The following is a 55,834-nucleotide window of genomic DNA, read 5'->3' on the forward strand; positions in this document are numbered from 1 at the left end:
GCCCCTGCGCCGGCCTGACCCTCTACGCCGTCCTCCGCGAACTCCAGACCCTCCTCAGCATCTGGACCGGCGCATGCCACACCTGCAAACGCCCCTACCCCGCACCGACCTAACAAAGCCCTACTAGTGCCCCCCGCCGGAAGTCCGCCGAATAATTCGGCGGGCCAACGGACTTCCGGCGGGGGACACTAGCCGTCCCGGACCTCCGCGCACGTGACCGGCCGGCCGTGCGCGAGGGAGCGCTCGGCCGCGGTCAGCACCTCCACGATCTCCTCCCCGAAGCGCAGGTCGGTGGCGTGGGCCCGCTCGCCCGTGGCGGCCATCGCGGCGAGGTCGGTGAGCGCGGTCGCGGCGGCGGTCTCCACCGTGGACAGCGGCGTCGGCATCGGCAGCGCGCCCGCCGTCCCGACGGCCGTGAACAGGCTCTGCTGGATCGGGGCGGTGAGGCTCAGGGTCATGGTGCTGGTGGGTCCGGGTGCGTGCTGAAGGACGCCGTGCTGAAGGACGCCGTGCTGAAGGACGAGGTGCACGGTGTCGCCGGCGCCGGGCCGGGCCACGACCTCGCCGACCGGGCCGAGCACGCCGAGGGCGACGGAGAGCGCGTGCGGTCCGACGTCCCAGAGCGCGCCCTTCGCCCGGCGCCAGTCGGTCGCGTCGCGGGCGGCGGCCGGGTCGTAGAGGCTCGCGAGCCAGCTGGCGTGGCCGCTGTGCCAGCCGCCCCGCTCCCGGGCGGCGGCGATCCACGCGCGCTGCTCGGGCCGGTGGCGGGAGGTGAGGAAGACCAGCCCGGCGACGTCGTGCTCCTCGGCGGCGGTGCGGATCCGCCGGGCGGCGGGCAGGTCGAGCGCGAGCGGCTTCTCCAGCAGCATGTGGGTGCCGGCGCGGGCGGCCCGGACGGCGATCTCCGGCTGGACGGTCGGCGGCACCGTCAGCACGACGGCGTCCACGGCGGCGAGGAGCTCGTCGAGCGTGAGGAACGCGGTCACGCCGTGCGGCTCGGCGAGCCGCCGGGCCTTCGCGTGGTCGCGTCCCCAGACACCGGCGAACTCGATGTCGGGGTGGGCGGCGAGGGCGGGGGCGTGCGTGTCGCTCGCCCACCTCCCGGTGCCGATGACGCCGGTGCGCACTGCCATGCGGCCAGCAAATCACGCGCGCGGGGCTCGGCTGTCGGGGGATCGGGCCGGCGTGCTACGGTCGCGAAACCGGTTACTCGACGCCCTGGACCCCGGGTGGCGCCGATCGAAACCTGGGAGTGCTCCCCGCACCCGGTGATGCTGCAATTCCCGGAAACCGGTTTCGCAACGAGGCGCCCGGAAGGAGCGGACCACGATGAGGATCCGCGGGAGAACGGCGGCGTTCATCGGCGTCACCGCGGCCATGGTGCTCGGCGTGGCGGCCACGATCGCCTACTCGGTGGGCACCGGCCGGGACCCGTCCCGGACCGTGACGTGGTGGGTGCCCAACTGGGACGAGCCGGTCGCCACCGAGCTGGTCCAGGAGTTCGAGGCGCAGAACCCCGACCTGTCGGTCGAGATGGTCGAGACGACGTCCGACACGATGGCGAACAAGATCTCGGTGGCCCTGGACTCGGGCGACCCGCCCGACGTCATCACCGAGCTGGCGTCCCGGACCCGCACCTACATCGCGAAGGGCTCGCTCGCGGACCTCTCGGACCTCTACGGGCCGGACATACCTCGCTCGGACTTCATCCCCGGTGCCCTGGACGCGGTCACGAACGACACCGGTACCTACGCGGTGCCCTACCGGTGGGACTGCGTCGCGCTGATCTACAACAAGGACCTCTTCGCGGCGGCCGGGATCGCGGGACCGCCCACGACGTGGGCCGAGCTCGTGGCGGACGCCCGGAAGCTCACCTCGGGTGACGTCACCGCGACGGCGTGGCCGATGAGCGGCGCGGCCGAGGACCTCGTGCGGCGCTACCTCGGGTTCGCGCTGTCGGCGGGCGCCAGGGTGGAGAACGGGGTCCCCCGGCTGGACCTCGCGTCGTCGCAGGCCGCACTGGAGATCGTCGGCGGCTCCGTCGCGGAGGGCTGGGCCTCGCGCAGCTCCCTGGAGGTCGACAACACCGAGGTACGGGAGCTGTTCATCAACGGGCGCATCGCGATGTACCTGGGCGGAGTGTTCGACGTGCAGCAACAGCTCGACGCCGGGATGAACGTGGGCACCGCGCTCACGCCCGGTCCGGACGGCCCCGGCCTGCAGGCCGCGGACGGCTGGGGTTACCTCGTGCCCGCCGAGGCGAAGAATCCGGCGGGTGCCCGGCGGCTGGTCGAGTTCCTCGCCCGGCCCGCGAACATGGCCCGGCTGACCATCACCTACCCGGCCCGCATCAGCGCGGGCGGCGCACCGCAGTTCCACGACCAGTACCGCCAGCCGCACTACGAGCAGCTCGCCGAGCACTCGGTGCCTCCCCCGAACGACCCGGCCTGGGTGGCCATGAACCCGTTCGTCTACAGCACGATCCAGGCGGTCGCGCTCGGCCGGACCACACCCGCGGCCGGCGCGCGCGCCATCCAGGCCGAGTCGGACCGGCTGCTCGGGCCGACCGGCTGAAGGAGGATGACGATGACTGCAGCCGGTGCGGCCGCCACGGTCGCGCACCCGACACCGGCCGCGCGCGCCGCGCGCGGGCGGCGCCGCACGGGGCTCGCCCTCACGCTGCCCGCCGTGATCGTGATGGCCGGCCTGACGGTCGTCCCGGTCGTGGCGGTTCTCCAGCGCGCGATCAGCGGGGACGGCCGCGCCGCCTTCGGCCGGCTCGTCGCCTCGCCCGACTTCGTGCGCGTCCTGCTCAACACCGCGGTGTGGACGGTCGTCGCGGTGGTCGGCGCGCTCGTGGTCGGGCACGCGGCGGCATTGCTGATGCACTCGCGGTACCTGCGCCTGGCGGGCTTCTGGCGCGGCCTGTTCATGATCCCGTGGATCATCCCGAACGTCGTCGGCGCCACCGTCTGGAAGTGGAACTTCTCGGTCGACTACGGGCTGGTCAACCACTGGCTGCTGCAGGCGGGGCTCATCGCCGAGCCGGTCGGCTGGCTGTCCGACCCGTCGGTCGTGCTGATCGCGCTGGCCGTCGTGCAGGTGTGGTTCACCGCGCCGTTCATCATGCTGATGGTCTCGGCCGCGTTGACCTCGATCCCGGAGGAGCGCGTCGAGGCGGCCCGGATGGACGGGGCGGGCGGCCTCGCAGTGCTGCGCTACATCATCCTGCCGGCGATCCGCACCACCACCGGGCTCGCCGCCCTGCTCATGGTGGTGTGGGCGCTGAACTCGTTCACGATCATCTGGGTGGCCACCGGCGGCGGCCCGGCCGGGGCATCGACGATCCTGCCGATCCTGATCTACCAGGCGTTCCAGACCGGTGACGCCGCGATGGTCTCCGCGGTCGCGCTCATCCAGCTCGTCGTCTCGATGGTGTTCGCGGTGATCTACGTCCGGGCGGTCCGGGGCGACATGGAGGAGGCGGCGTCATGAACAGGCGCGTGCTCGCGACGGCCACGTGGCTCGGCATCGCCGTCATGGCGATCTGGACCCTCGCGCCGATCGCGGTGATGACCTTCACGTCCCTGAAGCCGCGCGACGAGATCTTCGCGATCCCGCCGTCGCTGCTGCCCGGGACCTGGACGCTCGACAACTACGTGGAGGTGTTCACCAACTCCTCGATGCCGCGGGCGTTCCTCAACTCGATCCTCGCCGCGCTGCTCGTCACCGTCATGACGATCCTGCTCTGCGGGAGCGTCGGCTACGCCCTCGCGCGCTTCCGGTTCCGGTCGGCGCGCCCCATCGCCCTGTTCATCCTGCTCGGCCAGATGGTGCCGATCACCGTGCTGTTGCTGCCGCTCTACGAGATGATCGGTGCGATGCGGCTGCTCGACACGATCGCGGGCATCGCCATCGCCCACCTGGTCATCACGGTGCCGCTGGTCACGTGGATGATCCGCAACCAGGTGGCGGCCATCCCGATCGAGCTGGAGGAGGCCGTCCTCATCGACGGTGGCACGCGGTTCGACGCGGTCACCTACGTCACCCTGCCGGTCGCGGCGCCCGGCCTCGCGGCCGCCGGGATGTACGCGTTCCTGCAGTCGTGGCACGAGTTCGTGCTGGCGTCGGTGCTCACCTCGTCGACGACCGCGCGGACCGCGCCGGTGGCGCTCACCGAGTTCGCCTCCGAGTTCAAGGTCGACTGGGGATCCACCATGGCGGCGTCGGTGGTCCTGAGCGTCCCGGTGGTGATCGCGTTCATCGCGCTGCAGAAGTACTTCGTGCGGGGCCTGGCCAGCGGCGGGGTGAAGGGTTGACCGACGCGTCCCGGACGCTGTGGCTGGGGGTCAACTACTGGTCCCGGGCCGGCGGTCCCCGGATGTGGGCCGACTACGACGCCGGCACGGTGGCCGAGGAGCTGGACACGCTCGCCGCCCATGGCCTCGACACCACCCGCAGCTTCTTCTTCTGGCCGGACTTCATGCCGGAGCCGGACCGGATCGACGAGGAGAAGGTCGCGGCGTACCTGCGGTTCCTCGACCAGCACGCCGAACGCGGCCTCGGCACGATCCCGACGTTCCTCGTCGGGCACATGTCGGGGGAGAACTGGGACCCGCCGTGGCGCGGCGGGCGCGACCTCTACACCGACGTGTGGCTGGTGGCCCGGCAGTCCTGGTTCATCCGCGAGATGGTGCGCCGCGTCGGTGGTCACGAGGCCGTCGTCGGATGGCTCGTCTCCAACGAGATGCCGATCTACGGGCGCCCGGAGACCCGCGGCGGTCCCGAGGACCGCGAGGCCGTGGCCGCGTGGGCGGAGCTGATGGTCTCCGCGGTCCGCGCGGGCGGCGGGACGCAGCCGGTCTCGCTCGGCGACGGGGCGTGGGGGATCGAGGTCACCGGTTCGGACAACGGCTTCCACGTCCGCGACGTCGCACCCCTGGTGGACTTCCTCGGCCCTCACGTGTACCGGATGGAGGACGACCAGGGCCGCCAGTTCCTCACCGCGGCGTTCATCTGCCGGCTGCTCGGCTTCGCCGGGCTGCCGGTCGTGCTGGAGGAGTTCGGCGTGACGTCGGCGTTCGTGTCCGACGCGAACGCGGCGCACTACTACCGCCAGGTCCTGCACTCGTCGCTGCTCGCGGGTGCGCGGGGGTGGCTGGCCTGGAACAACACCGACTACGGGCACATCGCCGACCGGGACCCCTACCGCCACCACGCCTTCGAGCTCTACTTCGGCCTCACCGACTCCGACGGCAGGCCCAAGCCGGCGCTGCGCGAGCTCGCCGAGTTCTCCCGGGTCCTGCGCGCGGTCGACGTGGCGCGGCTGCGCAGGCCGCCCGCCGACGCGGCGCTGCTCGTCTCCTCCTACCTCGAGCAGCGCCACCCGCTCACCCCGGCGGCGGACGGGCCGTTCGTCTTCCGGTCGCTGCGGCAGGCGTGGATCGCCGCGTGGGAGGCCGACCTGCCGCTGGACCTCGTCCGCGAGCGGGACGGGATCGACGGCGGCCACCGGCTCTACCTCGTGCCGTCCACCAAGGCGCTGCTCGCGCCCACGTGGACGCGGCTGGAGGAGCTCGCCGCCGCAGGCGCCACCGTCTACGTCTCCTACTGCGCGGGGGAGCACAGCTGGCAGCGCGGGCCGTGGTGGGCGGAGATGAACCGGATCTTCGGGGTGGAGCACCAGCTGCGGTACGGGCTGGTCGAGCCGGTGTCCGGGCAGGTCGAGCTCACCGTCGAGAAGCCGTTCGGTGACCTCGCTGCGGGCGAGCGGCTCACGTTCCGGGCCGCTGGCACCGAGAACTCCCGGTCCTACCTGCCGGTCCGCCCGGTCGACGCCGAGGTGCTGCTGGCCGACGCGCAAGGGCGGCCCGCACTGCTGAGCCGCCGCGTGGGGGAGGGCCGGATGGTCCTGGGCACCTACCCGGTGGAGCACTTCGCGGCGGCGACCCCCGGCGTCAACCCGGAGGACACCGCCCGGCTCTACCGCGCGCTCGCGGCCGAGGCCGGGGTGCGGACGGCGGTCACGGTGCGCGACCCGCTGGTGCACGCCGAGGAGCTGGTCCACCCGGACGGCCGCCGGTTCGTCTGGATCGTCAGCCAGCACGGGGACGGCGGCGCAGTCGAGGTGGAGATCGCCGCCGAGCTCGTGGACGCGGTGACGGGGGAGCCCGTGGACCCGGGCGGAGTGGTGCTGGAGCCGTTCGGCGTGCGGGTGTTGGGGGTGACGGGCGAACGATGAGGAGGAGCCGATGAAGATCGTCGATCTGCGGTGCGCGGTGATCGGCGCGAGCCCGATCGTGCGGATCGTGACGGACGAGGGCGTGGACGGGTTCGGCGAGATCGAGTCGTCCAAGCCGTACATGCGCCCGGTCGTGGAGATGTACCGCGACTTCCTGGTCGGCGAGGACCCCACCGACGTCGAGCGCTGCCTGCTGAAGATCCGCCGCTTCGCCGGGTTCAAGCCGTGGGGCAGCGCCGTGTCGGCGATCGAGATCGCGCTCTGGGACGTGGCCGGCAAGGCCGCGGGCCTGCCGGTGTACAAGCTGCTCGGCGGCAAGGTGCGCGACCGGGTGCGCGTCTACAACGGCGGTGTCCGCCCGCAGCGGGACGGCTACGGCCCGGAGGACTACGCGCGCGTCATGGCGGAGATGAAGGCCGCCCCCGAGGGTTTCACGCTGATCAAGGAGGGGGTGGCCTACCACGGCCCGATGGCGGCGAGCACCCCCGGCTTCTTCTACGGGGACCTGCGCACCGGCCCCCGCCACCCCGACCGCGGGCCGCTCACCGAGCGGGGCCTCAAGCACACGATCGCGTGCGTCGAGGCGATGAAGGAGGTGCTCGGCGACGAGGTCGGGCTGGCGCTCGACGCGGGCCCCGGCTTCACCGTGCCTGACGCGATCCGGCTGCTGCGCGCACTGGAACCGCTCAACCTCATGTGGGTGGAGGACCTGCTCACCGGCGACTACGTCCCGTGGGTGCACGCCGAGCAGTACCGCGAGGTCACCGTCGCCACGAGCACGCCGACGCACACCGGCGAGCAGATCTACCTGCGGCAGAACTTCAAGGACCTGATCTCCACGCAGGCCGTGCGGGTGGTCGGGCCCGACCCGTGCGACGTGGGCGGGATCGCGGAGCTGAAGTGGGTGGCCGAGTACGCCGACCTGCACGGCGTCCAGATCGCCCCGCACGGCGTGCTGGACGGCGTGTTCGGGCTCGCCGCGCTCGTGCAGGTGTGCGCCACGCTGCCGGACAACTTCATCGCGTTCGAGTACCCGGTGGCGAAGCCGGACTGGTGGTACTCGATCGTCACCGGCCTGCCCGAGCGGATCGTCGTCGACGGCTTCATCGACGTCTGGGACCGGCCCGGGCTCGGCGTCGAGTTCGACCGCGAGGCCGCCGCCGCCCACCTCCGCCCCGAGGACGAGGACTTCTTCGCATGACCGGTTCACCGGACCTGCCCCGCCGCCCGTTCGGACGCACCGGGCTGCAGATCACGCCCCTGACGATCGGCGGCGGCCCGCTGGGGTCGATGCCCGGGAACTTCGGCTACGAGGTCCCGGCCGAACGCGGCGTCGCCACCGCCGTCGCCGCGCTGACCGGACCGGTGAACGCCCTGGACACCTCGAACTCCTACAGCCGCGGCGAGTCCGAGCGCCGGGTCGGGGAGGCGCTGCGCCGGATCGGCGGGCTGCCCGACGGCTACGTGCTGTCCACGAAGCTGGACCGCGACCTCGACACCGGGGAGTTCACGGGTGACCGGATGCGGCGCTCGATCGAGGAGAGCCTCGAGCGGCTCGGGCTCGACCGGGTGCCGCTGCTGCACCTGCACGACCCGGAACACATCGGGTTCACCGAGTCCATGGCGCCGGGTGGGCCGGTGGAGGTGCTGGTCCGGCTGCGCGACGAGGGGATCGCCGGGGCGATCGGGGTCGCGGGGGGCCCGGTCGACATGCTGCGCGAGTTCGTCGCCACCGATGCGTTCGACGTGGTGCTGACGCACAACCGGTGGACGCTGGTCGACCGCTCCGCCGGCCCGCTGATCGACGACGCCGTGGCGCGCGGGGTGGGGGTGGCCAACGCCGCGGTGTTCGGCGGCGGCATCCTCGCCTCTGGTGCCGCGAGCACCACCCGGTACGCCTACAAGGAGGCCGCGCCGGAGCTGCTCGCCGCCGTCCGGGAGATCGAGCGGCTCTGCGCCGCCTGCGGCGTGCCGCTCGGCGCGGCCGCCGTGCAGTTCTCCACGCGTGACCCCCGGATCGCCACCACGGTCGTCGGCGTCTCCCGCCCGGAACGGATCGCGGAGAGCGTCGAGCTGGCCACGCTGCCCATCCCGGACCAGCTGTGGAGCGATGTCGACTCCGTCGTCGCGAGGTTCGCCGCCGGCGCGACCCGGTAGCCGGTTCCCGTTCCGCCAAGCCCTCCGGTCGGTGCGGCGGCGAGGATCCTGCCATGAGCGACCATCAGGACGTCCGCATCGGTGCGTTCGTGTTCACCAGCCGGTACGAGGGCAGTCCGCCGGAGAGGTGCTGGCGCGTGAAGGATGTGATCCCCGAAGTCCGCGAGCGACTGGCACTCGCCGGCTAGAGGAACCGCACCGCCGTCAGGACCAGCCCGGCCACCGCCATCACCCACGTGTACGGCAGCGTCTGCAGCATCACCCGCTCCACCCGCACCCCGGCGTAGCCGGCGCTCCACACCGTCTGGGTGCTGGTCGGGTCGGACACCCCGAGCGTCTGGTTGTACGACGCCATCACGCCGAGCACGGCCTGCGGCGCGTAGGCCCCGCTGGCGATGAGGACGCCGGCCAGTCCCGCGCCCATGCCGTAGACGTTGAACGGGCCGCGGTAGAGGCACAGGGGCGTGAGCGCGCCGAGGATCACCACGAACAGCACCGGGTTCGTGGGGATCACGGCCGTGACGATCGGCCGCAGCGCCTCCACCGAGCCGGGCAGCTTCACCGCCGCCAGCAGGATGCCGATCGCCGCGAAGAGCAGCAGCGGCGGGACGGCGGTGTCGAAGCTGCGGTGCAGCGTCTTCAGCCCGACGACCGCGAGCCGGTTCGGCCGGGTGGTGGTGACCAGCGCGTAGCAGACGCCGACGAGCAGCGCGGGGATGATCGGGACGTCCAGCAGCAGCGCCAGCACGATCGGCACCAGCGGCGTGATCAGCGAGTACCACGGTGCCTCGCCGGTGCGGCGCCGGGACGCCCGCTCCGGCGCGATCGCGGCCCACGCGTGCTGCACGCCCCGGCGCCGCGACTCGATCACGACGTAGGCGATGCCGATCACCAGCACGATCGGGAAGAGCGTGAGCTGGAAGTCGCGCACGGTGTCGACCGGGATCTCCAGCGTCTGCGACAGGTACTGCCAGGAGATCAGCTCGAACGGGATGCCGGCGCACATGCCGAAGACCACCGTGCCGGCTGCGGTGATCGGGGGCACGCCCATCGCGATCATCGTGGGGATGCCGATGATGCCGACCAGCATCGCGGCGGGGGCGGAGCCGGTGACGGTCCCGACCATGATGCCGACGACGAACACGCCGAGCGCGACGACGTAGGGCCGGTCGCCGCCGAGCTCGACCGTCTTGCGGATCAGCGTCGAGGCGATGCCGGTCTCGCCCATGATCGAGCCGAGCCATGAGCCGATCACGATGGCGGCCATCGTCGCGGCCAGTGCGACGGCGCCGCCCTGCAGCACGGTCGTCGTGATGCTGTTCTTCTCGCCCATCAGCGGCGCCCCGGCCATGAGGCCGATCACGACGCTGAGCAGGACGAGCACGAACGCCGTCGGCACCTTGCGGGTCAGCATCACGCCGACGCCGACCGCCATGACCAGGAGTATCGCGATACCCATCTCAGACGTCCCTCTCGGCTGGGTGTCGGAGCGCGGCGGCGAGCTCGCCCAGTGCCGCGGTGAGCAGGACCGGGGTGCGGGCCAGGCCGGCCGCGGCGGCGGCGAACCCGTGGGCGGCCAGCTCGGGCGCACCCACGACGTGCGCGTGCACCGTCCAGGAGCCGAGGCGCAGGGCGACCTTGCCGACGCGCCTGCGCAGCCGCGTGGCGGCCGGGCCGTGCAGCAGCTGGTGGGCGGTCTCGTGCGCGACGGCCGCGGCCCGCACGGAGCCGGCCGGGTACCACTCCCGCCAGCCCACCTCGTCGATCAGCGACTCGGCCCGCTCGACCGCGTCGGTGTAGACGACCACGCCGGCGGGCCGGCTGCGGTACTCGGCCAGCAGGATGCGCCGCCCGGGCTCGACGCCGCCGGTCCGCTCCGTGACGTCCAGGTCCGGGTTCCCGTTCGCCGTGGCGGCGAGCTCGCGGCCGAAGGTGAGCGCGGAGTCCGCCCAGCGGGCGAGGGTGTCGTGGTCGACCGCGGAGTGCACGGCGAGCCGCCCGAGCAGCTCACCACCGATGTCCGCGTCGGAGCGTCCGGCGAGCTCGGCGCACCGGCGCTCCGGCACCCCGGTGATCATCTCCGGGTTCACGACCGCTCCTCGACGACGAGCACGACGTCCTCCTCGTCGGCCCGCCCCGAGAGCTCGGTGTCGGCGAGCGCGAGCACCTGGTCGGGGTGGGTCATGCCGGCGAGGTTGACCACCCGGGCGCCGACCAGCAGGTGGATCGCCGGCGCCCGGGCGCCGCTGTCGCCGTACGAGGTGAACTCCTCGAGGACCTTCGCCAGGCCTGCCCGCGCCTCCCCGACGGTCGTGGCCCGCACGTGGGCGTCCGGGGCGCCGACGCGGACGACGCCATCGGCGTCGACGACACGCACGGGATGCCGTGGCCGGGTCACCCTGCCGACCAGGCCGCCGCGCGCCCGGACCGCGGTGTAGACGCGGAACTGCGGGGTGGTCGCGGCGCGCTGCACCACGGCCGCGTCGACGTGCATGCTGCGGGCGGCGGCCTCGACCGCTGCGTCGTCGGTCGCGTCGGCCGGCGCCCGGGTGTGCATGTCCGTGGCACCGGTCGCGACGGCGGCGACGACGTTGCGCTGCGGGTCGATCGACACCTCGACCTCGACGGTCGCCGGTGAGGCACCCTGGGCGAGGACCGCCCGCTCCGCCTCCGCCCGGACCGAGAGGATGTCCTGTTGCGTCGGGGCGGGGATGACCCGTTCGACCGTGTCGCGCACCAGCGCGAGCGCCACCCCGATCGGGCTGATCACGGAGCTGTGGGCGGCGATCCGGGCCGGGAGGCCCATCGTCGACCCCAGGTGGAGGGTCACGGTGGCCGCGCCGCCACCGCCGCCGACCAGCTCGATGCTCTCGCGGTCGAGCCGGTAGTCCTTGACCATCTCGTCGACGACCTCCCGGACCCGGCCGGTGGCGCGGTCGAGGATCTGCCGCGCGGCGTCGTCGACCGAGCAGCCCAGGCGCGCGGCGAGCGGCTCGATCACCAGCCGCGCCGCCGTCGGCTCGGCGTGGGCGTAGTCGCCGCGGGGAACGACACCGAGCGCGTTCGCGGCGCAGGTGACGGTGATCGCGAACCGGCCGCGGTCGGTGACGACGACGGCGTAGTCGGCCGGGTCGCCCTCCATCGGCCGCGCCGTCTCCAGCCGGCCGCCGCGCAGCAGGTCCGGATCGGCGAAGCAGCCGTAGTCCAGGCCGGCGATGTGCGCGCTGCGCGGCCCGACGTCGGTGACCCGGCCACCGGAGACGCGGACCAGCGAGCCGCCGCCGACGCCGACCGTGCGCACGTCGAGGGACTTGAGGTAGGTCGCGTAGCCGCCGACCTTCGCGTACGCGACGGCGACGCGGCCGTCGCGGATGACGGAGATGTCGGTGGACGTCCCGCCGGTCTCCAGGAACACGCCCTCGCTGACCCGCTCGGCGAGCAGCGCGCCCGCGGCGCCCGCGGCGGGTCCGGAGAGGATCGTCAGCAGCGGGCGCCGGCGCATCTCGTCCAGCGACATCACGCCGCCGTCGCAGCGCATCACCATCAGCGGCGCGTGGATGCCGGCGTGGTCGATGCTGCTGCGCACCAGCTCCGCGGTGCCGAGCATCCGCGGCAGGATGCTGGCGTTCAGCGCGGCGGTGCGGGCCCGCTTCTTCAGCCCGTAGAGCTTGCTGATGTCGTGCGTGGCGGTGGCCGGAAGCCGCTGCGACTCCGCGGCCCGGACGACGGCCAGCTCCCCGTCGGGGTCGTCGACGCTGAAGGCCTCCACCCCGACCACCACCTCGGCGCCCGCCCGGTGCACCGCGGCCACGGCGTCCGGTACCTGCGCGGACGCCTTGGCGTGCGCGTAGGTCAGCGGGAGGTGCTTGCCCGGCGCCAGCTCCAGCCGGGAGAGGTGGCGCACGGCCTTCGTGCGCCAGCCGTCCAGCCCGCGGCCGAGGCCGACCACACCGACCGTGGCGACGTCGCCCTCCAGCAGGGCATTGGTGGCCTGCGTCGTGCCGTGGGCCAGGAAGACCACGTCGTCGGCGCTGCGCCCGCAGTTCTCCAGCAGCTCCTTGAGCGCGTTGATGATCCCGCGCGCCACCCCGTCGGGGTGCCGGTGCGTGGTCAGCACCTTCGCGGTCCCGATCAGCTCGAGGCTCGCGGCATCGATCGCCACGGCATCGGTGAAGGTCCCTCCGACGTCGATGCCGACCCTGATCGGTGTCTTCATCCGGGCACCACTCCTCTTCGTCGAGGTGGAGGTAGGTCAGGCCAGGGAGAGGGACTCCTCGCCCAGGTAGGCGCCCTGCCGGCGCAGCCGCCGCTGCAGCTCGGGCACCGGGACGCACCGCGGGGACGTGCCCCCCGCGACCGCGAGCGCCGCCGCCGTGCCCGCGGCCTCGCCCATCGCGAACGCGGGCGGCATGACGCGGATCGCGCCGAGCGCCTCGTGGGTGGCCGACACGCAGCGCCCGGCGACGAGCACGTCCTCGAGCCCGCGGGGGAGCAGGCTGCGGTAGGGCATCTCGTAGGCGTTGGCGGTGGCGTACGACGGCGCGATCCCGCCGCCCGCGCCGCTCGGGTCGTGGATGTCGACCGGGTACGCGCACAGGCCGATCACGTCGTCGAAGTGGCGGCCGGTCTGCAGGTCCTCGATGGACAGCTCGTAGTCGCCCATGATCCGCCTGCTCTCCCGCACGCCGACGGTGGCGGCCGTGTCGAGCAGCGAGGACTCCTCGAACCCGGGCAGCTCCGCGCGGAAGAAGTCGACGAGCGCCATGGCCTGGTCACGGCCCTCGATCTCGGCCGCGGTGAGGTCGCGCACCTGCGTGGCATCGCGGCCCAGCACCCGGGTGGTGTTGATCCGCCACACCCCCGGCCGCATCGTCTTGTACATCCCGACGCCCATCCGCGGCGAGGGGAACCGGCCGGCCTCACGCGCCGCCGCGACGATCCCCGCGTACGGTCGCCGGTCGTCCGGGTGCGTGCGGATGTACTCGACGACGCGGTCGTCGTCGACGCCCCGCACGCGGAAGAACAGCGTCATCGGCTGCGTCCGGCCGTCCGACTCCCGGCCGATGCGCACCTCGGCGCCTGCCCGCGCGGCCACGTCGCCGTCGCCGGTGGCGTCGACGGTGACCCGGGCGGTCAGCGCCTGCAGTCCGTTCTTGTTCGCGACCACGATCCCGCGCACGTGCCCGTCCTCGGCCAGGGTGTCGGCGACGAACGAGTGCAGCAGCAGCTCCACGCCGGACTCCCGGCACATCTGCAGCGCCACCGTCTTCGCCGCCTCCGGCTCGAACGGGGTGACCTTGTCGTGCCCGTAGACGATGAAGCCGGAGTACTCGTCGCCCGCGCTGGTCTGCGAGGGGTGCAGCGCGTCGCCCCGCTCGGCCATCCGCCGCACGAACTCGTCGAACACGCCCCGGATCAGCTGCCGCTCGCCGTCGAGGGAGAACGAGGTCATGCACGGGCCGACGAGCCCGGCGGTGAGGTTCCCGCCGAGGTAGCCGTACTGCTCGACCAGCAGGGTGCGGGCCCCGGCCCGCGCCGCCGCCACCGCGGACGCGATCCCGGCCGGCCCGCCGCCCGCGACCAGCACGTCGACGTCGGCGGCGACGTCGAGCTCGCGTGCGTAGGTGATCGTCATCAGTACCCCTTGATCTCCGGCCAGTGCCGCTCGACGCCGCTGCGCTCGAGGAGCCGGGTGAACTCGTCCCTGCGGTCGCGGTCGGCGTGCACCTGGTGCGGTTCGCCGCCGGTCTCGACGCAATGGGCCGCGAGGAGGCCGGCGACCTCGCCGACGTTCCACTCGACGGGGTGCAGCCGGAAGCAGCCGTTGCTGATGTGGGTCGTCCCGATGTTCTTGGCGGCGGGGAGCAGGTTGCGCACCCGCTGCGGCACGAGCGCGCCGAGCGGGATCTCGAACGGCACGCTCTCCAGGTCGATGTAGCTGTCGCCCCCGGTCGAGGGGTGCAGGTCGAGGTGGTAGCTGCCGACCCCGACCGAGTCCTCGCGCACGAGCACGCCGTGCGCGCCCCGCACGGCCAGCGACACGTCGTTCTCGGTCACCGTGGTCAGCGCCCGGATCCGGCGGGACTCCCGCAGGTAGGGCGCCTTGGCCAGGCCGTCGGCGGTGCCGGTGACGTCGGCGCGCAGGCGCAGCCCGGGCCACCCGGTGCCGCCGTCGGGGCGGGGCGCCTCGGTCTGCAGCCAGTACAGCACCGACCGGCTCAGCTGCTTGGCGTCGGCCAGGTGGCGCGCCGCGACGTCGGGCTCGACGTCGATGACGCTGCCCAGCCAGTAGTCGTTCAACGGCCAGTTGACCAGTGCGATGTCGGAGGCGAACGCCCCTGGCGAGTGCAGGTCGCGCGCGAGGATGCGGCGGAAGAGCCACAGGTCGAGGTCGCCCGCTGCCTTGCTCTGGTCGGCGACGACGCCGAGCGGGTCGTCGCCCGGGTTCGGCGCGAAGTGCCGAGGCGTCGGCTCCAGGGTCCGCGGGTGCGGCGCCAGCAGCCCGATCAGCGGCCCCGGCCAGAACTCCGGACGGTAGGAGCGCCAGAAGTCGTACCGCTCCGGGCGGTCGATCGTGCGGTCCTCGCCGGGCCGGTGGTCGAGCGCGAAGCAGAAGGTGAACCCCTGCATGTTCTGCGGGTCGGCCGTGGCCGGCGCGTGCGGCTCGTCGTGGTCGGTCTGCGCCTCGGCCCCGGTGACGTACTCGGTCTTGGTCATGGCCAGCAGGTCGCCCGCCTCGGTGGCGTCGACGACGTACGGCGCCGAGACGACGATCCGCCTGCCGTCGCGGCGGTCGGAGAGCTCGACCGGGCCGACGTGATCGCCGTCGCACTCGGCGCCGACCGGCACGGTCTCCAGCAGCACCGTGAGCCGGCCCGCCGCGCGGTGGGGAACCAGCATCGCCTCGATGACGGCGAGCGAGACCCGCGGCTCGTGGCACAGCTTGCTGACGCGGCCGGCGCCGGGGTTGAGGTTCGGCAGCCGGGCGGCCTCGGCGCGCAACGGGTACCAGCGCCGGTAGTGCTCGCGGATCCCGTCGCGCAGCGCGCGGTAGGACGCCGTCGCGCCGAACCGTTCGATCCACGGGTGCTCGTCCGGCGGCACGGCCTGGCTGGTGAGCTGCCCGCCGAGCCAGTCGGTCTCCTCGGTCAGCACGACGTCGCGACCCGCGCGGCAGGCCGCGAGGGCCGCGGCGACCCCGCCCAGGCCACCTCCGACGACGAGCACGTCAGCGCGCAGTTCGAGCACTTCTCTCCTCAGGTTCGGGGACCGGTCGTCTCGCCCGCGACGAAGGCGCAGGCCATCAGGGACTGCCTGCGCCGCGCGGGCACGGGTGCGCCGGCGAGCAGGTCGATCATCAGGTCGACCGCGGCGCGGCCCATCTCGCGGCGCGGCACGGCGAACCCGGTGGTGACCGGCTCCCCGGCGGGCTGCACGACGTACTCACCGAGCATCGCGAGCGAGACGTCCTGCGGGCACCGCAGGCCGGCTGCGGCGATCGCCCGGCCGACGGCGCGGGCCACCACGCTGGTGTCGGTGGCCTCGGTGACGAAGGCGGTGACCCCGGCGTCGACCTCGGTGCGCACCCAGTCGGCGGTGACGTCCTCGGCGGCGCAGGGCAGCACCGGGGGCGCGACGCCGGTGAGCCCGGCCTCGGCCAGCCCCTGCAGCACGCCGGCCTGGCGGTCCTCGGACGCCAGCGCGACGTCCTCCTCGCGGACGTAGCGGATCTTCTCGTGGCCGAGCCCGGCGAGGCGGAGCACGACGTCGCGGCTCGCCGTGACGTAGTCGGCGCCGACGTAGGGCAGCCGGTCACCGAGCTCGTTGCGGCGTCCGATGTAGACGACGGGGTAGTCGTCGTCGAGCAGCCGCGCGATCTCGTCGCGCGGCACCCTGCGGCCGAAGAGGATGCATCCGTCGGCCAGACGCAGCCGGTGGATCGCGCCGGCCCGCCCCGCCGCGGGTCTGCTCTCCGGCGCGGAGCCGGTGAACAGCACGATGTCGTAGCCGCGCGCTCCCGCCTGCTCCTCGATGCCCGCGAGGAAGGGGTAGTAGGAGTTCTCGATGTCCACCGGGAACGTGGCGCTGAAGGTGTGCACGCCGAGCAGGTAGTTCTGCCTGCGGGCGAGCCGCAGTGCCGCCGGGTCGGCGACGTACCCCAGCTCGTCCGCGGCCTCGTGCACGCGGCGCACCGTGTCGGCGGCGATGCCGACGACGTCCGGCTTCCCGCCGAGCACCAGCGACACGGTGGCCTGCGAGACCCCGGCCAGCTTCGCGATGTCGGCCTGCCGGGGACGCGGCCTGCGTGCTCCCGTGGCCCTCCTCATCGGAGCATGGCCCCGCCGTCGACGTCGAGCGTGGCGCCGTAGACGAAGGACGCCGCGGCCGAGCTGAGGAACAGGATCGCCCCGGCCATGTCGCCCGGGTCGCCCATCCGCCGCATCGGGAGGCCGGCCGCGATCCGCTCCTTGAGCTCGGCGGAGATGCCGGTGTGCAGCGGGGTGTCCGACGGGCCGGGCGCGAGCCCATTGATCCGGACGCCGCGGCCGGCGAACTCGCGGGCCACCGACTTCACGATCGACAGCACGCCCGCCTTGCCCGCGGCGTACGGGGCGTCGGCGATCAGCCCGCCGCCGCCCCGGAAGCCGGCGTCGGAAGCGACCAGGACGATGGTGCCGGTCCCGGCGTCGAGCATCCGGCGCAGCGCCTGCTGGGTGACGAGGAAGGTCCCGACCAGGTTGACGTCGAGCAGCCGCCGCCAGTGCGCCGCGTCCGCCTCGAGGAAGCGGGTCGCCGCGATCACGGCGGCGCAGTGGGCGAGGTGGTCGAGCCGCCCGTAGGCGGCGTCGATCCGCTCGAAGGCCGCCGCGACGGAGTCCGGCTCGGACACGTCGAGGACCACCGGGAGCGCCTTGGGCATCTCGGCAGCCGCGCGGTCGAGGGCGGCGGCGTCGACGTCGGCGAGCACGACGTCGGCGCCGTGCGCGGCGAAGGCGCGGGCGGTCTCGCGACCCATCCTGCTCGCCCCGCCGGTGACGAGCGCGACGCGGCCGGCGAACTCGTCGGGGCGGAAGGACTGCCATGGCTTCATCGCGGGCACCTAATACGAGTCTAATACGCTTTAGATCGGCCGGTGCCCACTGTGATGTCTCGGGCCCGGCGGTGTCAAGCCCGGGTCGGGGCGTGCGCCGGGGGCAGCGCAGGGCGGCGTCGAGCGGGATCGTGACGGGCCGCAGCAGCCCCCGCGCCGCCTCGGTCTCGGCCCGGAACGCCTGCGGCAGGGAGGCGACGAACCTGCGGGAGGCCGCGGCGAGGTCGTCATCGCGGTCCCTGGCCGGAACGCGGAGGGCGTCCGGATTCCGCTCCGTCGCCGTCGAGTGGCGGCCGATGATCGAACCGGTTGACACCGTGCAGGCCGACTCCTAATGTTGCCGCGACCGAAATCAAAACTGCATTCCACTACGCGGAATCAGCGGGGCTCGCGGGCGAGGAAGGCCGAAGAGGACTGTCGATGTCGAATTCGTTCGCCCCGTGAGAAGCGGCACGCTGCTCGGGCGGGACTGGCGGCTCGCCTGGACTTTCCTCGCTCCCCTCGGTCTCATCATCGTGGCGCTGATCGCGTACCCGTTCGCGTACGGGATCGTGCTCAGTTTCCAGCACAAGCTCATCGGTGCCCCGGCGACCTGGGCGGGGCTCTCGAACTACACGGATCTGCTGTTCGGCGAACAGTACGGCGGCGTCTTCCGGGCGTCCGTCGTCGCCTCGGTTCTCTACACCGGTGTCGCCGTGGGCGCGAAGCTCGTTCTCGGAATGTGCATGGCGCTCCTGCTCAACGAACGCTTCCGGGGCCGCACCGTGATGCGGGGGCTGTTGTTCGTCCCGTGGGCGCTGCCCACCGTGATCGTGGCGCTGACCTGGCGCTGGATGTACGAGGGGAGCGACCACGGGCTGTTCAACCTGGTACTGGGCGACCTGTTCGGGATCGGCCCCGTCCAGTTCCTCGCCGACCCCCGGTGGGCCCTCTGGTCGGTCCTGCTCGTGGTGATCTGGCAGGGCACGCCGTTCTACACGATGATGTTCCTCGCGGGCATGCAGGCCATCCCGGCGGACCAGTACGAGGCCGCGTCGATCGACGGCGCGAACGTCTTCCGGCGCTTCTTCCACATCACGCTTCCCTGGCTGCGCCCGGCGATCGTCATCACCACCCTGCTCTCGACGATCTGGACGGCGAACAGCATCAACTTCATCTTCATCCTGACCAATGGCGGCCCGGTCAACACGACGCTGACGTTCCCGATGCTCGCCTACCAGATCGGTATCCAGGGCAGGGAGCTCGGCGCGTCGTCGGCCGTCAGCGTCATCTTCTTCCCGCTGTTCCTCGTCATCATCTACGTGCTGACGAAACGGATGCTGCCCGCCGACGCCAAGGCGGGGGTGTAGCCGATGACGGGCCCGTCACGCCGCAGCCGCCCGGGGCGCAGATCCGGCACGGGCCGCCGGATCGTCCTCGTGGGCGGGCTCGCGGTGTTCGCGATCTGGACCGTCGTCCCGATCGCGTGGATCCTCGAGACCTCGGTGAAGCCCAACAAGGACCTGTACGGCGAGCCCGGCATCCTCCCGAAGACGGTCACCGCCGAGCACTACGTCGAGCTGTTCACCGACACCGACTTCCTCACCTACTTCACGAACAGCCTGCTCGTCTCGTTCGGAACCACGGCGCTGTCCATGGTCATCGGCGTGCTCGCCGCCTACGCCGTCACGCGGCTGCGCTTCCGCGGGCGACGCCTGATGGGCAACGTCACGATCGTCACCTACCTCATCCCCCCGGCGCTGCTGTTCATCCCGCTGTTCCAGGTGGCCGCGCAGTTCGGGTTCACGAACAGCACGCTCGGCCTGATCCCGATCTACCTCATCTTCTCGGTGCCCTTCTGCACCTGGCTGTCCATCGCGCACCTGCAGGCCATCCCGATCGAGCTGGAGGAGGCGTCGCTCGTCGACGGGTGCACCCGCCTGCAGTCGCTGGTGCGGATCGTGGTGCCGCTCCTCCTGCCGGCGTTGGCCGTCATCGCCCTGTACGCGTTCACCCAGGCCTGGAACGAGTTCCTCTACGCCCTGATCCTGATCAGCACCGACTCCCGCAAGACCCTCCCCGTCGGGCTCGCGGACTTCGTGGTGGGGGACGTCTACAACTGGGGTCCCCTGATGGCGGGCTCGGCCATCGCGTCCCTGGTGCCCGTCCTCATCTACGTCGCGGCGCAGCGGTGGGTCGTCTCCGGCCTCACCGCGGGCGCGACGAAGGGATGAGCGTCCGTCCGAGGAGAAAGGTGTCTTCCGTGCGTGCAGACAACCAGATCGCGTTCGACCGTCGACGGCTGCTCAAGGCGTCCGGGCTGCTCCCGTTGGCCGCGCTCGCCGCTCCGTCGCTCGCCGCGTGTGGTGACTCCGGGTCCGCAGGCGGTCACCTGACGGCCTGGGGCGTCGTGTCCTTCACCAAGGAGGGCGACCGCCTCGTGGCGGACCAGATGCAGGAGTGGGGCGACGCCAACGGGTTCACGGTCGAGTACTCGGCGGTTCCGGGCTCGAACTACCCGGCGAAGCTCGCCACCGCCGTGGAAGCCGGGTCGCTGCCGGACGTGGTGATGCTCGAGGACACGCAGCCGATCTACTACGGCGGTCAGGGGCACCTCGCGGACATCACCGACCTCTTCACGGAGCTGAAGGGCCAGGGCGGCGGGATGTTCGACACGCTCAGCCCCTACGTCGCGGTTCCCGCGGGCACGTACGCCGTCCCGATGGAGTCGAACCTCACCGTGATGTACGCCCGCACGGACCTCATCGAGAAGGTGACCGGGCAGCGCACCCCGCCGGCCACGCTCGACGAGCTCGAGGCGATCGCGCGCGCCGCCCAGACCCCGCCGGACACCTACGGCATCGGGTTGCCGCTGGGCAAGAGCGTGGACGGCAACACCGTCCTCAGCATCATCTACGCCGACGGGGGCACGCTGGTCGACGAGCAGGGCAACCCCGCCGTCGACAACGACGGCACGGTGTCGGCGCTGACGCGCATCCAGCGGTGGTGGCGCGACCAGCTCATCCCGCCCGACGCACCCTCGTCCGACGACGCGTGGAACAACCAGGTGTTCCAGTCGAAGCGGGCGGTGTTCGTGTTCAACGCGCCCTCGATCTACGGCTGGTTGCAGGAGAACGACCCGGACCTGATGGCGAACACCGCGCAGGCACCGCTGCCGGCCGGGAAGGCCGGGTCGGTGCAGTCCGCGAACTGCTGGTCGTGGGGCGTGTCGGCGAAGAGCCCGAACCTCGGGCAGGCGAAGGACCTGATCCGCTACATCATGGCCCCCGACCGCGTCGAGCAGGTCTACGAGAAGGTCGCCGGGCGCTGGTACCCGGTCTACCGCGACCTCACGACCGCTCCGTACTGGCGGGAACGGGCGGCGTTCAGCACGTTCCCGCAGATCATCGACAACGCCCGCACCAACTGGTACCCGGCCACGGCGTCCGCCGAGCTGCTCACCCGGCTCACCTCGGTGACCGACTCGTTCGTCCCGCTGCAGATGGCGGTGGACGTCACGGTGCAGGGGATGAGCCCCGAGCAGGCCGCGAAGCGCGGTCAGGAGCAGATGGAGCAGCTGTTCGCCTGACCTGCGGCCGCCCTCCGGACGCCACCCGCAGCAGCGCGGCCGCGGCGCCGCCCAGGCGGCGCCGGGCCGGCCAGACCGCGCGCAGGACGCGGTGCAGGTCGAGGCCCTCCACCGTGACCTCGACGAGCCGCCCGTCCGCGAGGTCGGCGGCCACGGCGAGTGCGCTCAGCACGGCGGGCCCGGCACCTTGCGCGACGGCGCTGCGGACGGCCGTGCTCGAACCGAGCTCCAGCAGGGGCCGGACCGGCGTGGTCCCGGTGCGCTCCAGCGCCCGGTCCAGCGTGTCGCGCGTGCCGGACCCCCGTTCCCGCACGATGAGCGGCGTCCGGGCGAGCTCGTCGGGCCGGACCGGGGTGCGGCGCCTGGCCCAGGGGTGATCGAGCGGGACGACGACGGCCAGCCGGTCGGCGGCCACGCGTCGCGACGTGAGGCCGCCGGGCACCGTCGGCGACTCGAGGAACCCGAGCCCGATCTCCTCGCGCGCCGCGAGCGCCGCCACGTGTTCGGAGTTGGTCACCTGCAGACGCACGTACAGCTCGGGAGCGCGCTGGCGCAGGGTCCCGATCCACGCCGGCGCGAGGTGCTCGGCGATCGTCATGCTGGCGGCGACGTCCAGGTCGTTGTCCTGCTCGCCCCGCAGCGCGGCCGCGCCGACGACCAGCGCGTCGATCTCGGCCAGCACGCGTTCGGCCCACGCCGCGACCGCCCGGCCCGTGGGTGTCAGCTCGGACCCCCGCGGCCCGCGGACGACGAGGACGAGGCGCAGCCGCCGTTCGAGCGCGCTGAGCCGCTTGCTCGCCGCCGGCTGGCTGATCCGCAGGCGCTCGGCCGCCCGGCCCAGGCTGCCGGCCTCCCCGACGAGCACCAGGAGCCGCAGGCCCTCGATGTCCGGACCGGTCATAACCGCAGAATATGGGCAGTTGCCGAGATGACGGCTACCGGCGGTCGGGTCGGGGGCGCAACCTCGATCGACATGAGCACGACCCGCACGACCGGGCACCGCTTCGGCGCCCACCGGTCCGGCCTCGCCGTCGCCGCGCTGGGGGTGGCGGCCTCGGCCGGGGTGAACACGCTGTTCCCCACCGTGAGCGCGTTGATCGTCGCCGTCGTACTGGGCGTCGCCGCCGGCAACCTCGGCCTGCTCCCCGCGAGCGCCCGCGCGGGCCTGGCCCGGTGGACGCCCCGGATGTTGCGCATCGGGGTCCCCCTGCTCGGGCTGCAGCTCGCCCTGCCCCGGGTGCTCGCCCTCGGCCCCGGACTGCTCCTCGCCGTGGCCGTGACGGTCGCGGTGACGTTCGCGGGCACGCTGTGGCTCGGGCGACTGCTCGGGGTGTCCCGGGCACTGCGCATCCTGGTCGCGACCGGGTTCTCCATCTGCGGGGCGTCGGCCGTCGCGGCGGTCGCCTCCGTCGTCGACCACGACGACGAGGACGTCGCGACCGCGATCAGCCTGGTGACGGTGTTCGGTGGCCTGGCGATCGTCGGGCTGCCCGCGCTGGCGGGCCCGCTCGGCGTCGAGGGGACCGACCTCGGCAGGTGGGCGGGTCTCGGCGTACACGAGGTCGGGCAGGTCGTGGCGGCCGCCGCACCGGCAGGCGCCGCGGCCGTCGCCGCCGCCGTGCTGGTCAAGCTCAGCCGTGTCGTGTTGCTCGCGCCCGTCGTCACCGCGGTCGGGGTCGTCGAGCGGAGGAGGCGCCCCGGTCCCCGGGGCACGCGGCCCCCGCTCGTCCCGCTCTTCGTCCTGGGCTTCCTCGGCGCCATCGCCGTGCGCGCCACCGGCCTCCTCCCCGCGCCCGCCCTCGACGGCGCGGCGACGCTCACCACGTGGGTGCTGGCGGCGGCACTGTTCGGCCTCGGTACGTCGATCGGCCTGCGCACCCTCGTCGGCGCGGGACCTCGCGCACTCGCGCTCGGGGCGCTCTCCACCGTTCTCGTCGGCTCGGTCTCCCTGGCATCGCTGCGGCTCCTCGCGTAGGAGCCGGCGACCGAGCGCCTTCACCCCCCGACGAGCCGGGCGACGCGCAGTGCGGACCGGCTCCCCTCCCGGAGCGCACCGTTGGTGATGAACGCGGTGTCCTCGTGGACGACCACCGCCGTCGTGCCCTGGAGGCCGTCGCCGCCGTCGAGCAGAACGCGGTGCGTGCCGTCGGCCGCGACACCGACCAGCTCGCTCGCATCGTTGATCGCCGCGAGGATCTCGTCGCCCCGGCCGGTGAAGTCGAAGTCGTCGATGCCGGCCAGGCCGGTGGCGTGCACGGCGACCGGGCCCGCCGCGCCCGACCGCTCCACCGGGATGCGCACGATCGTGCCGCGATCGTAGTTGCTCAACCACACCGCCCCCGCGTGCAGCTTCAGCCCGTTCGCCCCGAAGAAGCCGGACGGAGCGAGGGCGGGGTCGGCGCTCCACACCGACGGGTCGCCACCGGAGACCGGAGCCTCCCAGACCCGTCCACCCGTCGAGTCGGTGACGAGGAAGCGGCCTCCTGCCTGGTCGATGAGCAGTGCGTTCGGCATGGTGTCCGCCGGCATCGGGACGACCAGCTCCGGCTCGGTCGATCCGGCCGCCAGTCGCCAGATGCCGGTCAGCCCGCCCCGCCCCGCCGCGTAGAGGAAGAACACCGCGCCGCCTCGGTCGCGCGCCACCCCGGTGACCTGCGGACTCCCGACCACCGGCGTGGTCCCGCCCCCGCCCGCGGGCACCGGCATGGTGGCGACCACCTCGGTCCCGCCGTCTCCCCGCACCCGGACGACCTGCCGCGCACCGATCATGCCGACGACCGCGCCACCACCCGGTTCGAGCGCGATGCTCTCCGCGTTCTGCCCGGCGGCCCGGTCGAACTCCGCGAGCACCCGGACGTCGGCCAACTCGCTGAGCCCGGCGGGCGCCGGCGTCTTGATCGGCGCAGCGGTCCCGGCGGAGCACCCGGCCGCCATAGCGATGCCGAGGACTGCGGACGTCACGCGGACGTGCGCGGCGGACGGCGACATTCGCAACGTGATGCACCTCTTCCTGTCCTATGTGGACGATTGGTCGACGGCACGGGACCCGCTGGGCCACCTGACGTGCGGTCAGGGGATCCGGCGCGGCTCCGCATCGACGAACGGTGCGGTGTCGAACCGCTCCCGGCCGAGCGCCGCGATGAGCTCGAGCTTCCCCACGGCCTCGGTGCCCGGGGCGGGGGAGTACACGATCAACCGCTGCCCCTGGGCGGTCGCCAGTACGTCGAAGTCGACTTCGACGAGCCCGACCTCCGGATGGCGGATCCGCCTGCGGTCGCTGCGGCGGACTGCCACGTCGTGCCGGGCCCACAACCGCCTGAACTCGGTGCTCGCGGCGCGCAGGGCCCGGACCAGCCCGGTGGCGAAACGGTCCCCGCGCCGCGCCGCGACCGTCGCGCGGAGGTCCTCGACCTGGGCACGGCTCTCGCCGTCGTGGTCCTCGACCGGCTGGCGGGCGCGGAACGCCGGTTCGGTGAACCAGCGGTAGGTGCAGCTGCGGGCGTAGCCGCGCAGCCCGGTCTGCTCGCCCAGCAGCGCGTCGGCGAGCGCGTTCTGCGCGAGCACCACGTTGAGGTCGGAAGCGATCAGTGCGGGGAGGGTGGCCAGGTCGTCGAGCAGGCGGAGGAGGGCCCGCCCGACGTGTTCGTCGGGCCCCGCCTGCGGCGCGGTGTGGTGTCCCGAGAGGCGGAAGAGGTGGTCACGTTCGTCCCGGCTCAGCCGTAAGGCGCGGGCCAGTGCCGCGAGGAGGTCGACCGAGGGCGTCGCGCCCCGGCCCTGCTCGAGCCGGGCGAGGTAGTCGGGTGACATCCCGGCGAGCTGCGCGACCTCGAAGCGCCGTAGGCCCGGCGTCCTCCGCCGGGAGCCCACCGGCATCCCGACGTCGGACGGCTGCAGCAGCGCCCGCCTGCTGCGCAGGAAGTCCCCGAGCTCGCCGCGATCCACGCGCTCCAGCATGATCCGTCCCGAGCCGGACAACCAGGACCTGTCAGGTCCACGATCCGGGTTCGCTCGGCCCAACTCGCTTCGTCGACCACAGCGCGGATGTACTACTCGAAGCGTTCGCTCTCCCCGCTGTCGATCCGGGTCGGGCCGTGCCGCAGGTCGACGCGGACGAAGTACGAGCCCGGCTCCCGTGGCATCGGGATCCAGACGTCGAGCGTCGTCGTCGCGTGGTCGGTCCGGGGCTCGATCCGGTAGGCGAGGTTGTCGTTGAGCCAGTCACCGCTGAGCCGGATGCCGCCGGCTTCCTGCCACATCGACCAGGACAGGGTCAGCGATTCGCCGCGCAGTCCCGAGAGATCGAGGTCCGTGCTGACGACCACACCCAGCGGTTCCGGGCCCGGGACCGCCGGATCGGCGGTCGAGGGGGCGTGGCGGGCGTCGGTGAGGACCTGGGCGATCCGTTCGGCGGCCACGGCCGGTTCGACCGGTTCGCCGCTCGGAGCGACCGCGTTCCCGATCGCGATGAACTCGGACGGGACGGAGCTGTCGCCGGTCAGGTCCACGTAGGCGTCCTCGACCTCAGCGACGTGCGCCTGGTTGACGGAGTCGTCTCCGATGACGGTGACCTCGGGCGACGGACCGGCCGTCTCGGTCGGGGATGGGTCGCCGATCTGCCTGCTGGACCGGTCACCGGAGGTCCGCATCGGGTTGTCGGAAGGCTCGGCGGTGGGGCTGCTCGCCCCCTCCGGATCGGACATGGCAGGGGTCGGCGTCCCGGTCGGGTCCGGATCGGACGTGGCCGGGGCAGATCTCTCGGTCGGCTGCGCGGCGGCGGTCGAGCCCGGCGTCGTCGCCTCGCTCGGAGCGGCACCGACCGTCGGTGCGGGAGCCGGCTCGTCGCCGGGCGGGCTGTAACCCTTCAAGCTGATGGTTCCGGTGCTCTCCACCCGGTGCTGGTACTCGCTCAGCGGGATCCCGGGGATGATCCGGACGCCGACCTCGGCGCTGTCGTCGGCGTCCGGGGAGGGCCACAGCGAGATGATGGTGCTGACCGCACCGGCGACGGCGCCCAACGTCACGATCACGGTCACGATCGACTTGGTGGCGCGGTTCCACCACCGGTTGTGGGCGGGAGTCGGCGGTCGCTCCGGCGAGGCCGGATAGCGACGGCGGTAGGTCTGGCGGCGCCCGCCGGGCATGAGGGCCCTCCTTCCCACCGGACGGCTGAGGCGGGGCCCACCTGGGTGAGCACCACCTTTCCGCTCGCGCGCTCACCGACCGGTGTTACCTCGACACGAAGCGTTGGCGACGGAGGCGCCGCCGGGCCCGGTTCGGCAACTCCCGCTGCTCGCGATCACCGGCCGTCCGGGGTCTCACGCCGCCGCGTTCGCGGAGCGCGGCGCTGAGGCTCAGCCCGAGCGCGTAGCCCGCGTGGAGGGCCCCGGGCGTGGCGCTCGGTCCGGTGTGGTGCTGGGCCGCCGTGCCGAGCGCGGCGAGTCCGAGCGAGGCGCCGATCTGGCGGGTGCTGTCGAACAGGCCCGGCGAGATCCTCGTGCGCGCCCACTCCGGCCGGTGAGCGGTCCGACGCCGCGCGGCCCGGATCCTGCGACACCATCTTCAGCGGCCCCGATCCGTCGCTCAGCAGCCTCGACCCGTCCCGGCAGCCGCACCTGGCGGCGATCGGGGACCAGTGGCCGGTGTTCGCCGCGCGGGACACCTACCCACAAGGGCTGGAGGCGCTCGTCGACGGCTTGCTGGCGCAGGTGCGGTCGGAGGTGACGTGGGCAACCTGCCGGGCGACGCGAGGGGGTCTGCGCTGGTCAGGGCCGGCGGGCCCGGGCGAGCCAGGCGGGGAGATCGACCAGGTCTCCCATCCGGCGGTCGAGCTCGGCGGCGTGGGTGGGGTTGCGGACGACCCCTCGGTACTCGCGCAGCTGCAGGTCCTCGAGCTCCCACCCGTCGCCGAACGCGGTTCGGATCGCGCCCTCGCCGACCTGGGGCCCGAAGCGCGGGCCGGTGTCGGAGAGCGCGAGGACGTGGACCCGCCCGCCGGGGCGGCAGGCGCGGTGCAGGCTGCGGACGTACCGGGTGCGGTCGGCGGGGTCGAAGATGTGGAACAGCGCGCTGTCGACGATCGTGTCGTAGGCCTGCCGGCCGAGGTCCATGGCGTCGGCGACCTCGAAACGGGCGGTGACGTCGTGCCGGGCGGCGTTCTCCCGGGCCCGTTCGATCGCCGGTTCGGATGCGTCGATGCCCAGGACGTCGTAGCCGAGGCGGGTGAGGAGGATCGTGTGCTCACCGGTGCCGCAGCCGGCATCGAGCACCTTCCCGCGGATCCACCCACTGCGTTCCAGGTCGACGATGGCCGGCTGGGGTTCCCCGATCACCCATGGCGCGGTGCCGGCGAGGTACGCCTCGTCGAAGGCGCTGCGAGGCGGGGTCGTGCTCCGGTCCGGCGCCGCGCCGGCGTCTGTGAAGCCCATGGAGCGACCGTAGGAGCTCGAGTCGACTACAGGTCAAGCGCCTGCGTCGACAGCGGTGACGAGCTGGACCGGAGCAGGCTCTCGCCGGCGAGCGCCCGCAGCTCCGCGCACGCGGCGAGCACCGGAGGGGTGTGGGCGACGGCGTCGCGGACCACGGCCAGGATCGACCGGACCGGCACCGGCTGGACGACGGGCACCGCACGCGTCCCGGCCGGGAGGTTGATGGCCCCGAGCTCGGGCAGCACGGTGATCCCGATGCCGGCGGCCACGAAGGCGAGCGCGGTGGGGTAGTCGTGCGCCTCCACGTGGAACGGCGGGCGGAACCCGGCCGCGGTGCACGCCTCGACCAGGTTGCGGCGGCACCAGCCCCGGGCGAAGTCGTTGTCCACCCAGCGCTCGGTCGCGAGCTCCGCCAGCTCGACCTCGGCCCGGCCGGCCAGCGCGTGGCCCTCCGGCAGGACGACGAGGTACGGGTCGTCGAGCAGGTGGTGCGCGGTGAAACCGGGCCCCGGGACGAAGTCGGGGCGTTCGACGGCGACCTGGACGTCGGACCGCTCGGCGGGGTCGTCGGGCAGCCATTCGCGCAGGGCGAGGTCCAGCCGGACGCCCGGGAACTCGCCGATGAGCCTGCGCACCACCCGGGGCAGCCAGGCGGCCCCGACCGAGGCGAAGTACGACAGCGACAGCGCCCCCGTGCGGCCGGCGCGCAGGTCCGCGACGACGGCCTCGGCCTCGCCGATCCGGTCGAGGATCGCGTCGGCCTGCTCGGCGAGCAGGAGCCCGGCGGCGGTCGCGCGGAGCCCGCGCCCCGCCCGTTCGAACAGGACCAGGCCGGTCTCCCGCTGCAGCGCCGTGACGTGCTGGCTCACGGCGGACGGGGTGTAGCCCAGGTTCGCGGCGGCCGCCTGCACCGACCCGCTGGCGACGACGGAGCGGAAGATGCGCAGGCGATGGGTGTCGAGCACGCCCCGAAAGTACAGCTGAACTGGATCGAACGGTAGAAGATGTCGCTGGTGCTGAACGGTCGCGGTGCGCAGGCTGGAGTCATGACGTTCTCCCGGCAGTCCCTCTCCCTGGCGGCAGCGGCGACGACCGTCGTCCTCTGGGCCTCGGCGTTCGTCGGTATCCGGGGGGTCGGCCCCGAGATGTCGCCCGGTGCACTGGCGCTCGGCCGGATGCTCGTCGGCTCGCTCACACTGACCGCGATCGTGCTCGTCGTGCGCGCCCGCCGCCGGGGGACGGCGCCGGCGCTACCCCGGGGCAGGCTGCTCGGCGCGATCGTGCTGTGGGGTGCGGCCTGGTTCGGGCTGTACAACGTGGCGCTGAACGCCGCGGAGCGCCACCTCGACGCCGGCACGGCCGCGCTGCTGGTGAACGTGGCGCCGGTGGTGGTGGCGGTGCTGGCCGGGCTGCTGCTCGGGGAGGGCTTCCCGGCGCGGCTGCTGGCCGGGATGGCGATCGCGTTCGCCGGCGTCGTGCTCATCGCGACCACGACCTCGGCCGGGGGAGCGGACGCCACCGGGGTGCTGCTCGGGCTGCTCGCGGCGCTGGTGTACGCCGGTGCCGCGGTGGCGCAGAAGCGGTTGCTGGCGAGGGCGGACGCGCTGACCGTCACCTGGGTGGGCGCGGTCGCCGGGGCGATCGCGTTGCTGCCGTTCCTGCCGTCACTGCTCTCCGAGCTGGCCACGGCGTCCGCCGGGGCGGCTGCCGGGGTCGTCTACCTGGGCGTCTTCCCCACCGCGGTCGCGTTCCTGACCTGGGGGTACGCGCTCTCCCGGACGACGGCGGGCCGGCTCGCGGCCGCCACCTACGCCATCCCGCCGATCGTCGTGCTGCTGTCCTGGACGCTGCTCGGCGAGTTGCCGGCGTTGCTCGCGCTGGCGGGCGGCGTGCTCTGCCTGACGGGAGTGGCCGTCGCGACCCGCCGACGTCCTGCTGTGGCCGCTCCGCAGCCCAGGGCGGCCGTGGCGGGGGGATGAGCGGTACGCGGGCGAGGGCGCTCAGCCCGGCTTCCCCGGTGACGTGCTGGCAGGCAGGACGCGGTCGAGCTGGCTGCGCGATGTGATGCCGAGCTTGGGGAACACCTTGCGCAGGTGGTACTGCACGGTGTGCGCGCTGATGAACAGGCGGGCGCCGATCTCCGGGTTCGACAGTCCGTCCCGGGCCAGCCGGGCGATCTGGGTCTCCTGGGCGGTGAGCTCCTCGTGCCTGACCGCTGAGCCGCGTCTCCGGGCGGTTCCGCCGATAGCCCGGAGTTCGTGCCTGGCTCGTTCGGCGAACCCGGCGACGCCCATCGACTCCAACATGTCGTAAGCCGTGCGCAGTTGCTCGCGGGCGTCGCCGCGACGGCGTTCCCGACGCAGCCATTCGCCGTAGAGGAGGTGCGCGCGGGCGAGATCGACGCGGAGCCGGGTCTTGCTGAAACGAGCGAGCGCCTCGCGGTACAGGCGCTCGGCCTCGTCGCCCTCCCTCAGCAGCGCATGCGACCGCGCCTCGGCCCCCAACGCCCATTCGGTGCCGCTGGCGCCGGTCAGCTCGGTGAGCCGGCGGTAGGCCCCCGCCGCCGTCTCGGTCATCCCGCTGCGCGCAGCGGCCTCGACCAGCTCGACCAGGGCCCAGCAGTGCGAGGCGGGATCCTCGTCGTGGGCGGTGGCCCGCTGCCCGGCGGCCACGGCCTCGTCGTAGTGACCCAGGCCGTTGCCGAGCAGGGCGTTCGCCGACTCGGCCAAGGTGATGCCGACTCCCTCCCCCCGCAACGTCACGTCCGCGAGGGTGGCGTCGATCAGGGTGTGCGCCCGTCGCCCGTCGCCGCGCAGCGCGGCCAGGAATATCTCGCCGTACGGCGCGAGGCCGCTGCCGGTCGCCTCCACCACCACCTGCAGCTCGTCGGTCAGCGACTCCGCCGCGCTGAGGTCCCCGGTGAAGAGCACGATGTGGGCGCGTGCGGTGAGGGCGAGAGGGAGCTCGCTGAGCGCGCCGGTCGTGCGCGCGAGCTGGAGGTACCGGGCGGAGAGCTGCTCCCAGCGGTCGTCGTCCCACAGTCGCAGCGCCGTGATGCACGCCAGCCACATCCAGCGCAGCTCTTCGTCGGCGGACATGTCTGCGCCGAATGCGGCCAGGCCCCGGCGCAGGACCGGGACTCCTGCGGCATACCCGGCGCGGAGGCCGGCTGCCGTGCCGTCGAGCAGGAGGTCGGCGCCGCGCGGGGCGTGCCGCGGCGGGGGCGCGGAGGCGGCGGCGCGGGCCACCTCGACGACATCCCCTCCGGGGCCGGCCAGGCCGGCGGCGAAGATCGCGGCGGACACCGCGTCCAGGTACGTCGCCCGGGAGAGGTCCGCGTCGATCGGCTCGAGGCGCCTGGCCGCGTTCACCAGCAGCGCGGGGGCGTCACCGCCCCGGCTGGTGTTGAACGCGAGCTGGGCCCGCGTCACGTCGACCGTGGCCTGCTGGAGGTCGCTGAGCGGCCCGGACTCGGCCATGTCCAGCAGCTCGTGCGCCACGTCGAACAATCCCGCCTGGATCGTGGCCTGCGCGGCGGACAGCGCCCGGCCGGCCCGTTGCTCCGGGTCGAACGTCAACGTCGCCGCCTGCTTCAGGAACGCGGCCGCGGCGGCCGGGCCGCCGCGTGCCCTGGCCCGCCCGGCGGAGCGTTCGAGCTCGGCGGCGACCTCGTCGTCGGGCCCCGGGGCGGCCTGCGCACGGTGCCAGGCCCGGCGGTCGGGGTCGAGCCGCTGGTCGGTGACGTCGGCCAGGGCCTGGTGGGCCTGCTGCCTGTTCCGGGTCGGGGCCGACCGGTAGACCGCCGAGCGGGCCAGCGGGTGGCGGAACCGCACGCGGATGCCGAACTCGGCCAGGCCGGCGTCGGCGGCAGCGGCCGTGGCGTCCGCGCCGATCCCGAGCAGCCCGCCGGCGCGGCACAGCAACGCCGGGTCGCCGGTCGGGTCGGCCGCCACCAACAGCAGCTGCCGGGACTCGTGGTGGAGCGGGTCGATGCGCCGCCGGAAGCTCTCCTCGATGCTGCCGGCGAGCGGCAGGGCACCGGGAAGCCCGAACCCGCCCGCCAGCTCCGCCACCGTCAGCCCCCGCGGTATCTCCAGCAGCGCCAGCGGGTTGCCACGGGTCTCGACGACGATCTGGTCCCGGACCCGCAGGTCGATCGGCCCGGTCAGCACCGAGTCCAGCAGCACCCGGGCGTCGGCCTCGGGCAGGCCGCGCACCGCCATCTCCGGCAGGCCGGCCAGGTTGCCGCTCGGGGCACGCGCCCCGAACACCAGCCCGACCGACTCCGCCCCGAGCCGCCGGGCGACGAACGTGAGGACCTGCGCCGAGGCGTGGTCGAGCCACTGCGCATCATCGACCAGGCACAGCAGCGGCCGCTCCTCGGCGACGTGGGACAACAGGCCGAGCACGGCCAGGCCGATCACGAACGGGTCCGGGGCCGGCCCGACGAGCATGCCGAACGCGGTCCGCAGCGCATCGCGTTGCGGCACCGGCAGCGAGTCCAGCCGATCCAGCATCGGCGCGCACAGCTGGTGCAGCCCGGCGAACGCCAGCTCCATCTCCGACTGGACCCCGGCGGCACGCGCCAGCCGACAGCCCGGAGCGTGCCCGGCCAGGTACTCCAGCAGCGCCGTCTTGCCGACGCCCGCATCGCCGTGCACGACCAGTGCCCGGCTCTCCCCCGGGTGCCGGACCGCCTCCACCAGCCGGTCGAGCACACCGCACTCGGTGCGGCGCCCGGTGAGCCCGGCCGCAGGCCGCCACACCGGCACGCCCTCGGGCACCCGCACAGGACGCACGCTATCCCCCCGAACTGCGTCGAACTACCCGCCACGGCTACCCGGCGGGGGATTCCGCGGCCGCAGCGCCGGAGCAGGCTTCACCTCCGGCCGGCACGCCCGAAGGGAGCCGAGATGACAACCGTCCACCATCGCCACGCCGTAGTGAGCGGCCACCGGCTCTTCTACCGGGAGGCGGGCCCGTCCGGAGCACCGGCCGTGGTGCTGTTGCACGGCTTCCCGGCCAGCTCCTTCATGTTCCGCCACCTGATCCCGCTGCTCGCTGACCGGTACCGCGTCATCGCGCCCGATCACCTGGGCTTCGGCCTCTCGGACGCACCGCCCGTCGATCGGTTCGAGTACACCTTCGACGCCTTGGCCGGCCTCACCGCGGAGCTGCTGACCGAGCTCGGTGCCGACCGGTACGCGCTCTACGTCCACGACTACGGGGCGCCGGTGGGCTGGCGGCTCGCCCTCGCCGACCAGCATGCGGTCACCGCGATCGTCACCCAGAACGGCAACGGTTACGAGGCCGGGTTCGCCCAGGACTTCTGGGCGCCGGTGCGGGAGTACTGGCACGAGCGGAACCCGACGACGGAGGCCGGCGTCCGGCAGGCGCTGACGCGCGAGGCGATCCGGTGGCAGTACCTGCACGGAGTGCCCGACGAGAGCCTGGTCAGCCCGGACACCTGGGAGCACGACCACGCCCAGGTGTCCCGGCCGGGCAACGATCTGGTGCAGCTGGCGCTGTTCGCCGACTACGCCGGCAACCTGCCGCTGTACCCGAAGTTGCACGCCTGGCTGCGGGACAGCGGCGTGCCGGTGCTGGCGGTGTGGGGCCGCAACGACGAGATCTTCCGCCCCGAGGGGGCCATGGCCTTCGCGCAGGACGCTCCCCGCGCCGAGATCCACCTCCTGGACGGGGGCCATTTCCTGCTGGAGAGCCATCTGGACCTCACCGCGAGCCTCATCCACGACTTCCTGGCCCGGACGCTGTGACAGCCGAGCCGTGACTTCGGAGAGAAGGAGACATGGGCCTTTCCTGGCAGCAAGGACCGCTGGCGCCCGGCTCGGTCGGACGCTTCCTCGTCCCGGGCCCACTGCCCGAGCGGATGCTGTTCGCCGAGCCGCTGCGCCGCCGGATGCGGGTCCGGTTCGGCACCGAGTGGATCGCCGACAGCGAGGACGTCGTGCTGCTGCACGAGCCGGGCCGCTACCCGGTGGCCTACTTCCCGCTCCACGACGTCGCCTACGGTGTCCTGCGGCCCACCGAGCACACGACCCGGCACCGTGACCTCGGGCCGACGACCTGGTACACCGTTCGCGCTGGTACGGGCGACCGGCAGCGCGCCGCGTACCAGCACGTCGAGCTGCCCGCCCATGCCGGCGAACTGCGGGACCGCGTCGCGTTCGCCTGGCGCGCGATGGACGCCTTCTACGAGGAGGAGGAGCGGATCGTCGGCCACGCGGCCGACAGCTACCACCGCATCGACATCCGGCAGACCGGCCGCCACCTCACCGTGCACCACGAGGGCCGGGTCATCGCGGACACGAGCCGGCCGCTGGCGCTGTACGAGTCCGGGTTCGCGCCGCGCTGGTACGTCCCGCGGGACGACACCGACGAGGCCGCCCTGACCCCGGTCGAGGGCCGGACGTTCTGCCCGTACAAGGGCCTGTGCAGCTACTACGACGTCGGCGGTGCGCGCCGCGCGGCGTGGTCGTACGAGGACGCCTGGACCGAGGTCCGTCGCGTCAGCGGGCTGGTGTCGTTCGAGCCGGACAAGGTCGAGGTGCACCTCGACGGTTCGCGGCTCCGGCCGGAGCCCGGCCAGTCCGTGGTCGCGCACGGCGTCGACCGCGATCTCACCCTCGACGAGGTCGCTCCCGGAAGGCCGCGATGACCGCCGCGCCGTCGGTCCTCTCCGTCAACGTCGGTATGCCGAAGGACGTGTCCTGGCAGGGCCGGACGGTCCACACCGGCGTCTGGAAGTACCCGGTGCGCGGTCCGGCGATGGTGCGGCGGCTGAACATCGACGGTGACGGGCAGGGCGACACCGCCGGGCACGGCGGCGAGCAGCGGGCGGTGCTGGTCTACCAGATCCAGTCCTACGCGCACTGGCAGCGGCACTTCGGCCGCGACGACTTCGAGTACGGGCAGTTCGGGGAGAACCTCACCGTCGACGGCCTGCCCGACGACGAGGTCTGCATCGGGGACCGGTACCGCATCGGCGAGGCGGAGTTCGAGGTCACGCAGCCACGGGTCACCTGCTACCGGGTCGGCCTGCGCCTCGGCGAGCCAGATCTCCCCGCGCTGCTGGTCGGCCACCACCGGCCCGGCTTCTACATGCGCGTCATCACCGAGGGGCACGTCCAGGCCGGCGACCGGATCCTGAAGACGCGCACCGGCCCCGGCGCGCTGAGCGTCGCGGACACCGACGCGTTGCTCTACCTCCCCGGGCGGGATCCGGCGACACTGCGCCGCGCACTGCAGATCCCTGCCCTGAGCCCCGGCTGGCGGGACTCCTTCCGGGAACTGCTCACCGCTGCCGGCACCGCCGAGCCGGTCTGGGCCGGGTTCCGGCCGTTGCGCGTGGCCGACGTGGTCCCCGAGACCTCGACGGTCTCCTCCATCCACCTGGCTGCCGTGGACGGGAGCCCGCTCCCACCCGCGCGGGCGGGCCAGTACCTGACGCTGCGGATCCCGGACGTCGGCCGACCCACCCCGGTGCGCAGCTACTCGCTGTCCTCGCCGCCCGGTGCCGGCACCTACCGGATCAGCGTCAAGCACGAACCGCGCGGCGTCGTCAGCGGCTACCTGACGACGAGGCTGCGTCCCGGGACGCTCCTCGACGTGGCCGGGCCGCGGGGCGACTTCGTCCTCGGCCCCGGCTCCGGCCCGGTCGTCCTCGTCTCGGCCGGTATCGGGGTCACGCCGGTGCTGGCGATGCTGCACGAGCTCGCCGCCCGGCACAGCACGCGGGAGATCTGGTGGATCCACGGCGCCCGCGGGCCCCTGGAGCACCCGCTGGCGGGTGAGGCGCACACCCTGCTCGCGTCCCTGCCGCACGCGTACGAGCACGTGTTCTACAGCGCCACCTCCGGCCGCATCACGAAGGACACGCTGGTCGGGCTGGACCTCCCGGCCGGCGCGACCGCATACGTCTGCGGCCCGGCCGCCTTCATGGACGACGTGCAGCGCGCACTCACGGCGATCGGGCTGGACCCGAGCAACATCCACACCGAGCTGTTCGCGGCGCTGCCGTCGATCAACCCCGGCCTGGCGGGGCAGACCCACCGGCCGCCCCACCCACCGCCCGGCCCTCCCGGGACCGGGCCACTGGTGACCTTCGCACGCAGTGGCGTCTCGGCACCCTCTCCCGCCGCCGGGTGGAGCCTGCTCGAGCTCGCCGAGGCCTGCGACGTTCCCACCCGCTGGAGCTGCCGGACGGGTGTCTGCCAGACCTGCATCACCCCGCTGCTGTCCGGCGACCTCTCGTACTCGCCGGACCCGCTGGATCCCCCGCCCGCAGGCCAGGTGCTCATCTGCTGCGCCCGGCCCGCCACCGACGTCGTCCTGGACATGTAGGACCGAGGAGCAGAGAGATGGACTACAGGCTCGAGGTCGTCACCCTCGCGGTCACCGACGTCGACAAGGCCGCGGCGTTCTACACGCAGAAGGTCGGCTTCGTCCTCGACGTCGACTACCACCCCACCGACGAGTTCCGCGTCGTGCAGCTGACACCGCCCGGCTCGGGCTGCTCCGTGCAGATCGGTATCGGCCTCACCGATGCGCAGCCCGGCTCGGCACGCACCACCTACCTGGCCGTCGCCGACGTCGAGGCCGCCCGGGCGGAGCTCGTCGGACGCGGCGTCGAGGTCAGCGGCATCCGGCACAAGGCACCGACCGACGACTGGAAGGGGGACTGGCTGCCGGGAATCGACCCGCAGCGCCGCGCCTACGCCAGCGTCGCCGACTTCGCCGACCCCGACGGCAACACCTGGGTCGTCCAGGAGATCGGCCACGCCGGGGCACCGGGACGATGACCCGCTGGTTGCGGGCGATCGGGGGCAGGACGGATGCCGAGCCCGCCGAAGTGCACCGCGAGACGATACGCGTGGCCGGGTTGAGCGATGCCGTCTTCGCCATCACCGTCACCCTGCTCGTGCTGGAGATCAGGCCGCCGGGTGGCGACGTGGACCTGCTGCACGGGCTCGTCGCGCTCTGGCCGTCCTATCTCGCCTACGCCGTCTCGTTCCTGTTCATCGGGCAGGTGTGGGCCAACCACCACGTCATGTTCGACCACATCCGGGCCGCCGACCGGGTCGTCCTGCTGCTCAACACGCTGTTGCTGATGGTCGTGGCGTTCCTGCCGTTCGCCACGTCGGTCCTCGCCGAGGCGCTGCGCAGCGGCCACGAGCAGCGGACGGCCGTCGTCTTCTACGGCATCGCGTTCGTCGTGACGGCACTGATGTTCAACGCGACCTGGCGGTACGCGCACCGGCACCGGCTGGTCGGCGACACCCTCGGACCGGCGGGTGCGAAGTCCATCGGCAGGCGCTTCCAGCTCGCGCTGGCCTGGCTGGTGGTCGGCACCGTGCTCGGCGCGCTGCTCCCGGCCCTGGGCGTGGCCCTGATCGTGACCTTCAACGTCTTCTACTGGTTCCCGATCCGGGGCGAGGGCCCGCGCCCGCGGCCCTGAGCCGGTGGGCGGAGGTTCAGACCGCCGTCGCTGCCGCCTTGCCGACCGCGGCCAGCTCGTCCCGGTGCACCACACCGTCCTTCACGACCAGCACGACCCGGGCGGTCGCGGTGATGTCGGCGACCGGGTCCCCGTCCACCAGGACGAGGTCGGCGAGCTTGCCGACCTCGAGGGTCCCCAGCTCGTGCGCGAGCCCGAGGTTCTCCGCCGCGGCGCTGGTCGCGGCCACCAGGGTCTGCATGGGGGACAGGCCGTGCTCGACCATCAGGGCGAGCTCCCGGGCGAAGTCGCCGTGGGCGTTGAACGGGGTGCCGGCGTCGGTGCCTGCGGCGATCCGCATGCCCGACGACACGGCCGCGACGAAGCTCTCCCGCTGCCGCTGGGCCTCCCGTTCGGCCTTCTCCACGGCCCATGCGGGGATGCCACGGGCCGCGTTGCGGATGATCCCGTCGACGGCGAGCATCGTCGGGACGAGGAACGTGCCCTGGTCGACGGCGATCTCGAGCAGCTCGTCGTCGAGGTAGAAGCCGTGCTCGATCGAGTCGATGCCGGCGAGGAGCGCGTTGTGGATCCCGGCCCGGCCGATGGCGTGCGTGGTGACCCGGCGGCCCGCGTTGTGCGCCTCCTGCGCCACCACGGCGAGCTCCTCGGGCAGCAGGGCGGTCTGCATCGGCGAGACACCGGGGGTGAGCACCCCACCGGTGGCCATCACCTTGAGCACCTCGGCCCCGCACTTGATCTCCGTGCGGGCCGCCTTGCGCACCTCGTCGGGGCCGTCGGCCTCCCGGCCGATGTGGTGGCCGTGGCCGCCGGTCATCGTGATGAGCCGGCCGGCCGCCTGCACCCGTGGCCCGGGGACCAGCCCGCGGTCGATCTCCCGCGCCAGGTCGATCGCGATGTTGTCCGGGGCTCCGCAGTCGCGGACCGTGGTGACCCCCGCCTGCAGGTTGGCCCATGCCGACCGCGCGGCCCGCAGCGTGGCCGTCGGGACCGTGTCCGCCGCGATCTGGCCGATCAGGTCCGGCGCGCCGTCGGCGGTCAGGTGCACGTGGCAGTTGACGAGACCGGGCAGGACCGTGCGGCCACCGCCCTCCAGCACGGCGTGCGGCGCCGTGGCCGGCGCCTGCTCGGCGGGGCCCATCCACGCGATGCGGCGACCCTCGACCGCCAGGGCCTGGCCGGGGAGCGGCGGCGCGCCGGTGCCGTCGACGACAGTGACGTCACGGAGCAGGAAACCCGGTGTGTTCATGCGGCGATCCTCATGCAGCGATCCTCACGCAGCGATCCTCACCCGGCGGGCCGCTCGGTCGTGGACATCCGCGGGTCGAGCGCGTCCCGCAGCCCGTCGCCGAGCAGGTTGAAGGCCAGGATGGCCAGGAAGATCGCGATGCCCGGGAACGCCGTGAGGTGCGGGGCGCTGAAGATGAACTGCCGCCCCTCGCCGAGCATCGTGCCCCACTCCGCCGTCGGCGACTGGACGCCGAGACCGAGGAAGCCGAGCCCGGCCGCGAGCAGGATGCTCACCCCGATGCTCAACGTCGCGTGCACGAGCACCGGCGTGAGCGCGTTGCGGAACACGTGCCGGACGATGATCCGCAGGTCGCCTGCCCCCAGCGCCCGTGCCGCCTCGACGAAGGGCTCCTCCCGCAGGCTGAGCACCGACGAGCGGACGAGCCGCACGATCACCGGGATCACGCTGATGCCCACCGCGATGATCACGTTCTGCAGGCTCACCCCCAGCACGGCGACGAGCGTGAGCGCCAGCAGGATGCTCGTGAAGGCGAAGAGCATGTCGGCGAACCGGGAGACGGCCATGTCGGCCCAGCCGCCGTAGTACCCGGCGACGACGCCGAGCGGCACGCCCACGACCAGGCCGATGGCGACGGCCAGCACGCCGATCAGCAGCGAGATCCGCGTGCCGTACATGAGCCGGGTGGCGATGTCGCGGCCCAGCTGGTCGGTACCCAGCCAGTGCGAGCCCGACGGGCCCTGGATCGCGACCGACAGGTCCTGGGCGTTCGGGTCGTACGGCGAGATGAGCGGTGCGGCGAAGGCCAGCACCAGGAACGTCACGATGATCCCCAGCCCGACGAGTGCGGGGGGATGGTGGCGGAAGCGTTGCCAGGCTCGCATGTCAGTACCGGATTCTGGGGTCGACCACGACGTAGAGGACGTCGACGAACACGTTCAGCAGGACGAACAGCAGGGCGTACACCAGCACGAGGCCCTGGACGACGGCGAAGTCCCGCGCCGCGATCGAGTCCACCAGCAGCCGCCCGATCCCCGGCCAGCCGAACACCGTCTCGGTCAGCACCGCCCCGCCCAGCAGCGCCCCGAACTGCAGGCTGATGACCGTCAGGATCGGGATGAACGCGTTGCGCAGCCCGTGCTTGACGATCACGGTCGCCGGGGGCGCCCCCTTGGCCTGCGCCGTCCGGATGTAGTCCTGCCCGAGCACCTCGAGCATGCTGGCGCGGGTCATCCGGGAGACGAGCGCGGTGGAGAACGCACCGAGGGTCGCCGCCGGCAGCACGATCGAGAGCGGCCCCTCGCTCCCGGCGGCAGGCAGCCACCCCAGCGTCACGGCGAACAGCAGGATCAGCAGCAGGCCCAGCCAGTAGACCGGCATGGACACGCCCATCATCGCCACGCCGGAGATCACGTGGTCGAACACGGAGTTGCGGCGCACCGCGGCGACGACGCCGGCCGACACCCCGACCACCGACCCGATGACGGTGGCCACCACGGCGAGCGTGAGCGTGGCCGGCATCCGGGCGACGATCTCGAGCGCCACCGGCCGCGATGTGCGGGCCGAGATGCCCAGGTCGCCCTGCAGCACCCCGGAGATGAACGACCCGTACTGCACGGGCAGCGGTTGGTCCAGCCCGAGCTGGGCCCGGATCCGGTCGACCTGCTCCGCGCTCGCGTCCAGCCCGGCCAGCACCCGCGCCGGGTCACCGGGCAGCACCCGCAGCATCAGGAAGATCAGCACCGACACCCCGAACAGGGTGATCAGCGACAGCAGCAGCGTGCGCACGATGTGCGCGGCGGTGCCTTTCATGCCCGGCTACCCCACGTCACTGGCTCGCCGGCCGGGCGTGGAGGGCGTCGAACTTCTCCGTGGGCGTGGTGGCGATGCCCGTGACGTCCTTGGAGTGGACGACCGGGAAGGACTGCGTCCACAGGAAGATCCAGGGCGCGTCCTCCCAGATGGTCTTCGAGGCGTCGCAGTACTCCTGCTGGCGGGCACCGCTGTCGATCTCGACGTCGGCCTTGGCGAGCAGGTCCTCGACCTTCGGGTTGGTGTAGAACGCCGTGCCCAGCCCGGTGGGCGGGTGGGTGGCCGAGCGGAACATCTGCATCTGCTGGTCGGCGTCCAGGATCCCCGGGGCCCAGCCGAGCAGGTGCATGTCCACCGTGTTGTCCGAGTGCGGTGCGTTCACGCGGCCGAGGAACGCGCCCCAGTCGCTCGTCGAGACGTTGACGTTCAGGCCGACCTCGCGCAGGTAGCCCGCGATGGCCTCGGCCGCCTGCTGGTCCTGCACGTAGCGGCCGCTGGGGGTGAGCAGCTCCAGCGCGGCGCCCTGGGCGCCCGCGGCGGTGAGCAACTGCCGGGCCCGGTCCGGGTCGTAGGCGTAGGTGCCGGTGCGGCAGTAGCCGAACAGCGCGGACGACATCGGGGCGTCCATCACCTTGGCCGCCCCGAACAGCACCTTGTCGACGATGGCCTGCTTGTCGACGGCGTAGTTGAGCGCCTGCCGGACCTGCGGGTTCGACAGCAGCGGGTCCTGGTTGTCCAGCGCGATGAAGATCGAGCGGTCGCTGTCGCCGAGGATGACGTTCACGTCGGGGTTGTTGCGCAGTGCCGCCAGGTCCGACACCGGCGGCAGGATGATCATGTCGACCTGACCGGCGAGCAGCAGGCTCTCCCGCGTGGCCGCCTCGGGGACGATCCGGAACTCGACGGTGTCGTAGTACGGCTTCTCACCCCAGTACCCCGGGAACTTCGTCACCGTGAGGCTCTGGCCCGCCGTGAAGCTCGTGAACGTGTACGGCCCCGTGCCGACCGGGTGCTGGTAGTTGTCGTAGGTGTTGCCCTCGGCCTGCACCGAGGCCGGCGAGATCATCCCCGCCGTCGTGATCGTCAGGGCGTTCAGGAAGATCGGCGCCGGCTTGCTGAGCGTGATCTCGACGGAGTGCTCCCCGGTGGCGGTGGCCGACTGCATCGTCTTGAACGGGGCGCCGAGCGGGACCCGCAGCTTCGGGTCGGCGATGCGCTTCAGGTTGAACACCACGGCGTCCGCGTTGAACGGCGTGCCGTCGTGGAACGTCACGCCCTGGCGGAGCGTCAGGTCCACCGTGAGCCCGTCCGGTGAGGTCTCGACCTTCTCGGCGAGGTTCCCGACGATCTTGCCGTCCTGCACCTTCACCAGCGTCTCGACCATGTAGTCGACCACGTTCTGCACGGTGGTCGTGGTCTGGCCCGCGGAGTCCAGGGTGTCCAGGTCGATGCCGATGGCCACGGAGAAGTTCGAAGCGGCGCCGTTGCCGGAGCCCGCTGCCGGGTCCTGCTCGAAGCTGCACGCGCCGAGGAGGAGCCCGGCCGCGACGAGCGCGGCGAAAGACCTCATCCGAGCGGTACGTCGTCGTGCCGTTGGCCTGTTCATGGGCTCCTGCCGTTTCGGTTACGTGATCACGGGGCGGACGTCGGCGAAGTGGCACGCGCTGGGATGGCCGTGGCCGAAGCGGTCGGTGAGCTCCGGCTCCTCCTCGGCGCAGATCGGCTGCGCCTTGGGGCAGCGGGTGCGGAAGTTGCAGCCGGACGGCGGGTCGGCCGGGCTCGGCACGTCGCCGGTGAGGATGATCCGCTCCCGGGTCCGCCGCGCCCGCGGGTCGGGGATGGGCACGGCCGACAGCAGCGCCTGTGTGTAGGGGTGGGCCGGGCGCTCGTAGATGTCCGACCGGGTCCCGATCTCGACGATCTTGCCGAGGTACATCACCGCCACCCGGTCCGAGATGTGGCGGATCACCGACAGGTCGTGGGCGATGAAGACGAACGACAGCGCGTGCTCCCGCTCCTGGCCCGACGGCGCCTGCACCTGCCGGAGCAGGTTCACCACCTGGGCCTGGATCGACACGTCCAGGGCCGACACGGGCTCGTCGAGCACCAGCACCTGCGGGTCGAGGGCGAGGGCGCGCGCGATCCCGATGCGCTGCCGCTGGCCGCCGGAGAACTCGTGCGGGTAGCGATCGGCGTGCTCGGGGGTCAGCCCGACGGACTCCAGCAGCGCGTCCACCCGCCCCCGCAGGTCGGCGCCGGAGGCCAGGCCGTGGATCTGGTACGGCTCGCCGACGATGGCCCGCACCGTCATCCGCGGGTTCAGCGACCGGTAGGGGTCCTGGAAGACGAACTGCACCTCCCGGCGGACGTCCTTCATCCGGGCCCGTCCGTAGTCGGTGATGTCGGCGCCGCGGAAGAAGATCCGGCCGGACGTGGGCTCCTGGAGCTTGACGACGGTGCGGCCCGTGGTGGTCTTGCCGCAGCCGGACTCCCCGACGAGGCCGAGGGTCTCGCCTGCGTGGAGGGTGAAGCTCACGCCGTCCACCGCGTAGACCGTGCCGATCTGGCGGCGGGTCACCCCGCCGCGGATCGGGAAGTGCGTCCTGAGGTCCTCGACCCGCAGGACCTCGGTGCCGTCGGCGGAGGTGCCGTCGGCGGAGGTGTCGTCCGGGGTGCTCATGACCCGGCCGTCCCCAGCTCGCCGGAGACGACCGCCATCTCCGCGGGCACCTCCTCCGCGAAGTGGCACGCGGAGAGCGCCCCGGGGCCGACGTCGCGGAGCGGCGGTACCTCGGTGCGGCAGATCTCGCGGCCCTTCGACACCCGGCAGCGCGGGTGGAAGGAGCACCCGGTCGGCAGGTCGATCAGGTCCGGTGGCGATCCCGGGATCGGTTCGAGCTGCTCGACGTCGATGTCCAGGCGGGGCAGGCTGCTCAACAGCCCGAGGGTGTACGGGTGCCGGCAGGCCGAGAAGATCGAGAAGACGTCCGCGACCTCGACCACCTTGCCCCCGTACATGACCACCACGCGGTCGGCGTTCTCGGCGATCAGCGCGAGGTCGTGGGTGATGAGGACGGTCGCGGCATCGGTCTTCTCCTGCGCCGTGCGGAGCACGTCGAGCACCTGCGCCTGGATGGTCACGTCGAGCGCGGTGGTCGGCTCGTCGGCGATGAGCACCGTGGGGTTGTTGGCGATCGCCATCGCGATCATCGCGCGCTGGCGCATCCCGCCCGAGTGCTCGTGCGGGTACTGGTCGTACCGGACCTCGGGGTTGGGCACGCCGACCGACGTGAGCAGCTCGATCGTCCGGTGGCGCGCGTCGTCGCGGCGCAGCTCCCGGTCGTGCAGCCGGAGCGCCTCGGCGATCTGGTCCCCGACCGTCAACACGGGGTTCAGGCTCGTCATCGGGTCCTGGAAGATCATCCCGATCTCCCGGCCGCGCAGCCGCCGCAGCGACTTCTCCGGCAGCGTCAGCAGGTCCCGCCCGCCGAAGAGGATCTCGCCACCGACGACCCGCCCCGGAGGGCAGGGGACCAGGCCGAGGATCGACATCGCGGTCACGGTCTTGCCGGAGCCCGACTCGCCCACGACGCCCAGCGTCTCGCCGGGGTACAGGTCCCAGCTGACGTCGGTGACGGCCTTGACCACCCCGCCCGGCGTGACGAACTCCGTCGTCAGTCCACGGACGGACAGAACGGGATCGGGCACGAGCGGGCCTCCTCGACGGACCGGTGCGGTGAAGGTAGGACAGATCCCCGCCGGCCGGGATGACATCTGCATAACGGGAGCAGGAGCGACGACGGCGGCGGTGCCCACTGGGGCGAGCACCAATCGCCCGAAGCGGGCGAACCGGAACTAGTACCTATCCGGGTGTTCTCGGTCACGCGGGATGGAAATTCCCGCCCGGAACCGCCAGGGTGTAGAGGCGCCGTAGGGGAGTATCCCGGCAACGGTGGCGTCGTCAGCACGGAGATGGCTCCGCGGGCCGGGAACGGTCGCGCGGGTCCTGACCCCGGCGCCATCGCTTCGCGGTCCCGACACCGGGGACCCGCGGAGGGGAGAGACCTCGGAGCAGCCTTTCTGCTGCCCGAGACCCCTGGAGGCCCCGCACGTGAACGTGCCCGCATGGCTCTGGTTCGCCACCATCGGTGGCCTGGCCGCCGTCATCCTCGCCGACCTGCTCCTGGCGGTCCGCAAGCCGCACGAGGTGACGATCAGGGAGGCCACCCGCTGGGTGATCTTCTACATCGCGCTCGCCGTGCTGTTCGGGCTGGGCGTCTGGTACTTCGCCGGCGGCACGTACGCCGGTGAGTTCTTCGCCGGCTACATCACCGAGTACTCGCTCTCGGTCGACAACTTGTTCGTGTTCGTGGTGATCATGTCGTCGTTCGCGGTGCCGCCGATCCACCAGCAGCGCGTGCTGCTGGTCGGCATCGTGATCGCACTGGTGTTGCGCGGCGTCTTCATCGCCGTCGGCGCCGCCGCGATCAACGCCCTGAGCTGGGTGTTCTACCTCTTCGCCGCGTTCTTGATCTACACGGCCGTCAGCATGGCCCGGCAGGGCATGGGCGGCGCCGACGAGGAGTGGAGAGAACCGCGGGTCGTCGGGCTGGTCCGGCGCATGCTCCCCGTCACCGAGGAGTACCACGGCGCCAGGACCACGGTCGTGCACGACGGCAAACGCTGGGTCACCCCGATGCTCATCGTGATGATCGCGATCGGGATGACCGACCTGCTGTTCGCCCTCGACTCCATCCCGGCGATCTTCGGCCTGACCCAGGAGGCGTACCTCGTGTTCAGCGCGAACGCGTTCGCGCTGATGGGCCTGCGCCAGCTCTACTTCCTGCTCGGCGGCCTGCTCAAGAAGCTCGTCTACCTCTCGTACGGGCTCGCCGTGATCCTGGCCTTCATCGGTGTGAAGCTCGTGCTCCACGCCCTGCACGAGAACGAGCTGCCGTTCATCAACGGCGGCGAGCACGTCCCCGTGCCGGAGATCGGGATCGGACTCTCGCTCTCCGTGATCGTCGGCGTACTGGCGATCACCACGATCGCCAGTCTGGTGGCCGTCAAGCGCAACCCGGCCCTGGCCGAGTGAGGGCCGGGCCGGGTCGGCTCGGGTGACCGGTCAGCTCTGGCCGGAGGTGGCCGCCCGCCGGGGGAGCACCCAGCCCGGCCGGACGAAGTGGCAGGTGTAGCCGTACGGGTACTTCTGGAGGTAGTCCTGGTGCTCCTCCTCCGCCTCCCAGAAGTCCCCGGCGGGCTCCACCTCCGTCACGACCTTCCCGGGCCACAGGCCGGACGCGTCGACGTCGGCGATCGTGTCGCGGGCGACGCGCTCCTGCTCGGCGCTGGTGTAGTAGATCGCCGACCGGTAGCTGCGCCCGACGTCGTTGCCCTGGCGGTCCTTCGTGGTCGGGTCGTGGATCTGGAAGAAGAACTCCAGCAGCTCGCGGTAGGTGATGACGTCGGGGTCGAAGACGATCTCCACGGCCTCGGCGTGGTCACCGTGGTTGCGGTAGGTCGCGTTCGGCGTGTCGCCACCGGAGTAGCCGACGCGGGTCGTGATGACGCCCGGTCGGTCGCGCAGGAGTTCCTGCGCTCCCCAGAAGCAGCCGCCCGCCAGGATCGCGCGCTCGGTCGCCATCGTGATCGCCTCCTCGACGCAGGTGTTCGCGGGTGTCGCTCCCGCACAACCAGGGCGGCGGGGCGCCTGTTCCTCAGCCCCACACGCCCGTCGCGGCGGTGTTGCGAGCGTAGTCCGCGAAGTCCCGCGCGGGTCGCCCCAGCACCCGCTGGACGCCGTCGCACACGTGGGCGTTGCGGCCGTCCAGCACGGAGGTGAACAGGTAGGTCAGCAGGCCGACGACGTCGCCGGGGACGCCCTCGGAGGTGAGGGACGCGGAGAAGTCCTCGACGGGGACCCGGGTGTATCCGATGGTGCGGCCGGTGGCGGCGGCGATGGCGGCGACGGCGTCGGCGAAGGTCAGCAGGCGGGGGCCGGTCAGCTCGTAGACCTGCCCGATGTGACCGTCCTGGGTGAGCACCGCCGCGGCGGCGTCGGCGATGTCGTCGGCGTCCAGGAACGGCTCCTCCACCTCGCCTGCGGGCAGGTACACGTGGCCGGCGAGTACGGAGTCGAGCAGGTAGTCCTCGCTGAAGTTCTGGTTGAACCAGCTGCAGCGCAGGACCGTCCAGTCCGCGCCCGACGCGGCCAGCGCCCGTTCGCCCGCCCGGGCCTCCTCCTCGCCGCGGCCCGACAGCAGCACGAGCCGGCGGGCGCCGGCCTTCATCGCGGTCTCGGCGAGCGCGCCGATCGCCGCGGGCGCTCCGGGCGCGGCCAGGTCGGGGTAGTACGAGATGTAGGCGGCGTCGACGCCCTCGAAGGCGGGCCCCCAGGTCGCCGGGTCCTCCCAGTCGAACGGGACGCCGCCGGACCGGGACCCGATCCGCACCGGCCGCTCCTGCGCGGTCAACCGCTGGACGAGGCGCCGGCCGGTCTTGCCGGTGCCACCGATGACGAGGGTGAGCGGGTTCATGGCATGTGCTCCTCGCGAGTCGTGCGGGGTGGACGACACGACGATCGGCCGGAACGGGATTGGCAACAACGAGCACGTGTGCAACGGTTGTTAACCCACAGGTTCACGGTTCGGGGTTCGCGTGGAGCGGCGTGACATCGAGATCTTCCTGACGCTGGCCGAGGAGCTGCACTTCGGCCGCACCGCCGAACGCCTCCACGTCTCCACCGCCCGCGTCAGCCAGACGATCAGGAAGCTGGAGCGGCGCATCGGCGCAGCCCTGTTCGAGCGGACCAGCCGGCGGGTCGGCCTCACCCCGATCGGACGCCGCCTGGACGAGGATCTGCGGCCCGCCCACGAGCGGATCGTCGAGGGCATCGACCGGGCGATCGCCGCGGGCCGCGGCATCGACGGCGAGCTGCGGGTCGGCTTCATCGGCACCGCGGTCGGCCAGTTCCTGCACCGGGTGGCCGCCGCCTTCCACGGCCTGCACCCCGCCTGCCACGTGCGGGTCCTGGAAGCGCGCTACAGCGACTTCCTCGACCTGCTGCGCGCCGACGAGGCCGACCTCGTCCTCGTCCCGGTCACGGTCGCCGAGCCCGACCTCACGACGAGCGCGGTCCTGTTCCAGGAACCGACGGTGCTCGCGGTCTCGGCCCGCCACCCCTTCGCCCGGCGCGAGTCCGTGGCACTGGACGACCTGGCCCGCGACAAGGTGCTGCGGCCGCGCTCGTTCCCCGACTACATCGACGAGGGCCTGGTGCCCCGCCGCACCCCGGCCGGCAGGCCGATCGAGCGCGGCCCGGAGTTCGGCACCGTCCAGGAGATGCTGTCCCTCATCGGCGCGGGCCAGGGGATGTTCCCGGTGCCCGCGCACGCCGCCCGGTTCGACACCAGGCCGGACATCGCCTACGTCCCCATCCGGGACGGGCTGCCCAGGGAGCGCAGGTTCGTCTGGCGGACCGCGGCCGAGACCCACCGGATCCGGGTCTTCACCCAGGTCGCCCGCGATGTGGTCGCACGGTCGGAGAACCCGCTGCAGGGGTGAGCGGCCGGGGTCCGGACCGGCCTCCCAACCGGATCAGGGCTCAGCCCTGGTCCCGTGCGGTGGCGGTCACCGGATCCGGTGCAGAGCGGCGCGGGCGGCCCGGGACAGGGCGGCCAGGTCGTCGGCCGGGGTGTGCGCCCTCCGGTAGCCCCCGGCCGGGGCGGACGGGAGCCCGGAAGCGGCGGGACCGCGCGGGGCGAACGGGTTGCGGTCCTCGCCGTCGCGGCTGTCGGCGCCGTAGCGCAGCGCGACCACCGCGGCGAGGGCCACGGTCAGCCAGATCCAGTGCATGCATCCACCCGGGCTCGCTCGGTGCTGGTACCCCCACACCGAGCATGCTCCGGGTCGATTGAGCGAAGCAATTCATTGTTCGGATCACAGCGATCGCGCTCTACGATCGTCGGCGTGGAGATCCGGCAGCTCAGGGCGGTGGAGGCGGTGGTGCGGCACCGCCACTTCACCCGCGCCGCGGAGGAGCTCCACGTCGCCCAGTCGGCGCTCTCGCACCAGATCCGGCAGCTCGAACGCGAGCTGGGGATCTCGCTGTTCGAGCGCAGCAGCCGCCGGGTCGCCCCGACCGACGCCGGCCTGGCCGTCGCCGCACGGGCGCGCCGGGTGTTCGCGGAGCTGGACGCGGCGCGCCAGGAGGTCGACGAGTTCCGCGGCGTCCTGCGCGGCCACATCCGGATCGGTGCGCTCGTGCCCGCGGGGGGCGTGGACGTCCTCGGGCTCCTCGCCCGCTTCGGCCGCGCGCACCCGGGCGTCGAGATCGCCCTCCGCGAGGGCATCGCCGCGGAGATGTTCCGCCGCATCGCCGACGACGAGCTCGACGCCGCCTTCTGCCTGCTGGCCGGCGAGGTCCCCGCCGGGTGCACCGTCGACCCCCTGGGGCACGACGAGGTGGTCGCGGCGTTCGCGCCCGACCGGGCGCCGGCGGCGCCCCGCGTCACCGTGGCCGACCTCGGCCGGGAGCCGATCGTCTCGACCCATCGCGGCTCGGCCATCACCACCGTCCTCGCCGGGCTGTTCGCCGAGGCCGGCCGGCCGCTGCGCCTCGCGCTGGAGAGCGGCGACCCGTTCCTCCTGCGGTCGCTCGCGGCCCGGGGATTCGCCACGGCGATCCTGCCCAGGTCGCTCACCGCCGTGCCCGGCCCCGAGCTCGCGGTGCGCGGCCTGGATCCCGCCGTCCGGGTCCCCGTGGCGCTCGTCTCGCGCCGCGACCGCGCCGCCCCGCCCGCGGCTCGGGCGTTCATCGAGTTCGTCCGGCGGGAGGCGGCGTCCGGCGGATAGCCGAACCGAGGAGTGTGGGCTGGTTCTGTACATGCAGCCTGTACGTACAGACTGCCTGTATGTATGCTCGCCGATGTGACGACATTCGTTCTGGTGCACGGGGCCTGGCACGGCGGATGGTGCTGGCGCGACGTGGTCGCGCCGCTGCGCTCGGCGGGTCACGACGTGGTGGTTCCGACCCTCCTCGGGCTGGGGGAGCGGGCAGGCGAGTTCCGGCCCGACATCGGGCTGCGCGACCACGTGGACGACGTGGTCGGCGCGCTGGAGGGGGCGGACCTGCGGGACGTCGTACTGGTGGGGCACAGCTACGCGGGTCTCGTGGTGCGGGAGGCCGCCGACCGGGTGCCGGAGCGGGTCGCCCAGCTCGTCCTGGTCGACGCGTGGGCGGGGCCGGACGGTGCGTCGATCGACTCGCTCGCGCCGGAGTACTTCCGCAGCTGGGTCGACTCGGTCAGCGACGGCGGGGCGACCCCCGTCCCGGCCGCCCGGACCGCGGGGGTGACCGATCCGCAACAGGTCGCGTGGGTCGAGGCGCTGATGACGCCGCAGCCGCGCCGGACGTTCTCCGACCCGACCCGGCTCACCGGTGCCGTGGACGCCGTCCCGTGCCGGGCGGTGATCTGCACCCCGCCCGGGCGGATCCCGTTCGGCGCGTGGGCGCGCGGGTTCGGCTGGCCGACCGTGGAGCTGGAGTCGGGGCACGACGCGATGATCACCGCGCCCGGCGCGCTGGCCGGCATCCTCCTGGAGGACGCGTGACGAACCGCAAGGTCGCGCAGGGGGAGCACAGCCGCGACGCGCTGACCGCCGCCGCCATCACGCTCTTCGCCGAGAAGGGGTTCGCGGAGACGTCGACCACGGAGATCGTGGAGCGGGCCGGTCTCACCCGCGGTGCCCTCTACCACCACTTCGCCGACAAGGACCAGCTCTTCGAGGCCGCGCTCGAGGCCGTGGAGGGCGACATCTTCGACCGCGTCCAGGCCGCGGCCGCCCCGCTGGGCGACGACCTCCGGCGCCGGCTCGGCACGGGCGTCGGCGTCTTCCTCGACGCCTGCCTCGAGCCCGCCGTGCAGCGGATCCTCCTGCAGGAGGCCCCCTCCGTGCTGGGCTGGGAGCGGTGGCAGCGGCTCGACCGGCCGCGCTGCGCGCGCCGGCTGCTCGCGGTGAACCTCGCGGAGGCCGTCGACCGGGGGCTGGTCGCGGCGCCGTCCTCGGCGGCGCTCACCCACCTGCTGTACGGCGCCCTCGTCCAGGCCGGGATCGTGATCGCCGGCGCCGAGGACCCGCGTGCGACGCGCACGATCATGGGGGAGACGGTCGACCGCCTCCTCGACTCCTTGTTCGACTAGCGATTCCGGAGAGTGGTGGAGATGCGCGTCGTGCGCCAGCGGGAGTGGGGCGGCCCGGAGACCCTCGAGGTGCTCGAATCGCCCGTGCCGAGGCCGGCGCCCACCGAGGTGCTCGTGCGGGTCGCCGCGGCCGGGGTGAACCCGGTGGACGTCTACACCCGGCGGGGCCTGGCCTACAACCAGGTGCTCGGCCTGCCGTTCGTGAACGGCTGGGACGTGGCCGGCGTGGTGGAGGAGGTCGGCTACGGCGTCACGCGGTTCCGGCGCGGTGACCGGGTCTTCGGGATGCCCCGGTTCCCCTTCGAGGCCGGCTGCTACGCCGAGTACCTCACCGCGCCGTCGCGGCACCTCGCACCGATCCCGGACGGCCTGGGCTTCGTCGACGCCGCCGCGCTGCCGCTCGCGGGGCTCACCGCGTGGCAGATGCTCGTGGACGCCGCGGGCGTGGCACCCGGCGACCGGGTGCTGGTCTCCGCCGCGGCGGGTGGGGTGGGGCACCTCGCCGTGCAGGTCGCGAAGGCGCGCGGCGCGTACGTGATCGGCACGGCGAGCGCCGCCAAGCACGGTTTCGTGAAGGAGCTCGGGGCCGACGAGGTCGTCGACCACACGGCCGTGGACGTGGGGGAGGCCGTCCGCGACGTCGACGTCGTGGTCCAGATGTTCGGAGGTGACCAGGCGCTGCGGGCGCTGTCGTGCCTGCGCCCCGGTGGGATCATGGTCAACGCGCAGGGCGCATGGACGCCGGGGATGGCCGAGCGCGCCGCGGAGCTCGGGGTGCGCGCCACCTGGTTCCTGGTCGAGCCGGACGCCGATGGGCTGGAGGCGCTCGCCCACCTCGTCGCGGGCGGGCGGCTCGCGGTGCACGTCTCGGCGCGGTTCCCGCTCGCCGAGGTGGCGGCAGCGCACGCGCTGATCGCCGAGGGGCGCACCCTCGGCAAGATCGTGCTCACGGTCGACGGGTCCGGGGCGTGATCCTGGCGTTGGGCAGGGCGGGGGCGGGCAGGCGCTGCGGCGTTCCGGCGTAGCCCGCGACGCGGCCGAACCGGTCGGACCCGCGCTCCCACGCCTCGCGGAACGCCACGATCTCGTCGTGGCTGCGGCCCAGGAAGTTCCACCACATCACGATGTCCTCGTCGAACGGTGCGCCCCCGAGCAGCAGCACCCTGGCCGGGCCGGCGCCGGGGTTGGTCAGCTCGAGCTCCGTGGCGCCGGCCCCGAGGTAGCCGAGGTCGCTGCGCGCCAGCTCGGTGGCGGCCAGCAGGACCGGGCCGGTGTCCACGAGGACGCCGTGTTCGTGCGAGCGATCGACGGGGAGCGTCACGGTGGTCCCCGGGTCGAGCACGATCTCGGCCCCGAGCAGCGGGGTGAACGTCCGTACGGGGGAGCGCTCGCCCGCGAGCTCGCCGAGGAACACGCGTGCGGTGGCGCCGCCGAGGGCGACCGCGGACGGCGCGTGGTGCTGGAACGCGCGCTCGGTGTGCCGGTGCGCCTCGGGCAGCGCGACCCACAGCTGCACGCCGTGCAGCGTGCTGGTGCCGGGCGTGGAGACCTCCGAGTGGCAGATCCCGTACCCACCGGTCATCAGGTTCACCTCGCCGGGGCGCACCATCGCGTGGGTGCCTAGGCTGTCGCGGTGCTCGACCTCGCCCGCGAAGAGCCAGCTCACCGTCTGCAGCCCGGTGTGCGGGTGCGGCGGCACGTCCATGCCCCTGCCCGTCGCGACGTCGTCCGGGCCGTAGTGGTCGGCGAAGCACCACGCCCCGATGAGCGACCGCTCGCGCTGCGGGAGGGTGCGCCGGACCGTCATGGAGCGCGGGCCACCGAGCGGCACGTCCCGCGCCGTCAGGACCTCGACCTCCGGCGGGCCGGGGCGGCCGCCGTGGCAGGTGAGCTCGACCGGCACCGTTTCGACGTTGCTCATGCAACAAGTATCTGCGGAAGACCACGGTGCTGCGACGGTTCAGCAGCACCCGTAGCTGACCGCGTGCACGATGCCGGGGCGCTGCGGGCAGCTCAGGGTGAGGGTGTGAAGGTGCGGGGCACGGCCGGTTTCCTCCGGATCAGCATTCGACGACGTTCAGGGCGAGCCCGCCGCGCGCGGTCTCCTTGTACTTGTCCTTCATGTCCGCCCCGGTCTCGCGCATCGTCTTGATGGCCTTGTCGAGGGAGACGTGGTGCCGGCCGTCGCCGCGGACGGCCATCCGGGCCGCGGTGATCGCCTTGATGGCGCCGATGGCGTTGCGCTCGATGCACGGGATCTGCACGAGGCCCCCCACCGGGTCGCAGGTGAGTCCGAGGTTGTGCTCGATGCCGATCTCGGCGGCGTTCTCGACCTGGGCCGGGGTACCGCCGAGCACCTCGGTCAGGCCGGCCGCTGCCATCGAGCAGGCCGACCCGACCTCGCCCTGGCACCCGACCTCGGCGCCCGAGATCGACGCGTTCTCCTTGAACAGCAGGCCGATGGCGGCGGCGGTGAGCAGGAAGCGGACCACCCCGTCGTCGGAGAACGAGCCGACGAACCGGCGGTAGTAGTGCAGGACGGCGGGGATGATGCCGGCCGCCCCGTTCGTCGGTGCCGTGACCACCCGGCCACCCGCGGCGTTCTCCTCGTTGACGGCGAGCGCGTACAGGGTGACCCAGTCGACGGCGCGCAGCGCGTCGTCCGCGTCGCCCCCGTCCTCGAGCCGTTCGCGCAGGGCCGCGGCGCGCCTGCGCACCTTCAACCCGCCCGGGAGCACCCCCGTGGTGCGGGATCCCCGCTCCACGCACTCCTGCATCACCGACCAGATGTGCAGCAACCCGGCCCGCACCTCGTCCTCGGAGCGGCGGGCGAGCTCGTTGGCGAGCATGACGTCGCTGATCCGCAGGCCGGTCTCGCGGGTGCACCGCAGCAGCTCCTCGCCGGTGCGGAACGGGTGCGGCACCGGCGTCGGGTCCGCGACGAGCACCGGGCGCCCCGTCTCGTCCTCGTCCAGGACGAAGCCGCCGCCCACCGAGAAGTACTCCCGCGTCAGCAGCTCGGTGCCGCCCCCGTCCACGGCCCGGAAGCGCATGCCGTTGGTGTGGAACTCCAGGCGTTTGCGGCGGTGCAGCACGACGTCGTCGTCGACGGAGAAGGCGATCAGGTGCTTCCCGGCCAGCAGCAGCTCGCGACGCGCCCGGACGGCGGTGACGCGGGGCTCGGCGGCCGCCGGGTCGACCACGTCGGGTTGCTCGCCCTCCAGGCCGAGCACCACCGCCTTCACGCTGCCGTGCCCGTGGCCGGTGGCGCCGAGCGAGCCGAACAGCTCCGCGCGCACGCCGGCCGTGCGGGCGAGCAGGCCCGCGCGCTCCAGCCGGGTCGCGAACGAGCTCGCGGCCCGCATGGGGCCGACGGTGTGCGAGCTGGACGGGCCGATGCCGACCGTGAACAGGTCGAAGGCGCTGATGGTCATGTGCGGCCTGCCGCGTGGACGGTGTGCTGCAGCAGCAGCGCAGTGGTGACCGGCCCGACGCCACCGGGCACGGGGGTCAGCCCGGCCGCACTGACGTCCGGGTCGACGTCGCCGACGAGACCCCCGTCGGCCGTCGGGTTGGTGCCGACGAGCACCGCCTCGGCGGTGGCCGGCGCGAACGCGGGCAGGCCGGCGGCGAGCCGGCCCAGGCTGGTGGGGTTCGCGCCGTCGACGTCCTTGGCCGGGTCGATCTCCGGCGTCAGGTCGGCGACGTCGACGCCCGGCGGGAGCGGGGTCTGCAGGATGATCCCGTGGACCGCGGCGTCCGCGGACAGCCGGTGCAGTGCGGCGCGGATCTCCTCCGTGGTGGCCGCTGTGCCCAGGTCCACGACGTCGCAGGCGATGCCGGCGGCGGCCGCGGCCTTCGCGATCGACCGGACGTACCAGGCGCTGGACTCGTCCGCGGTGGCGACGACGACCGCGAGCCGCGGCGGCGTGCCGGCCGCGGTGAGCGCCGCCGCCGTCCGCGTGGTGCGGGCGCGCAGCTCGGCGGCGAGCTCGCGGCCGCTCAGCATCGACGGCCGCATCGGTGATTCGCTCGCAAACTCGCTCATTTCGCCAGCTCCGCCCGCACGGTCGCCGTCACCTCGTCGGCGGCGTCCCGGATGCGGCGGATCGCCCCCCGCGTGGGCGGCGTACTTCGGTCCGTCGCCGTAGCGCGCGACCATCGCCACGAGGGCGGCGGCCTGGGCGGCGTGCAGGGCGGCGGCCGCGCCGCCGCCGGGTGCGGGCACCCGGTCGGCGAGCGCCGTGAGGAAGGCCTGGACGGAGCGGTTGCGCAACGGGAGCACCCTTCGTGGTCAGCGGCGGATACGGGTCATCGCGGGGTCCACGAGCGGTTCGGCGGCCACGGTGGCCGGGATCCGGCGCCCGAAGTACTCGATCTCGACGGGGGTGTCCGGGGTCGCGCTCGCGGGCAGCCATGCGTACGCGATGGGCGTCCCGATCGTGTGCCCGAACGCCGCGCTCGTGACGTAGCCGGCGGGGCGTCCGCCGAGGAAGACGGGCTCGTTGCCGAGCACCACGCTGCGCCGGTCGTCGATCGTGAGGCACGCCAGCCTGCGCGTGACCGTCTCGGCGCTGATGCCGGCCAGCGCGTCGCGGCCGACGAACTCGCCCTTCTGCAGCCGCACCGCGAACCCGAGGCCCGCCTCGTACGGGTTGTGCTCGGTGGTCATGTCGGTGCCCCAGGAGCGGTAGCCCTTCTCCAGCCGGAGACTGTTGAACGCGGCCCGCCCGGCCGCGATGACACCGAGCTCCTGCCCGGCCTCCCACAGCACGTCCCACAGCCGCAGCCCGTACTCGGCGCTGGTGTAGAGCTCCCAGCCCAGCTCGCCGACGTAGGACAGCCGCATCGCCGTGACCGGGACGCCGCCGACCCGCGCCGGCATCGCGCGGAAGTACTTCAGCGCCTCGTTCGAGAAGTCCTCGCGGGACAGCGGCTGCACGAGATCGCGGGCCAGCGGGCCCCACACCCCGATGCAGCACGTGGCGCCCGTGATGTCGCGGACCTGCACGTCCGGTCCCGCGTGGCGCCGGAAGTGGTCGAGGTCGAGGTTGCCGTTGGCGCCGACCTGGAACCGGTCGGCGCCGAGCCGGGCCACCGTGAGGTCGCTGCGGACGCCGCCGGCGTCGTCGAGCGCGAGGGTGTAGGTGACCGACCCGACCGACTTGTCCATCTTCCCGGTGGTGAGCCGGTCCAGCAGCGCCAGTGCGCCCGGGCCGGTGACCTCGAGCCGCTTGAGCGGGGTCATGTCGTAGAGCGCCACGCCCTCGCGGGTGCGCCACGCCTCGGCCGCGGCGATGGGGGAGTGGAACATCGCCGACCACGGGTCGCGCTCCGGCGGCACCCACTCCGCGGGCAGCTGCAGCACCAGCGGCGCGTTCGCCTCGTACCAGTGCGGGCGCTCCCACCCCGCAGCCTCGAGGAAGACCGCGCCCAGCTCGCGCTGCCGCGCGTGGAACGGGCTGACGCGCAGGTTCCGCGGCGAGCGGCGGGGTTCCAGGGGGTGCAGCACGTCGTAGATCTCCACGAAGTTCTGCTGCGCGGTCTCGCTGACGTAGTCCTCGCCGAGCTGGACCTCCTCGAAGCGGTGCACGTCGCACCCGTGCAGGTC

General features: G+C 73.0%; 52 protein-coding genes and 1 pseudogene (1 of these 53 cut by a window edge). 24 read left to right on the top strand and 29 right to left on the bottom strand.

The window, feature by feature from the left end; genetic code table 11:
* Positions 1 to 188: 188 nt before the first annotated feature.
* Positions 189 to 1,133 (bottom strand): Gfo/Idh/MocA family protein, encoded by a 945-nt coding sequence (locus ABEA81_RS35205; protein ID WP_345611255.1) that lies wholly within the window; start codon positions 1,131 to 1,133, stop codon positions 189 to 191.
* Positions 1,134 to 1,329: 196 nt separating this feature from the next.
* On the opposite strand from ABEA81_RS35205, the gene ABEA81_RS35210 reads away from it, so the two are divergent.
* From ABEA81_RS35210 to ABEA81_RS35240, 7 genes are read left to right on the top strand one after another with little or no spacing between them, the layout of a single operon-like run.
* Positions 1,330 to 2,574, top strand: a complete 1,245-nt coding sequence (locus ABEA81_RS35210) for an ABC transporter substrate-binding protein (protein ID WP_345611256.1) — start codon at positions 1,330 to 1,332, stop codon at positions 2,572 to 2,574.
* A gap of 12 nt (positions 2,575 to 2,586) precedes the next feature.
* A complete protein-coding gene (locus tag ABEA81_RS35215; protein WP_345611258.1) occupies positions 2,587 to 3,495 on the top strand; it encodes a carbohydrate ABC transporter permease in 909 nt (302 codons plus the stop codon).
* Positions 3,492 to 4,319, top strand: coding sequence for a carbohydrate ABC transporter permease (locus ABEA81_RS35220; RefSeq protein WP_345611259.1), 828 nt, complete (start codon positions 3,492 to 3,494; stop codon positions 4,317 to 4,319). The genes ABEA81_RS35215 and ABEA81_RS35220 overlap by 4 nt, the downstream gene beginning before the upstream one ends.
* Positions 4,316 to 6,241, top strand: coding sequence for a beta-mannosidase (locus tag ABEA81_RS35225; protein WP_345611260.1), 1,926 nt, complete (start codon positions 4,316 to 4,318; stop codon positions 6,239 to 6,241). The genes ABEA81_RS35220 and ABEA81_RS35225 overlap by 4 nt, the downstream gene beginning before the upstream one ends.
* Before the next feature lie 10 nt (positions 6,242 to 6,251).
* Positions 6,252 to 7,442, top strand: coding sequence for a mandelate racemase/muconate lactonizing enzyme family protein (locus ABEA81_RS35230; protein ID WP_345611262.1), 1,191 nt, complete (start codon positions 6,252 to 6,254; stop codon positions 7,440 to 7,442).
* Positions 7,439 to 8,398, top strand: a complete 960-nt coding sequence (locus ABEA81_RS35235) for an aldo/keto reductase (protein ID WP_345611263.1) — start codon at positions 7,439 to 7,441, stop codon at positions 8,396 to 8,398. The genes ABEA81_RS35230 and ABEA81_RS35235 overlap by 4 nt, the downstream gene beginning before the upstream one ends.
* A 53-nt stretch (positions 8,399 to 8,451) precedes the next feature.
* Positions 8,452 to 8,586 carry a hypothetical protein gene (locus ABEA81_RS35240; RefSeq protein ID WP_345611264.1) on the top strand — a complete coding sequence of 45 codons (135 nt, stop codon included), beginning with the start codon at positions 8,452 to 8,454 and terminating at the stop codon, positions 8,584 to 8,586.
* Here ABEA81_RS35240 and ABEA81_RS35245 read toward each other — a convergent pair.
* The 7 genes from ABEA81_RS35245 to ABEA81_RS35275 are packed head-to-tail and all read right to left on the bottom strand — an operon-like array spanning position 8,583 to position 17,489.
* Positions 8,583 to 9,857 carry a transporter gene (locus ABEA81_RS35245; protein WP_345611265.1) on the bottom strand — a complete coding sequence of 425 codons (1,275 nt, stop codon included), beginning with the start codon at positions 9,855 to 9,857 and terminating at the stop codon, positions 8,583 to 8,585. The two genes, ABEA81_RS35240 and ABEA81_RS35245, sit on opposite strands and share 4 nt — an antisense overlap.
* Before the next feature lies 1 nt (position 9,858).
* A complete protein-coding gene (locus ABEA81_RS35250) occupies positions 9,859 to 10,488 on the bottom strand; it encodes a hypothetical protein (protein ID WP_345611267.1) in 630 nt (209 codons plus the stop codon).
* Complete coding sequence (locus tag ABEA81_RS35255) at positions 10,485 to 12,614, bottom strand: hydantoinase/oxoprolinase family protein (RefSeq protein WP_345611269.1); 2,130 nt, start codon at positions 12,612 to 12,614, stop codon at positions 10,485 to 10,487. The genes ABEA81_RS35250 and ABEA81_RS35255 overlap by 4 nt, the downstream gene beginning before the upstream one ends.
* Before the next feature lie 36 nt (positions 12,615 to 12,650).
* Positions 12,651 to 14,033: an FAD-dependent oxidoreductase gene (locus tag ABEA81_RS35260; RefSeq protein ID WP_345611271.1), complete on the bottom strand. Its 1,383-nt coding sequence runs from the start codon at positions 14,031 to 14,033 to the stop codon at positions 12,651 to 12,653.
* Positions 14,033 to 15,646: an FAD-dependent oxidoreductase gene (locus tag ABEA81_RS35265; RefSeq protein ID WP_345611273.1), complete on the bottom strand. Its 1,614-nt coding sequence runs from the start codon at positions 15,644 to 15,646 to the stop codon at positions 14,033 to 14,035. Before ABEA81_RS35265 ends, ABEA81_RS35260 begins: the two co-directional genes overlap by 1 nt.
* Before the next feature lie 8 nt (positions 15,647 to 15,654).
* Positions 15,655 to 16,725 carry a LacI family DNA-binding transcriptional regulator gene (locus tag ABEA81_RS35270; protein ID WP_345611275.1) on the bottom strand — a complete coding sequence of 357 codons (1,071 nt, stop codon included), beginning with the start codon at positions 16,723 to 16,725 and terminating at the stop codon, positions 15,655 to 15,657.
* Complete coding sequence (locus ABEA81_RS35275) at positions 16,722 to 17,489, bottom strand: SDR family NAD(P)-dependent oxidoreductase (RefSeq protein WP_345611277.1); 768 nt, start codon at positions 17,487 to 17,489, stop codon at positions 16,722 to 16,724. Before ABEA81_RS35275 ends, ABEA81_RS35270 begins: the two co-directional genes overlap by 4 nt.
* A gap of 440 nt (positions 17,490 to 17,929) precedes the next feature.
* Here ABEA81_RS35275 and ABEA81_RS35280 point away from each other — a divergent pair, with 440 nt between their 5' ends.
* The 3 genes from ABEA81_RS35280 to ABEA81_RS35290 are packed head-to-tail and all read left to right on the top strand — an operon-like array spanning position 17,930 to position 21,057.
* Entirely contained in the window at positions 17,930 to 18,838 is a 909-nt protein-coding gene (locus tag ABEA81_RS35280; RefSeq protein ID WP_345611279.1) for a carbohydrate ABC transporter permease, read from the top strand.
* Between the two features lie 3 nt (positions 18,839 to 18,841).
* Positions 18,842 to 19,702, top strand: coding sequence for a carbohydrate ABC transporter permease (locus tag ABEA81_RS35285; RefSeq protein ID WP_345611281.1), 861 nt, complete (start codon positions 18,842 to 18,844; stop codon positions 19,700 to 19,702).
* Positions 19,703 to 19,731: 29 nt separating this feature from the next.
* Positions 19,732 to 21,057 carry an ABC transporter substrate-binding protein gene (locus ABEA81_RS35290; protein ID WP_345611283.1) on the top strand — a complete coding sequence of 442 codons (1,326 nt, stop codon included), beginning with the start codon at positions 19,732 to 19,734 and terminating at the stop codon, positions 21,055 to 21,057.
* On the opposite strand, the gene ABEA81_RS35295 is transcribed toward ABEA81_RS35290, so the two are convergent.
* On the bottom strand, positions 20,984 to 21,958 hold the full coding sequence (locus ABEA81_RS35295) for a LysR family transcriptional regulator (protein ID WP_345611285.1): 975 nt from the start codon (positions 21,956 to 21,958) through the stop codon (positions 20,984 to 20,986). The genes ABEA81_RS35290 and ABEA81_RS35295 overlap by 74 nt on opposite strands.
* A gap of 72 nt (positions 21,959 to 22,030) precedes the next feature.
* Between ABEA81_RS35295 and ABEA81_RS35300 the strand changes: the two genes are divergently transcribed.
* The gene (locus tag ABEA81_RS35300; protein WP_345611286.1) at positions 22,031 to 23,032 is read left to right on the top strand and encodes a YeiH family protein; all 1,002 of its coding nucleotides are present in this window, start codon (positions 22,031 to 22,033) and stop codon (positions 23,030 to 23,032) included.
* Between the two features lie 20 nt (positions 23,033 to 23,052).
* Here the strand turns inward: ABEA81_RS35300 and ABEA81_RS35305 are convergent, their stop codons facing one another.
* The 3 genes from ABEA81_RS35305 to ABEA81_RS35315 form a co-directional block, all read right to left on the bottom strand.
* Complete coding sequence (locus ABEA81_RS35305; protein ID WP_345611287.1) at positions 23,053 to 24,018, bottom strand: SMP-30/gluconolactonase/LRE family protein; 966 nt, start codon at positions 24,016 to 24,018, stop codon at positions 23,053 to 23,055.
* A 108-nt stretch (positions 24,019 to 24,126) separates the two neighbouring features.
* Positions 24,127 to 25,011, bottom strand: a complete 885-nt coding sequence (locus ABEA81_RS35310; RefSeq protein ID WP_345611289.1) for a helix-turn-helix transcriptional regulator — start codon at positions 25,009 to 25,011, stop codon at positions 24,127 to 24,129.
* A 92-nt stretch (positions 25,012 to 25,103) separates the two neighbouring features.
* The gene (locus tag ABEA81_RS35315; RefSeq protein ID WP_345611291.1) at positions 25,104 to 26,198 is read right to left on the bottom strand and encodes a hypothetical protein; all 1,095 of its coding nucleotides are present in this window, start codon (positions 26,196 to 26,198) and stop codon (positions 25,104 to 25,106) included.
* A gap of 248 nt (positions 26,199 to 26,446) precedes the next feature.
* Here ABEA81_RS35315 and ABEA81_RS35320 point away from each other — a divergent pair, with 248 nt between their 5' ends.
* Complete coding sequence (locus tag ABEA81_RS35320) at positions 26,447 to 26,575, top strand: hypothetical protein (protein WP_345611292.1); 129 nt, start codon at positions 26,447 to 26,449, stop codon at positions 26,573 to 26,575.
* A gap of 244 nt (positions 26,576 to 26,819) precedes the next feature.
* On the opposite strand, the gene ABEA81_RS35325 is transcribed toward ABEA81_RS35320, so the two are convergent.
* Both ABEA81_RS35325 and ABEA81_RS35330 read right to left on the bottom strand, forming a co-directional pair.
* Positions 26,820 to 27,482 (bottom strand): class I SAM-dependent methyltransferase, encoded by a 663-nt coding sequence (locus ABEA81_RS35325; protein WP_345611294.1) that lies wholly within the window; start codon positions 27,480 to 27,482, stop codon positions 26,820 to 26,822.
* Positions 27,483 to 27,508: 26 nt separating this feature from the next.
* The gene (locus tag ABEA81_RS35330) at positions 27,509 to 28,447 is read right to left on the bottom strand and encodes a LysR family transcriptional regulator (RefSeq protein WP_345611295.1); all 939 of its coding nucleotides are present in this window, start codon (positions 28,445 to 28,447) and stop codon (positions 27,509 to 27,511) included.
* A gap of 81 nt (positions 28,448 to 28,528) precedes the next feature.
* On the opposite strand from ABEA81_RS35330, the gene ABEA81_RS35335 reads away from it, so the two are divergent.
* The gene (locus ABEA81_RS35335; protein ID WP_345611297.1) at positions 28,529 to 29,461 is read left to right on the top strand and encodes a DMT family transporter; all 933 of its coding nucleotides are present in this window, start codon (positions 28,529 to 28,531) and stop codon (positions 29,459 to 29,461) included.
* A 21-nt stretch (positions 29,462 to 29,482) separates the two neighbouring features.
* Here ABEA81_RS35335 and ABEA81_RS35340 read toward each other — a convergent pair whose 3' ends face one another.
* Positions 29,483 to 32,272 carry a helix-turn-helix transcriptional regulator gene (locus ABEA81_RS35340; protein ID WP_345611299.1) on the bottom strand — a complete coding sequence of 930 codons (2,790 nt, stop codon included), beginning with the start codon at positions 32,270 to 32,272 and terminating at the stop codon, positions 29,483 to 29,485.
* Positions 32,273 to 32,395: 123 nt separating this feature from the next.
* Between ABEA81_RS35340 and ABEA81_RS35345 the strand changes: the two genes are divergently transcribed.
* From ABEA81_RS35345 to ABEA81_RS35365, 5 genes are read left to right on the top strand one after another with little or no spacing between them, the layout of a single operon-like run.
* Positions 32,396 to 33,259 carry an alpha/beta fold hydrolase gene (locus tag ABEA81_RS35345; protein WP_345611301.1) on the top strand — a complete coding sequence of 288 codons (864 nt, stop codon included), beginning with the start codon at positions 32,396 to 32,398 and terminating at the stop codon, positions 33,257 to 33,259.
* 32 nt (positions 33,260 to 33,291) lie between these two features.
* A complete protein-coding gene (locus tag ABEA81_RS35350; RefSeq protein ID WP_345611302.1) occupies positions 33,292 to 34,161 on the top strand; it encodes a DUF427 domain-containing protein in 870 nt (289 codons plus the stop codon).
* Positions 34,158 to 35,846: an MOSC and FAD-binding oxidoreductase domain-containing protein gene (locus ABEA81_RS35355; RefSeq protein ID WP_345611304.1), complete on the top strand. Its 1,689-nt coding sequence runs from the start codon at positions 34,158 to 34,160 to the stop codon at positions 35,844 to 35,846. Before ABEA81_RS35350 ends, ABEA81_RS35355 begins: the two co-directional genes overlap by 4 nt.
* A gap of 17 nt (positions 35,847 to 35,863) precedes the next feature.
* Positions 35,864 to 36,304, top strand: coding sequence for a VOC family protein (locus tag ABEA81_RS35360; protein WP_345611306.1), 441 nt, complete (start codon positions 35,864 to 35,866; stop codon positions 36,302 to 36,304).
* The gene (locus ABEA81_RS35365; protein ID WP_345611307.1) at positions 36,301 to 36,960 is read left to right on the top strand and encodes a TMEM175 family protein; all 660 of its coding nucleotides are present in this window, start codon (positions 36,301 to 36,303) and stop codon (positions 36,958 to 36,960) included. The genes ABEA81_RS35360 and ABEA81_RS35365 overlap by 4 nt, the downstream gene beginning before the upstream one ends.
* A 16-nt stretch (positions 36,961 to 36,976) precedes the next feature.
* On the opposite strand, the gene ABEA81_RS35370 is transcribed toward ABEA81_RS35365, so the two are convergent.
* The 6 genes from ABEA81_RS35370 to ABEA81_RS35395 are packed head-to-tail and all read right to left on the bottom strand — an operon-like array spanning position 36,977 to position 43,729.
* Complete coding sequence (locus ABEA81_RS35370; protein WP_345611308.1) at positions 36,977 to 38,209, bottom strand: metal-dependent hydrolase family protein; 1,233 nt, start codon at positions 38,207 to 38,209, stop codon at positions 36,977 to 36,979.
* Between the two features lie 38 nt (positions 38,210 to 38,247).
* Positions 38,248 to 39,093, bottom strand: coding sequence for an ABC transporter permease (locus ABEA81_RS35375; RefSeq protein ID WP_345611310.1), 846 nt, complete (start codon positions 39,091 to 39,093; stop codon positions 38,248 to 38,250).
* Position 39,094: 1 nt separating this feature from the next.
* The gene (locus ABEA81_RS35380; protein WP_345611312.1) at positions 39,095 to 40,021 is read right to left on the bottom strand and encodes an ABC transporter permease; all 927 of its coding nucleotides are present in this window, start codon (positions 40,019 to 40,021) and stop codon (positions 39,095 to 39,097) included.
* A gap of 16 nt (positions 40,022 to 40,037) precedes the next feature.
* Positions 40,038 to 41,591, bottom strand: a complete 1,554-nt coding sequence (locus tag ABEA81_RS35385; RefSeq protein ID WP_345611313.1) for an ABC transporter substrate-binding protein — start codon at positions 41,589 to 41,591, stop codon at positions 40,038 to 40,040.
* 54 nt (positions 41,592 to 41,645) lie between these two features.
* Positions 41,646 to 42,701: an ABC transporter ATP-binding protein gene (locus ABEA81_RS35390; protein ID WP_345611315.1), complete on the bottom strand. Its 1,056-nt coding sequence runs from the start codon at positions 42,699 to 42,701 to the stop codon at positions 41,646 to 41,648.
* Positions 42,698 to 43,729: an ABC transporter ATP-binding protein gene (locus ABEA81_RS35395; RefSeq protein WP_345611316.1), complete on the bottom strand. Its 1,032-nt coding sequence runs from the start codon at positions 43,727 to 43,729 to the stop codon at positions 42,698 to 42,700. The genes ABEA81_RS35390 and ABEA81_RS35395 overlap by 4 nt, the downstream gene beginning before the upstream one ends.
* Positions 43,730 to 44,132: 403 nt before the next feature.
* Between ABEA81_RS35395 and ABEA81_RS35400 the strand changes: the two genes are divergently transcribed.
* Positions 44,133 to 45,116, top strand: coding sequence for a TerC family protein (locus ABEA81_RS35400; RefSeq protein ID WP_345611317.1), 984 nt, complete (start codon positions 44,133 to 44,135; stop codon positions 45,114 to 45,116).
* 30 nt (positions 45,117 to 45,146) lie between these two features.
* On the opposite strand, the gene msrA is transcribed toward ABEA81_RS35400, so the two are convergent.
* Together msrA and ABEA81_RS35410 are read right to left on the bottom strand one after the other, a co-directional pair.
* Positions 45,147 to 45,665 carry a peptide-methionine (S)-S-oxide reductase MsrA gene (msrA, locus tag ABEA81_RS35405; protein ID WP_345611319.1) on the bottom strand — a complete coding sequence of 173 codons (519 nt, stop codon included), beginning with the start codon at positions 45,663 to 45,665 and terminating at the stop codon, positions 45,147 to 45,149.
* A gap of 73 nt (positions 45,666 to 45,738) precedes the next feature.
* Positions 45,739 to 46,557 carry an NAD(P)H-binding protein gene (locus ABEA81_RS35410; RefSeq protein WP_345611320.1) on the bottom strand — a complete coding sequence of 273 codons (819 nt, stop codon included), beginning with the start codon at positions 46,555 to 46,557 and terminating at the stop codon, positions 45,739 to 45,741.
* Positions 46,558 to 46,678: 121 nt separating this feature from the next.
* Between ABEA81_RS35410 and ABEA81_RS35415 the strand changes: the two genes are divergently transcribed.
* Positions 46,679 to 47,584: a LysR family transcriptional regulator gene (locus tag ABEA81_RS35415; RefSeq protein ID WP_345611322.1), complete on the top strand. Its 906-nt coding sequence runs from the start codon at positions 46,679 to 46,681 to the stop codon at positions 47,582 to 47,584.
* A gap of 66 nt (positions 47,585 to 47,650) precedes the next feature.
* On the opposite strand, the gene ABEA81_RS35420 is transcribed toward ABEA81_RS35415, so the two are convergent.
* Positions 47,651 to 47,875 (bottom strand): hypothetical protein, encoded by a 225-nt coding sequence (locus ABEA81_RS35420; protein ID WP_345611324.1) that lies wholly within the window; start codon positions 47,873 to 47,875, stop codon positions 47,651 to 47,653.
* Positions 47,876 to 47,989: 114 nt separating this feature from the next.
* Here ABEA81_RS35420 and ABEA81_RS35425 point away from each other — a divergent pair, with 114 nt between their 5' ends.
* The 4 genes from ABEA81_RS35425 (at position 47,990) to ABEA81_RS35440 (ending at position 51,195) form a co-directional block, all read left to right on the top strand.
* Entirely contained in the window at positions 47,990 to 48,874 is an 885-nt protein-coding gene (locus ABEA81_RS35425) for a LysR family transcriptional regulator (protein ID WP_345611326.1), read from the top strand.
* A gap of 75 nt (positions 48,875 to 48,949) precedes the next feature.
* Entirely contained in the window at positions 48,950 to 49,633 is a 684-nt protein-coding gene (locus ABEA81_RS35430; protein WP_345611328.1) for an alpha/beta fold hydrolase, read from the top strand.
* Positions 49,630 to 50,223 (top strand): TetR/AcrR family transcriptional regulator, encoded by a 594-nt coding sequence (locus ABEA81_RS35435; RefSeq protein ID WP_345611330.1) that lies wholly within the window; start codon positions 49,630 to 49,632, stop codon positions 50,221 to 50,223. Before ABEA81_RS35430 ends, ABEA81_RS35435 begins: the two co-directional genes overlap by 4 nt.
* Positions 50,224 to 50,244: 21 nt before the next feature.
* Positions 50,245 to 51,195 (top strand): NADP-dependent oxidoreductase, encoded by a 951-nt coding sequence (locus ABEA81_RS35440; protein ID WP_345611332.1) that lies wholly within the window; start codon positions 50,245 to 50,247, stop codon positions 51,193 to 51,195.
* Here the strand turns inward: ABEA81_RS35440 and ABEA81_RS35445 are convergent.
* The 5 genes and pseudogenes from ABEA81_RS35445 to ABEA81_RS35465 form a co-directional block, all read right to left on the bottom strand.
* Positions 51,170 to 52,144 carry a pirin family protein gene (locus ABEA81_RS35445; protein WP_345611334.1) on the bottom strand — a complete coding sequence of 325 codons (975 nt, stop codon included), beginning with the start codon at positions 52,142 to 52,144 and terminating at the stop codon, positions 51,170 to 51,172. The genes ABEA81_RS35440 and ABEA81_RS35445 overlap by 26 nt on opposite strands.
* A 139-nt stretch (positions 52,145 to 52,283) precedes the next feature.
* On the bottom strand, positions 52,284 to 53,657 hold the full coding sequence (locus ABEA81_RS35450) for an L-serine ammonia-lyase (protein WP_345611336.1): 1,374 nt from the start codon (positions 53,655 to 53,657) through the stop codon (positions 52,284 to 52,286).
* Positions 53,654 to 54,271, bottom strand: coding sequence for a tetrahydrofolate dehydrogenase/cyclohydrolase catalytic domain-containing protein (locus tag ABEA81_RS35455; RefSeq protein WP_345611387.1), 618 nt, complete (start codon positions 54,269 to 54,271; stop codon positions 53,654 to 53,656). Before ABEA81_RS35455 ends, ABEA81_RS35450 begins: the two co-directional genes overlap by 4 nt.
* A gap of 90 nt (positions 54,272 to 54,361) precedes the next feature.
* A pseudogene (locus ABEA81_RS35460) lies at positions 54,362 to 54,508 on the bottom strand (cyclodeaminase/cyclohydrolase family protein); the annotation flags it as partial.
* A 9-nt stretch (positions 54,509 to 54,517) separates the two neighbouring features.
* Positions 54,518 to 55,834, bottom strand: partial view of a GcvT family protein gene (locus ABEA81_RS35465; protein ID WP_345611337.1) — the 3' portion only. Its footprint extends 1,143 nt past the window's final position; 1,317 of the gene's 2,460 nt are visible here — the last part of the coding sequence; the start codon falls outside the window, past its right edge; the stop codon is at positions 54,518 to 54,520.

The organism is Pseudonocardia adelaidensis (assembly GCF_039543345.1).
Taxonomy (GTDB): domain Bacteria; phylum Actinomycetota; class Actinomycetes; order Mycobacteriales; family Pseudonocardiaceae; genus Pseudonocardia; species Pseudonocardia adelaidensis.

Coding starts and splice junctions, on each gene's coding strand:
- ABEA81_RS35260 (WP_345611271.1), bottom strand. CDS start 14,033: ATGACGATCACCTACGCACGCGAGCTCGACGTCGCCGCCGACGTCGAC.
- ABEA81_RS35390 (WP_345611315.1), bottom strand. CDS start 42,701: ATGAGCACCCCGGACGACACCTCCGCCGACGGCACCTCCGCCGACGGC.
- ABEA81_RS35350 (WP_345611302.1), top strand. CDS start 33,292: ATGGGCCTTTCCTGGCAGCAAGGACCGCTGGCGCCCGGCTCGGTCGGA.
- ABEA81_RS35385 (WP_345611313.1), bottom strand. CDS start 41,591: ATGAGGTCTTTCGCCGCGCTCGTCGCGGCCGGGCTCCTCCTCGGCGCG.
- ABEA81_RS35275 (WP_345611277.1), bottom strand. CDS start 17,489: ATGAAGCCATGGCAGTCCTTCCGCCCCGACGAGTTCGCCGGCCGCGTC.
- ABEA81_RS35450 (WP_345611336.1), bottom strand. CDS start 53,657: ATGACCATCAGCGCCTTCGACCTGTTCACGGTCGGCATCGGCCCGTCC.
- ABEA81_RS35445 (WP_345611334.1), bottom strand. CDS start 52,144: ATGAGCAACGTCGAAACGGTGCCGGTCGAGCTCACCTGCCACGGCGGC.
- ABEA81_RS35410 (WP_345611320.1), bottom strand. CDS start 46,557: ATGAACCCGCTCACCCTCGTCATCGGTGGCACCGGCAAGACCGGCCGG.
- ABEA81_RS35345 (WP_345611301.1), top strand. CDS start 32,396: ATGACAACCGTCCACCATCGCCACGCCGTAGTGAGCGGCCACCGGCTC.
- ABEA81_RS35220 (WP_345611259.1), top strand. CDS start 3,492: ATGAACAGGCGCGTGCTCGCGACGGCCACGTGGCTCGGCATCGCCGTC.
- ABEA81_RS35210 (WP_345611256.1), top strand. CDS start 1,330: ATGAGGATCCGCGGGAGAACGGCGGCGTTCATCGGCGTCACCGCGGCC.
- ABEA81_RS35295 (WP_345611285.1), bottom strand. CDS start 21,958: ATGACCGGTCCGGACATCGAGGGCCTGCGGCTCCTGGTGCTCGTCGGG.
- ABEA81_RS35375 (WP_345611310.1), bottom strand. CDS start 39,093: ATGCGAGCCTGGCAACGCTTCCGCCACCATCCCCCCGCACTCGTCGGG.
- ABEA81_RS35230 (WP_345611262.1), top strand. CDS start 6,252: ATGAAGATCGTCGATCTGCGGTGCGCGGTGATCGGCGCGAGCCCGATC.
- ABEA81_RS35300 (WP_345611286.1), top strand. CDS start 22,031: ATGAGCACGACCCGCACGACCGGGCACCGCTTCGGCGCCCACCGGTCC.
- ABEA81_RS35245 (WP_345611265.1), bottom strand. CDS start 9,857: ATGGGTATCGCGATACTCCTGGTCATGGCGGTCGGCGTCGGCGTGATG.
- ABEA81_RS35240 (WP_345611264.1), top strand. CDS start 8,452: ATGAGCGACCATCAGGACGTCCGCATCGGTGCGTTCGTGTTCACCAGC.
- ABEA81_RS35270 (WP_345611275.1), bottom strand. CDS start 16,725: ATGAGGAGGGCCACGGGAGCACGCAGGCCGCGTCCCCGGCAGGCCGAC.
- ABEA81_RS35235 (WP_345611263.1), top strand. CDS start 7,439: ATGACCGGTTCACCGGACCTGCCCCGCCGCCCGTTCGGACGCACCGGG.
- ABEA81_RS35255 (WP_345611269.1), bottom strand. CDS start 12,614: ATGAAGACACCGATCAGGGTCGGCATCGACGTCGGAGGGACCTTCACC.
- ABEA81_RS35205 (WP_345611255.1), bottom strand. CDS start 1,133: ATGGCAGTGCGCACCGGCGTCATCGGCACCGGGAGGTGGGCGAGCGAC.
- ABEA81_RS35215 (WP_345611258.1), top strand. CDS start 2,587: ATGACTGCAGCCGGTGCGGCCGCCACGGTCGCGCACCCGACACCGGCC.
- ABEA81_RS35310 (WP_345611289.1), bottom strand. CDS start 25,011: ATGCTGGAGCGCGTGGATCGCGGCGAGCTCGGGGACTTCCTGCGCAGC.
- ABEA81_RS35440 (WP_345611332.1), top strand. CDS start 50,245: ATGCGCGTCGTGCGCCAGCGGGAGTGGGGCGGCCCGGAGACCCTCGAG.
- ABEA81_RS35285 (WP_345611281.1), top strand. CDS start 18,842: ATGACGGGCCCGTCACGCCGCAGCCGCCCGGGGCGCAGATCCGGCACG.
- ABEA81_RS35315 (WP_345611291.1), bottom strand. CDS start 26,198: ATGCCCGGCGGGCGCCGCCAGACCTACCGCCGTCGCTATCCGGCCTCG.
- ABEA81_RS35360 (WP_345611306.1), top strand. CDS start 35,864: ATGGACTACAGGCTCGAGGTCGTCACCCTCGCGGTCACCGACGTCGAC.
- ABEA81_RS35355 (WP_345611304.1), top strand. CDS start 34,158: ATGACCGCCGCGCCGTCGGTCCTCTCCGTCAACGTCGGTATGCCGAAG.
- ABEA81_RS35380 (WP_345611312.1), bottom strand. CDS start 40,021: ATGAAAGGCACCGCCGCGCACATCGTGCGCACGCTGCTGCTGTCGCTG.
- ABEA81_RS35420 (WP_345611324.1), bottom strand. CDS start 47,875: ATGCACTGGATCTGGCTGACCGTGGCCCTCGCCGCGGTGGTCGCGCTG.
- ABEA81_RS35370 (WP_345611308.1), bottom strand. CDS start 38,209: ATGAACACACCGGGTTTCCTGCTCCGTGACGTCACTGTCGTCGACGGC.
- ABEA81_RS35325 (WP_345611294.1), bottom strand. CDS start 27,482: ATGGGCTTCACAGACGCCGGCGCGGCGCCGGACCGGAGCACGACCCCG.
- ABEA81_RS35335 (WP_345611297.1), top strand. CDS start 28,529: ATGACGTTCTCCCGGCAGTCCCTCTCCCTGGCGGCAGCGGCGACGACC.
- ABEA81_RS35455 (WP_345611387.1), bottom strand. CDS start 54,271: ATGAGCGAGTTTGCGAGCGAATCACCGATGCGGCCGTCGATGCTGAGC.
- ABEA81_RS35365 (WP_345611307.1), top strand. CDS start 36,301: ATGACCCGCTGGTTGCGGGCGATCGGGGGCAGGACGGATGCCGAGCCC.
- msrA (WP_345611319.1), bottom strand. CDS start 45,665: ATGGCGACCGAGCGCGCGATCCTGGCGGGCGGCTGCTTCTGGGGAGCG.